Annotated in this window: 55 protein-coding genes, 4 tRNA genes and 1 pseudogene (2 of these 60 only partly in view); 27 read left to right on the forward strand and 33 right to left on the reverse strand. The window is 64.4% G+C overall.

Annotation, left to right across the window (positions count from 1 at the left end):
- Positions 1-911: the 3' portion of a polyamine ABC transporter substrate-binding protein gene (locus PSELUDRAFT_RS09540; protein ID WP_088966622.1), read on the forward strand. It extends 187 nt beyond the left edge of the window; only the last 911 of its 1,098 coding nucleotides appear in the window; the start codon falls outside the window, past its left edge; the stop codon is at positions 909-911.
- A gap of 160 nt (positions 912-1,071) precedes the next feature.
- Here the strand turns inward: PSELUDRAFT_RS09540 and cysN are convergent, their stop codons facing one another.
- The 6 genes from cysN to PSELUDRAFT_RS09570 all read right to left on the reverse strand — a co-directional run bounded on the left by cysN (position 1,072) and on the right by PSELUDRAFT_RS09570 (position 4,217).
- Positions 1,072-2,502 (reverse strand): sulfate adenylyltransferase subunit CysN, encoded by a 1,431-nt coding sequence (gene cysN, locus PSELUDRAFT_RS09545; protein ID WP_088966623.1) that lies wholly within the window; start codon positions 2,500-2,502, stop codon positions 1,072-1,074.
- A gap of 81 nt (positions 2,503-2,583) precedes the next feature.
- A complete protein-coding gene (gene cysD / locus PSELUDRAFT_RS09550; protein ID WP_088966624.1) occupies positions 2,584-3,510 on the reverse strand; it encodes a sulfate adenylyltransferase subunit CysD in 927 nt (308 codons plus the stop codon).
- A gap of 391 nt (positions 3,511-3,901) precedes the next feature.
- Positions 3,902-3,977, reverse strand: a tRNA-Glu gene (locus PSELUDRAFT_RS09555).
- A gap of 3 nt (positions 3,978-3,980) precedes the next feature.
- A tRNA-Arg gene (locus PSELUDRAFT_RS09560) sits at positions 3,981-4,057 on the reverse strand.
- A 4-nt stretch (positions 4,058-4,061) separates the two neighbouring features.
- Positions 4,062-4,137: transfer RNA gene (locus PSELUDRAFT_RS09565), tRNA-Glu, on the reverse strand.
- Between the two features lie 3 nt (positions 4,138-4,140).
- Positions 4,141-4,217: transfer RNA gene (locus PSELUDRAFT_RS09570), tRNA-Arg, on the reverse strand.
- 164 nt (positions 4,218-4,381) lie between these two features.
- On the opposite strand from PSELUDRAFT_RS09570, the gene PSELUDRAFT_RS09575 reads away from it, so the two are divergent.
- Positions 4,382-4,786 (forward strand): NUDIX hydrolase, encoded by a 405-nt coding sequence (locus tag PSELUDRAFT_RS09575; RefSeq protein WP_088966625.1) that lies wholly within the window; start codon positions 4,382-4,384, stop codon positions 4,784-4,786.
- Between the two features lie 106 nt (positions 4,787-4,892).
- Here the strand turns inward: PSELUDRAFT_RS09575 and PSELUDRAFT_RS09580 are convergent, their stop codons facing one another.
- The 9 genes from PSELUDRAFT_RS09580 to PSELUDRAFT_RS19345 all read right to left on the reverse strand — a co-directional run bounded on the left by PSELUDRAFT_RS09580 (position 4,893) and on the right by PSELUDRAFT_RS19345 (position 13,116).
- Positions 4,893-5,105, reverse strand: a complete 213-nt coding sequence (locus tag PSELUDRAFT_RS09580; protein WP_088966626.1) for a helix-turn-helix domain-containing protein — start codon at positions 5,103-5,105, stop codon at positions 4,893-4,895.
- A 121-nt stretch (positions 5,106-5,226) separates the two neighbouring features.
- Positions 5,227-5,841 carry a glutathione S-transferase gene (locus PSELUDRAFT_RS09585; RefSeq protein WP_088966627.1) on the reverse strand — a complete coding sequence of 205 codons (615 nt, stop codon included), beginning with the start codon at positions 5,839-5,841 and terminating at the stop codon, positions 5,227-5,229.
- Positions 5,842-5,952: 111 nt separating this feature from the next.
- A complete protein-coding gene (locus PSELUDRAFT_RS09590) occupies positions 5,953-6,645 on the reverse strand; it encodes an SIMPL domain-containing protein (RefSeq protein WP_088966628.1) in 693 nt (230 codons plus the stop codon).
- 24 nt (positions 6,646-6,669) lie between these two features.
- Positions 6,670-7,869 carry a GGDEF domain-containing protein gene (locus PSELUDRAFT_RS09595; protein WP_088966629.1) on the reverse strand — a complete coding sequence of 400 codons (1,200 nt, stop codon included), beginning with the start codon at positions 7,867-7,869 and terminating at the stop codon, positions 6,670-6,672.
- A 161-nt stretch (positions 7,870-8,030) separates the two neighbouring features.
- Entirely contained in the window at positions 8,031-8,825 is a 795-nt protein-coding gene (locus PSELUDRAFT_RS09600; RefSeq protein WP_088966630.1) for an ABC transporter ATP-binding protein, read from the reverse strand.
- Complete coding sequence (locus tag PSELUDRAFT_RS09605) at positions 8,825-9,724, reverse strand: ABC transporter permease (protein ID WP_088966631.1); 900 nt, start codon at positions 9,722-9,724, stop codon at positions 8,825-8,827. Before PSELUDRAFT_RS09605 ends, PSELUDRAFT_RS09600 begins: the two co-directional genes overlap by 1 nt.
- 88 nt (positions 9,725-9,812) lie before the next feature.
- Entirely contained in the window at positions 9,813-10,781 is a 969-nt protein-coding gene (locus PSELUDRAFT_RS09610) for an ABC transporter substrate-binding protein (protein ID WP_088966632.1), read from the reverse strand.
- 239 nt (positions 10,782-11,020) lie between these two features.
- The gene (aceB, locus tag PSELUDRAFT_RS09615) at positions 11,021-12,616 is read right to left on the reverse strand and encodes a malate synthase A (RefSeq protein WP_088966633.1); all 1,596 of its coding nucleotides are present in this window, start codon (positions 12,614-12,616) and stop codon (positions 11,021-11,023) included.
- A gap of 305 nt (positions 12,617-12,921) precedes the next feature.
- A complete protein-coding gene (locus tag PSELUDRAFT_RS19345) occupies positions 12,922-13,116 on the reverse strand; it encodes a hypothetical protein (RefSeq protein WP_157725072.1) in 195 nt (64 codons plus the stop codon).
- On the opposite strand from PSELUDRAFT_RS19345, the gene PSELUDRAFT_RS09620 reads away from it, so the two are divergent.
- Positions 13,100-14,494: an amino acid permease gene (locus PSELUDRAFT_RS09620; RefSeq protein ID WP_088966634.1), complete on the forward strand. Its 1,395-nt coding sequence runs from the start codon at positions 13,100-13,102 to the stop codon at positions 14,492-14,494. The two genes, PSELUDRAFT_RS19345 and PSELUDRAFT_RS09620, sit on opposite strands and share 17 nt — an antisense overlap.
- Positions 14,495-15,089: 595 nt before the next feature.
- Here PSELUDRAFT_RS09620 and aceA read toward each other — a convergent pair.
- Positions 15,090-16,388 carry an isocitrate lyase gene (gene aceA / locus PSELUDRAFT_RS09625; RefSeq protein WP_088966635.1) on the reverse strand — a complete coding sequence of 433 codons (1,299 nt, stop codon included), beginning with the start codon at positions 16,386-16,388 and terminating at the stop codon, positions 15,090-15,092.
- Between the two features lie 417 nt (positions 16,389-16,805).
- Here aceA and grpE point away from each other — a divergent pair, with 417 nt between their 5' ends.
- The 10 genes from grpE (at position 16,806) to PSELUDRAFT_RS09670 (ending at position 24,051) form a co-directional block, all read left to right on the forward strand.
- Positions 16,806-17,348, forward strand: a complete 543-nt coding sequence (grpE, locus tag PSELUDRAFT_RS09630; protein WP_088966636.1) for a nucleotide exchange factor GrpE — start codon at positions 16,806-16,808, stop codon at positions 17,346-17,348.
- A 123-nt stretch (positions 17,349-17,471) separates the two neighbouring features.
- The gene (dnaK, locus tag PSELUDRAFT_RS09635) at positions 17,472-19,382 is read left to right on the forward strand and encodes a molecular chaperone DnaK (protein ID WP_088966637.1); all 1,911 of its coding nucleotides are present in this window, start codon (positions 17,472-17,474) and stop codon (positions 19,380-19,382) included.
- Positions 19,383-19,644: 262 nt separating this feature from the next.
- On the forward strand, positions 19,645-20,769 hold the full coding sequence (dnaJ, locus tag PSELUDRAFT_RS09640) for a molecular chaperone DnaJ (RefSeq protein ID WP_088966638.1): 1,125 nt from the start codon (positions 19,645-19,647) through the stop codon (positions 20,767-20,769).
- A gap of 103 nt (positions 20,770-20,872) precedes the next feature.
- The gene (locus tag PSELUDRAFT_RS09645; RefSeq protein ID WP_088966639.1) at positions 20,873-21,067 is read left to right on the forward strand and encodes a hypothetical protein; all 195 of its coding nucleotides are present in this window, start codon (positions 20,873-20,875) and stop codon (positions 21,065-21,067) included.
- A gap of 122 nt (positions 21,068-21,189) precedes the next feature.
- Positions 21,190-22,191: a porphobilinogen synthase gene (gene hemB / locus PSELUDRAFT_RS09650; RefSeq protein ID WP_088966640.1), complete on the forward strand. Its 1,002-nt coding sequence runs from the start codon at positions 21,190-21,192 to the stop codon at positions 22,189-22,191.
- 590 nt (positions 22,192-22,781) lie between these two features.
- Entirely contained in the window at positions 22,782-22,994 is a 213-nt protein-coding gene (locus tag PSELUDRAFT_RS19605; protein WP_164497426.1) for an acid-shock protein, read from the forward strand.
- A 72-nt stretch (positions 22,995-23,066) separates the two neighbouring features.
- A complete protein-coding gene (locus PSELUDRAFT_RS19610; protein WP_164497427.1) occupies positions 23,067-23,264 on the forward strand; it encodes a hypothetical protein in 198 nt (65 codons plus the stop codon).
- 77 nt (positions 23,265-23,341) lie between these two features.
- Complete coding sequence (locus tag PSELUDRAFT_RS09660) at positions 23,342-23,539, forward strand: acid-shock protein (protein WP_088966641.1); 198 nt, start codon at positions 23,342-23,344, stop codon at positions 23,537-23,539.
- Between the two features lie 77 nt (positions 23,540-23,616).
- The gene (locus PSELUDRAFT_RS09665) at positions 23,617-23,814 is read left to right on the forward strand and encodes an acid-shock protein (RefSeq protein ID WP_088966642.1); all 198 of its coding nucleotides are present in this window, start codon (positions 23,617-23,619) and stop codon (positions 23,812-23,814) included.
- 21 nt (positions 23,815-23,835) lie between these two features.
- Positions 23,836-24,051: a hypothetical protein gene (locus PSELUDRAFT_RS09670; protein ID WP_088966643.1), complete on the forward strand. Its 216-nt coding sequence runs from the start codon at positions 23,836-23,838 to the stop codon at positions 24,049-24,051.
- Positions 24,052-24,176: 125 nt separating this feature from the next.
- Here the strand turns inward: PSELUDRAFT_RS09670 and PSELUDRAFT_RS09675 are convergent, their stop codons facing one another.
- Positions 24,177-24,374 carry a hypothetical protein gene (locus PSELUDRAFT_RS09675; protein ID WP_088966644.1) on the reverse strand — a complete coding sequence of 66 codons (198 nt, stop codon included), beginning with the start codon at positions 24,372-24,374 and terminating at the stop codon, positions 24,177-24,179.
- Positions 24,375-24,616: 242 nt separating this feature from the next.
- Between PSELUDRAFT_RS09675 and PSELUDRAFT_RS09680 the strand changes: the two genes are divergently transcribed.
- On the forward strand, positions 24,617-25,816 hold the full coding sequence (locus PSELUDRAFT_RS09680) for a glycine C-acetyltransferase (protein ID WP_088966645.1): 1,200 nt from the start codon (positions 24,617-24,619) through the stop codon (positions 25,814-25,816).
- 174 nt (positions 25,817-25,990) lie between these two features.
- Positions 25,991-27,016 (forward strand): L-threonine 3-dehydrogenase, encoded by a 1,026-nt coding sequence (tdh, locus tag PSELUDRAFT_RS09685; protein WP_088966646.1) that lies wholly within the window; start codon positions 25,991-25,993, stop codon positions 27,014-27,016.
- A 157-nt stretch (positions 27,017-27,173) separates the two neighbouring features.
- On the opposite strand, the gene PSELUDRAFT_RS09690 is transcribed toward tdh, so the two are convergent.
- On the reverse strand, positions 27,174-28,142 hold the full coding sequence (locus tag PSELUDRAFT_RS09690; RefSeq protein WP_088966647.1) for a diguanylate cyclase: 969 nt from the start codon (positions 28,140-28,142) through the stop codon (positions 27,174-27,176).
- 223 nt (positions 28,143-28,365) lie between these two features.
- Here PSELUDRAFT_RS09690 and glyQ point away from each other — a divergent pair, with 223 nt between their 5' ends.
- The 9 genes from glyQ to mpl all read left to right on the forward strand — a co-directional run bounded on the left by glyQ (position 28,366) and on the right by mpl (position 37,983).
- Positions 28,366-29,256, forward strand: coding sequence for a glycine--tRNA ligase subunit alpha (glyQ, locus tag PSELUDRAFT_RS09695; protein WP_088966648.1), 891 nt, complete (start codon positions 28,366-28,368; stop codon positions 29,254-29,256).
- Between the two features lie 4 nt (positions 29,257-29,260).
- Complete coding sequence (locus tag PSELUDRAFT_RS09700) at positions 29,261-29,728, forward strand: surface-adhesin E family protein (protein ID WP_088966649.1); 468 nt, start codon at positions 29,261-29,263, stop codon at positions 29,726-29,728.
- 2 nt (positions 29,729-29,730) lie between these two features.
- Entirely contained in the window at positions 29,731-31,797 is a 2,067-nt protein-coding gene (gene glyS, locus PSELUDRAFT_RS09705) for a glycine--tRNA ligase subunit beta (RefSeq protein ID WP_197693955.1), read from the forward strand.
- An 82-nt stretch (positions 31,798-31,879) separates the two neighbouring features.
- A complete protein-coding gene (gene gmhB / locus PSELUDRAFT_RS09710) occupies positions 31,880-32,422 on the forward strand; it encodes a D-glycero-beta-D-manno-heptose 1,7-bisphosphate 7-phosphatase (protein ID WP_088966651.1) in 543 nt (180 codons plus the stop codon).
- Between the two features lie 6 nt (positions 32,423-32,428).
- A complete protein-coding gene (locus tag PSELUDRAFT_RS09715; RefSeq protein WP_088966652.1) occupies positions 32,429-33,199 on the forward strand; it encodes a 1-acyl-sn-glycerol-3-phosphate acyltransferase in 771 nt (256 codons plus the stop codon).
- Positions 33,159-33,872, forward strand: a complete 714-nt coding sequence (locus PSELUDRAFT_RS09720) for a M48 family metallopeptidase (protein ID WP_088966653.1) — start codon at positions 33,159-33,161, stop codon at positions 33,870-33,872. Before PSELUDRAFT_RS09715 ends, PSELUDRAFT_RS09720 begins: the two co-directional genes overlap by 41 nt.
- Positions 33,873-33,976: 104 nt before the next feature.
- Positions 33,977-34,366 (forward strand): lactoylglutathione lyase, encoded by a 390-nt coding sequence (gene gloA, locus PSELUDRAFT_RS09725; RefSeq protein ID WP_088966654.1) that lies wholly within the window; start codon positions 33,977-33,979, stop codon positions 34,364-34,366.
- 195 nt (positions 34,367-34,561) lie between these two features.
- Entirely contained in the window at positions 34,562-35,953 is a 1,392-nt protein-coding gene (locus PSELUDRAFT_RS09730; protein WP_088966655.1) for a sodium:proton antiporter, read from the forward strand.
- Positions 35,954-36,603: 650 nt separating this feature from the next.
- Positions 36,604-37,983 (forward strand): UDP-N-acetylmuramate:L-alanyl-gamma-D-glutamyl-meso-diaminopimelate ligase, encoded by a 1,380-nt coding sequence (gene mpl / locus PSELUDRAFT_RS09735; protein ID WP_088966656.1) that lies wholly within the window; start codon positions 36,604-36,606, stop codon positions 37,981-37,983.
- Positions 37,984-38,091: 108 nt separating this feature from the next.
- Here the strand turns inward: mpl and PSELUDRAFT_RS09740 are convergent, their stop codons facing one another.
- The 12 genes and pseudogenes from PSELUDRAFT_RS09740 to PSELUDRAFT_RS09790 form a co-directional block, all read right to left on the reverse strand.
- Complete coding sequence (locus PSELUDRAFT_RS09740; RefSeq protein ID WP_088966657.1) at positions 38,092-39,951, reverse strand: sensor domain-containing diguanylate cyclase; 1,860 nt, start codon at positions 39,949-39,951, stop codon at positions 38,092-38,094.
- Positions 39,948-40,448 carry a PilZ domain-containing protein gene (locus PSELUDRAFT_RS09745; protein WP_157725073.1) on the reverse strand — a complete coding sequence of 167 codons (501 nt, stop codon included), beginning with the start codon at positions 40,446-40,448 and terminating at the stop codon, positions 39,948-39,950. The genes PSELUDRAFT_RS09740 and PSELUDRAFT_RS09745 overlap by 4 nt, the downstream gene beginning before the upstream one ends.
- Positions 40,449-40,459: 11 nt before the next feature.
- Complete coding sequence (gene serB / locus PSELUDRAFT_RS09750; protein WP_088966658.1) at positions 40,460-41,308, reverse strand: phosphoserine phosphatase SerB; 849 nt, start codon at positions 41,306-41,308, stop codon at positions 40,460-40,462.
- Between the two features lie 63 nt (positions 41,309-41,371).
- Positions 41,372-41,848: a DoxX family protein gene (locus tag PSELUDRAFT_RS09755; RefSeq protein WP_231895352.1), complete on the reverse strand. Its 477-nt coding sequence runs from the start codon at positions 41,846-41,848 to the stop codon at positions 41,372-41,374.
- The gene (locus PSELUDRAFT_RS09760; RefSeq protein ID WP_162291248.1) at positions 41,842-42,597 is read right to left on the reverse strand and encodes a DUF2063 domain-containing protein; all 756 of its coding nucleotides are present in this window, start codon (positions 42,595-42,597) and stop codon (positions 41,842-41,844) included. The genes PSELUDRAFT_RS09755 and PSELUDRAFT_RS09760 overlap by 7 nt, the downstream gene beginning before the upstream one ends.
- Entirely contained in the window at positions 42,594-43,433 is an 840-nt protein-coding gene (locus tag PSELUDRAFT_RS09765; RefSeq protein ID WP_088966660.1) for a DUF692 domain-containing protein, read from the reverse strand. The genes PSELUDRAFT_RS09760 and PSELUDRAFT_RS09765 overlap by 4 nt, the downstream gene beginning before the upstream one ends.
- A gap of 214 nt (positions 43,434-43,647) precedes the next feature.
- Positions 43,648-43,902 carry a DUF2282 domain-containing protein gene (locus PSELUDRAFT_RS09770; RefSeq protein ID WP_088966661.1) on the reverse strand — a complete coding sequence of 85 codons (255 nt, stop codon included), beginning with the start codon at positions 43,900-43,902 and terminating at the stop codon, positions 43,648-43,650.
- Positions 43,903-44,482: 580 nt separating this feature from the next.
- The gene (gene queE / locus PSELUDRAFT_RS09775) at positions 44,483-45,112 is read right to left on the reverse strand and encodes a 7-carboxy-7-deazaguanine synthase (protein ID WP_088966662.1); all 630 of its coding nucleotides are present in this window, start codon (positions 45,110-45,112) and stop codon (positions 44,483-44,485) included.
- A 13-nt stretch (positions 45,113-45,125) separates the two neighbouring features.
- A complete protein-coding gene (locus tag PSELUDRAFT_RS20005) occupies positions 45,126-45,440 on the reverse strand; it encodes a 6-carboxytetrahydropterin synthase (protein ID WP_304440666.1) in 315 nt (104 codons plus the stop codon).
- Positions 45,441-45,500: 60 nt separating this feature from the next.
- A pseudogene (locus PSELUDRAFT_RS20010) lies at positions 45,501-45,854 on the reverse strand (6-pyruvoyl tetrahydropterin synthase family protein); the annotation flags it as partial.
- 290 nt (positions 45,855-46,144) lie between these two features.
- Positions 46,145-46,840 carry a 7-cyano-7-deazaguanine synthase QueC gene (queC, locus tag PSELUDRAFT_RS09785; RefSeq protein ID WP_088966664.1) on the reverse strand — a complete coding sequence of 232 codons (696 nt, stop codon included), beginning with the start codon at positions 46,838-46,840 and terminating at the stop codon, positions 46,145-46,147.
- Positions 46,841-47,069: 229 nt separating this feature from the next.
- The gene (locus PSELUDRAFT_RS09790) at positions 47,070-47,981 is read right to left on the reverse strand and encodes a diacylglycerol kinase family protein (protein ID WP_157725074.1); all 912 of its coding nucleotides are present in this window, start codon (positions 47,979-47,981) and stop codon (positions 47,070-47,072) included.
- A gap of 142 nt (positions 47,982-48,123) precedes the next feature.
- Between PSELUDRAFT_RS09790 and PSELUDRAFT_RS09795 the strand changes: the two genes are divergently transcribed.
- Together PSELUDRAFT_RS09795 and PSELUDRAFT_RS09800 are read left to right on the forward strand one after the other, a co-directional pair.
- Positions 48,124-48,891, forward strand: a complete 768-nt coding sequence (locus PSELUDRAFT_RS09795; protein WP_369800111.1) for a DeoR/GlpR family DNA-binding transcription regulator — start codon at positions 48,124-48,126, stop codon at positions 48,889-48,891.
- Positions 48,888-49,469, forward strand: coding sequence for a uracil-DNA glycosylase family protein (locus PSELUDRAFT_RS09800; protein WP_088966667.1), 582 nt, complete (start codon positions 48,888-48,890; stop codon positions 49,467-49,469). Before PSELUDRAFT_RS09795 ends, PSELUDRAFT_RS09800 begins: the two co-directional genes overlap by 4 nt.
- Here PSELUDRAFT_RS09800 and glpD read toward each other — a convergent pair.
- The 3 genes from glpD to glpK all read right to left on the reverse strand — a co-directional run bounded on the left by glpD (position 49,466) and on the right by glpK (position 53,476).
- Positions 49,466-50,986 (reverse strand): glycerol-3-phosphate dehydrogenase, encoded by a 1,521-nt coding sequence (glpD, locus tag PSELUDRAFT_RS09805; RefSeq protein WP_197693956.1) that lies wholly within the window; start codon positions 50,984-50,986, stop codon positions 49,466-49,468. The genes PSELUDRAFT_RS09800 and glpD overlap by 4 nt on opposite strands.
- A gap of 173 nt (positions 50,987-51,159) precedes the next feature.
- A complete protein-coding gene (locus PSELUDRAFT_RS09810; protein ID WP_088966669.1) occupies positions 51,160-51,864 on the reverse strand; it encodes an MIP/aquaporin family protein in 705 nt (234 codons plus the stop codon).
- 109 nt (positions 51,865-51,973) lie between these two features.
- Positions 51,974-53,476 carry a glycerol kinase GlpK gene (glpK, locus tag PSELUDRAFT_RS09815; RefSeq protein ID WP_088966670.1) on the reverse strand — a complete coding sequence of 501 codons (1,503 nt, stop codon included), beginning with the start codon at positions 53,474-53,476 and terminating at the stop codon, positions 51,974-51,976.
- Positions 53,477-54,022: 546 nt separating this feature from the next.
- On the opposite strand from glpK, the gene PSELUDRAFT_RS09820 reads away from it, so the two are divergent.
- On the forward strand, positions 54,023-54,530 hold the beginning of the coding sequence (locus tag PSELUDRAFT_RS09820; protein ID WP_157725075.1) for an EAL domain-containing protein. Its footprint extends 5,162 nt past the window's final position; 508 of the gene's 5,670 nt are visible here — the first part of the coding sequence; the start codon lies at positions 54,023-54,025; the stop codon falls past the right edge of the window.

The following is a 54,530-nucleotide window of genomic DNA, read 5'->3' on the forward strand; positions in this document are numbered from 1 at the left end:
CCTTGATCGCCAAGCTGCTGACCGGTCGTACCGGCTATGATGTGGTTTATCCTTCTACTCAGTATTTTAATAAGGAGGTGGAGGCCGGGATTTTTCAGAAGATTGACCAAAAGGCGATTCCCAACCTTGCTAAGATTGATAAGCAAGTGGCTGCGCTTACTGCCGGTACGGAGAGTGCCAGCAAGTATGCCGTTCCCTATACGTGGGGGACCGACGGGTTCGGTTTCAACCTGACAGCAGTAAAGGCTGCACTGGGGGCCAATGTGCCGCTTGATAGTTGGGATATTTTGTTCAAGCCGGAATATATCTCGAAGCTTTCCAAATGTGGTGTGTCTATCCTGGACTCCCCGTCCGATGTGCTGCCATTGGCACTGTTTTATCTGCACAAGGACCCGAACAGCAAGAACCCGGCAGATTGGCAGGCGGCGTATCAATTGTTTAAAACAATCCGGCCATATATTACCCAGTTCAACTCGTCAGGCTATATTAATGATCTGGCAAATAATGATATTTGTATGGCTGTTGCTTGGTCGGGAGATGTGGGGATGGCCGGGCGGCGTGCTCGCGAAGCAGGAAAACCCTACAAGATTGCTTATGTACTGCCGAAGGAAGGGGCGCCAATCTGGTCCGAGATGATGGCGATTCCCAAAGATGCCGCCCATGCTGCAGATGCCATGAAATGGCTGAATTACATCATGGACCCAAAGGTGAGCGCTGACATAACCAGAACCATCTATTACCCGCTTGCCAACGCGGAAGCGAAGCAGTTTCTGCCGGCTGACATTCTCAATGATCCTGCTGTTTATCCTGGCGCAGCAATGATGCAGAAGCTTTGGGCATTCAAAACGCTGCCAACTGAAATCATGCGTTTGCAGACCCGCTTGTGGACGCAGCTTAAAACCGGCCGCTAGGGAGGGGGCGAGGTGCTATTTGTCAATGCTTGGCAATGTAGCGTCTCTTCTCATGTGTTTCAGGTGTGTGATATCAGGATTTGCCGGGCCGCTCGCCGCTCCTGCAAAAGAAAAAGCCCGCCAAATAATATTGGCGGGCTGTGCGGGAGGTCTTAATGTCTTAGAACAAGCGCGAGATATCTCTTGCTTCCCAGTGCGGGAAGTATTTGCGTACCAGCGCGTTCAGCTCCACTTCAAAAGCCTTGAAGCGTGCCAGTTCGTCGTGCTCGTTGGGGCCGGCCACGCTGGCGGCGCTGCGGATCATGCCGGCGCCGGAGGTGGCGTTGCTCAGGCGGTCGATCACGATCAGGCTGCCGGTAGCGCGGCTGTCGCGGTAGGGGTCGAACACTACCGGGGAATTGAAGTTGATGCGCACCAGGCCGATTTCGTTCAGCTGCAGTTTTTCGGCTTCGAAGGCGTCCAGGGTGTTCACATCCACGCGGTGCACGATGCGCTCCACGCGACCGGTAACGCTCTTGCCGGCGAGCTTGAACAGGTATTCCTTGCCCACTGCCAGCGGTGCTTCATCCATCCATACCAGGTGCGCTTCCACGCCCTGGCTCACCTGCGGCTGCGGCTCGTCGGCGCGCACGATGGTGTCGCCGCGCGAGATGTCGATCTCGTCGCTCAGCGTCAGGGTGATGGCCTGGCCGGTATGTGCGGCAGCCAGTTCGCCTTCGTACACCACGATGGCTTCGACGGTGCTTTCCTTGCCGGACGGCAGTGCACGCACGCGGTCGCCGGGGCGGATTTCGCCGGCGGCCACGGTGCCGCAGAAGCCGCGGAAGTCCAGGTTCGGGCGGTTCACGTATTGCACCGGCAGGCGGAAGGCCGGCAGCTTCACGTCGTGGTCGATCTCCACGCTTTCCAGGATGTCCATCAGCGTCTGGCCGTCGTACCACGGTGCGCTGTCGGTACGGTTCACCACGTTGTCGCCGCGCAGTGCGGAGATCGGCACGAAGCGGATGTCCGGGATGTCCAGGTTGGCCGCAAACGCGGTGTACTCGGCGCGGATGCGGTCGAATACCGCCTGGTCGAAGTCCACCAGGTCCATCTTGTTGATGGCCACTACCACGTGCTTGATGCCCAGCAGGCTCACGATGTAGCTGTGGCGGCGGGTCTGGGTCTGCACGCCGTAGCGGGCGTCGATCAGGATCACCGCGAGGTTGCAGGTGGAGGCGCCGGTGGCCATGTTGCGGGTGTACTGCTCGTGGCCCGGGCAGTCGGCGATGATGAACTTGCGGCGATCGGTGCTGAAGTAGCGGTAGGCCACGTCGATGGTGATGCCTTGCTCGCGCTCGGCTTGCAGGCCGTCCACCAGCAGCGCCAGGTCGATTTCCTGGTCGGTGGTGTTGTACTTCTTGGAATCGCGCTGGATGGCGGCCAGCTGGTCTTCGAAGATCAGCTTGGAGTCATGCAGCAGGCGGCCGATCAGCGTGGATTTGCCGTCGTCGACGTTGCCGCAGGTGATGAAGCGCAGCAGGTCCTTGTTTTCGTGCTGTTTCAGGTAGGCCAGGATATCGCTGGCGATCAGGTCGGATTGGTGTGCCATGAGCTAGAGCCTTGCATCAGCAAGGTTGGCCGCATGCGGCCAACCTCTGGAATGTAGTGTGCCTTATAAGGAAACGGCGGCTTAGAAGTAGCCTTCCATCTTCTTCTTCTCCATCGAGCCGGAGGAGTCGTGGTCGATCACGCGGCCCTGGCGTTCGGAGGTCTTGGTCAGCAGCATTTCCTGGATGATCTCCGGCAGCGTGGTGGCGGAGGATTCCACCGCGCCGGTCAGCGGGTAACAGCCCAGGGTGCGGAAGCGCACGCGCTTGGTCTGGATCTTCGCTTTCTCTTCCTCGCTCAGGTACTGCAGGATGCGGTCGTCGTCGATCATGATCAGCGTGCCGTCACGCTCGATCACCGGGCGTTCGTCGGCAAAGTACAGCGGCACGATCTCGATGTTTTCCAGGAAGATGTACTGCCAGATGTCCAGCTCGGTCCAGTTGGACAGCGGGAACACGCGGATGCTTTCGCCCTTGTTGATGCGGCAGTTGTAGATGTTCCACAGCTCCGGGCGCTGGTTTTTCGGGTCCCAGCGGTGGTTCTTGTCGCGGAAGGAGTACACGCGCTCCTTGGCGCGGGATTTCTCTTCGTCGCGGCGCGCGCCGCCAAAGGCAGCGTCGAACTTGTACTTGTTGAGCGCCTGCTTCAGGCCCTCGGTCTTCATCACGTCGGTGTGTTTGGCACTACCGGCAGTGAACGGGTTGATGCCGGCGTCCACGCCTTCCTGGTTCACGTGCACGATCAGGTCCCAGCCGTGCTCGCGCGCCTGCTTGTCGCGCAGCGCGATCATGTCCTGGAATTTCCAGGTGGTGTCCACGTGCATCAGCGGAAACGGCGGCTTGCCCGGGGCAAAGGCTTTCTGTGCCAGATGCAGCATCACGGCGGAATCCTTGCCGATGGAGTACAGCATCACCGGGTTTTCGAATTCGGCGGCGACTTCGCGGATGATGTGGATGGACTCGGCTTCCAGTTGCTTGAGGTGGGTGAGCCTTTCCTGACTGATTTTCATCGTGGCACTCGTTTCTTGATCAGTTGACTTCGGTACAGGCCGGCAGCGGCCCGCCGGATTGACCGGCAGTGGCAATGTACCGGAGAGCGTTGCTTATGCGAAAGACTGAATATATATATCGTTATGCTATGAAAAAGCACAGCAAAACAGATGGACAGCTATAAGGAAGGCAGGGAGGGCGCGGGGAGGCGGAAAACAAAAAAGCCACCTTGCGGTGGCTTGAGGCTGCGGACATGGTACTTCGCTTGCGCTTTACCTGATCCGGGCAGGCCGCTCCTGCCGGGGTATGGCTTTGGCCGCCTTGTTATTTACAAGGCCCGGCCCTTCCGCTGGGCGAAAGGTCCGGACCAAAACGAAAAGACCACCTTGCGGTGGTCTTTTCGTCGAATCCTGGCGTCCCCACGGGGATTCGAACCCCGGTTATCGCCGTGAAAGGGCGGTGTCCTAGGCCTCTAGACGATGGGGACAGCTGGCGCACCCGGAGCGATTCGAACGCCCGACCCTCTGGTTCGTAGCCAGATACTCTATCCAACTGAGCTACGGGTGCGTATTGGCGTCCCCACGGGGATTCGAACCCCGGTTATCGCCGTGAAAGGGCGGTGTCCTAGGCCTCTAGACGATGGGGACAGCTGGCGCACCCGGAGCGATTCGAACGCCCGACCCTCTGGTTCGTAGCCAGATACTCTATCCAACTGAGCTACGGGTGCGCTGTTTCTCGTTTGTCGTTGACCTGCGAGAGACGCGAACTATACGGATCGCCACGTTTAGCGTCAAGAGTTTTTATGAAAAAAATGTGAAGACTGCAGCCGAATTTTGCCAAGTCGCCGGAATACGACATTATCCTCGTGATATCGATGGATATGGAGCAGTTATGGCCTTTGATGACCGTTTCCGCATGAGCTGCCACGCGGTGATTACCGACGCCGCCGGGCAGGTGCTGCTGTTGCAGGCCAGCTATGGCGACGGCAGCTGGGGGCTGCCCGGCGGCGCACTGGAGCCGGGGGAAACCATCCATCAGGCACTGCTGCGCGAATGCCGCGAGGAACTGGGCGTGACGGTGGGCATCGACTACCTGTCCGGCATCTACTATCACGCGCAGTACCAGTCGCAGGTGTGCATCTTCCGCTGTCAGCTACCTGCCGCCGCCCGGCTGCAGTTGAGCGGCGAGCACCTGGCATGGCGCTACTGGGCGCTGGTGGAGCTGTCGGCGGTGCAGCGGCGGCGAGTGGAGGATTGCCTGGGTTTTGACGGCACGGTACGCAGTGCCGCGTTCTGAAGCCGGGTACCTTGGCGTGCACAACAAAGCCCTTGCGCGCTACGCAAGGGCTTTGCCGATACTGCTGGCAGGCGGCTACCCGCGGGCGGGTTGCCGCGCTGCCGGTTTACAAGGGCAGGTAAGGGGAAAGGGCGTTGATTTCGTTCAGTGCGCGGCGAAAGCGCGCATGCGCCCGCGAGACGGTGGACTGACTGATGTCCAGCTGCTTGGAAGCGGCATAGCCGGTCATGCCATCTATTTCCATCAGCCACACGGCTTCGCGCGATTTTTTCTTCAGGCCGATCAGATTGGCGACGTGGTTGAAGTGTTCGAGTCTCATGATATGTGCTCCCGCGTATGGTTGCTTGTGGCTAACCTGAATTCAGCATAGACGGGTGCAGAAAAAATGCACGTAAAAAATGCTGCTTGATTCAAGCAGCATTTTTTCGGGGTTCGGTCAGTCAGGCCGCGGGCGGCACGGTTTCGGCAAAGGAAGGCCGTGCGGCCAGCTTTTCCTCCAGCACGGCAAGATTGGGGTACTCGCCGCGCCAGTCCAGCTGCGGAAAGCGGAAGTCCAGGTAGCCCAGCGCGCAGCCGGTGGCGATGTCGGCCAGGCTGTAGGCTTCGCCATTGCACCAGCTGCGCTCGCCCAGCATGCCGGACAGCGCTTCCACGCCACGGTTGACCTTGCCCAGCTGGCGGGCGATCCAGTCCTGGCTTTGCTGCGCCGCCGGGCGGCGGTTTTCCATCACGATGTTGGCCGCAGCGTCGCAGATGCCGTCGGCCAGTGCTTCCCAGCGCCGGGTTTCGATCAGCAGGCGCTTGCTGTCCTGCGGCAGCAGGCGCGATACCGGCGTGCTGCCATCCAGGTATTCCGCGATCACGCGCGAGTCGTACAGCGTGCTGCCGTCGTCCATTACCAGCACCGGCACCTTGCCCAGCGGGTTGAAGTCGGTTACGACCGAGCCGGCTTCCCATGGCATGTCCAGCTGCAGCGGGCAGTCGATCTTCTTTTCCGCCAGAACGATGCGGACTTTCCTGGCGTAGGGGCTGGTGAGCGAAGCGATCAGTTTCATGGTGTGGGACACGTGTAGGCGGTGAGGGGGACCACCATCTAATTTAGCGTAATGCCGGCCCGATCAAAAGAGCAGGCCGGCAATGTATTTGTATCGAGTTTTTCGCGGCGGCTAGCGCAGTTCGATACGGCCGCTGACATTCAGCTGCACCTGGCTGTTGCCGGGCTGCCAGTCAGGCGTGGCGACTTCCGCTGCCGCGGTGTCGGCCATCATGGCCTTGGCGCGCAGCATGGGCATGGGCGGCGGTGCCTGCACATTGCCGATATTCAGTTCCAGCACCTGCTGGCTATTGCGGCCCAGTGCCTTGCCGGCGGCCGCGGCCTGCGCCTGCAGCGCGGAGATGGCCTCGGGAATCAGGCTGCTTTCCACCTGGCGACGGGTGCTGTCGGCCACGCCGAACTGCACGTTTTCCAGCAGCATGAATTTCTGCAGTCGCGCCACCAGTTCGGCGGCGGCGGTAAAGTCGCGGCTCTTGAGGTGTATCTGCGCGCGGCCCTGCCAGCCCTGGATCTTGCCGTCGCGGCTGTAGTCCGGCCAGCTGTTGTAGTTGCCGCTGCTGAACTCTACCTGTTTGAAGGCGCCGGATTCGCTGCGCGCGCGGGCCAGCGCCTTGTTCAGGTGGTCGGCCAGCACGGCCGGCTGGGCCTGGCGCTCCTGCACGTACAGGCTGGCGTTGATTTCGTCATTGGGCAGTTCGCGCTGCACATTGGCGCTGAGGTTGAGCAGTGTGCCGCTATCGGCCAGTGCCGGCAGGGCGGGTGTCAGGGTGGCGAGCAGCAGGCTGCCGAGGACAAAGCTACGCATGGGAACTCCCATAGTGAACGAGCGCTATCTGACTGCGACCGGTTTGCCGGGTTCAGTTACCGTGGCCGCCGGATACAGCGGCAGGCTGCTGCATACCAGGTTGCGGCCGCGCTGCTTGGCATCATACAGCGCCATGTCCGCGTCATGATAGAGCGCATCCAGGCTTTGTGCCGGGCTCTGGCGGATGGCCAGGCCGATGCTGGTGGTGATCTGGAAGGACGCCTGGCCCGGCGCGCTGATCCAGCTTGCGGCCAACTGGCTGCGCACCGCCTCCGCCACTTGCCAGGCCTGGGCGGCGGCAACATCGTGCAGCAGCACTGCGAACTCCTCGCCACCCAGCCGGGCGCTGATGCTGCCGGCCGGCAGGGCGATTTTGAGGATGGCGGCAACGTGTTGCAATGCAGCATCACCTGCCTGGTGGCCATGGTTGTCGTTGATGCGCTTGAACAGGTCCAGGTCCATCATCAGCAGCGCATGGCGGCAGTGCTGCTGCTGGCTGAACAGCGCCTTCACCTGCTGCTCGAAGGCGCGGCGGTTGCTCAGGCCGGTCAGCGCGTCCAGCATCGCCATCTGCTCCAGCCGCTGCTGCATGCGCTCGAACACCAGGTAGAGCAGCCCAAGCGTCTTGGCGAACTCCAGCATGCTGGCAAGCAGCTGCTGCAGCGGCAGGCCGGTGTTGCGCAGCGGGTTGAGCACCGGGTGCTGCAGCATATAAAAGGTACGGTACAGGTAGCTTGCCACCAGCAGCAGGATGATGCCGCCCACCAGCCGGTAGCTGCCGCGCTGCCGGTGCGCTGGCACGCGGAACAGCTCATGCAGCGTCAGCATGGCAAACAGCAGGTAGATCGGGCCGTACAGCAGCGAGCGCAGCGCCGTGTCGCCATGGAACAGCAGCACTATCCACAGCAGGCTGAAACCGCCCCACAGCGTGGCGGCGGGCCGCCACGGCAGCGGTCGCAGCTGGAATTCCGCCAGCCCCAGCCAGGTGCCGGCAAAGCTGGCAAACAGCAGTGAATTGGCCGCCACCACGCCCAGCCACGGTGTGAGTACGTCGCGTGCCATCAGCAGCGCAACACCGGACACCCCCAGCAGGCCGCTGACACCCCAGAAGCGCAGCGAGCGCTCGTGCGGATGCACGTGACCCATCAGCAACAGCAGCAGGGACAGCAGTAGCAGGGTGGCGGTCAGCAGGAAGTAAAGCGTGAAGGGGTCCAGCAGTTGCATGCTTGCTGCCGAATATTTCGATAAATGGAGAGTACCTGCTTGCCCGCTGTTTGCCTATTGCAGCACCGGACAGGTGGCCAGGGTTGGCCGCAGGCCGTGGGCATGGCGGGTTGCGAAAACCGCCGGCGCCGCAGCGTGCGGCACCGGCAGTGCCGAGCGCGTCAGCCCAGCAGCAGCGCGTCGTCGTCGATGGCTTCGCCGCGGGTTTTCTCGAACATCGCCAACAGGTCGGCCACCTGCATGCGCGCGCGCTCGTCGCCGGCCACATCCAGCACCACGCGGCCCTGGTGCAGCATCACGGTGCGGTGGCCGTGATCCAGCGCCTGGCGCATGGAGTGGGTCACCATCAGCGCGGTGAGCTTGTTCTCGTGCACGATGCGGTCGGTCAGCTCCAGCACGAAGGCGGCGGTTTTCGGGTCCAGCGCCGCGGTGTGCTCATCCAGCAGCAGGATGCGCGACGGCTGCAGGCTGGCCATCAGCAGGCTCACCGCCTGGCGCTGGCCGCCGGACAGCAGGCCCATGCGGTCCGGCAGGCGGTTTTCCAGCCCCAGTTTCAGGGTGGCCAGCCGCTCGCGGAACAGCTCGCGCAATTCGCGGTTCAGCGCGGCGCCAAAGCCGCGCTTGCGGCCGCGGGCATAGGCCAGCGCCATGTTTTCCTCGATGCTGAGGTTTTCGCAGGTGCCGGCCATCGGGTCCTGGAACACGCGTGCCACCAGGCCGGCGCGTTGCCAGCCTGGAGTGCGGGTCACGTCCTGGCCATCGATACTCAGGCTGCCGCTGTCCACGATCACGTCGCCGGCCAGCGCATTGAGGAAGGTGGACTTGCCGGCGCCGTTGCTGCCGATCACGGTGACGAACTGGCCGCTGGCGATCTGCAGCGACAGGCCGCGTAGCACCGGGTTCTCGATCGGCGTGCCGGGGTTGAAGGTCTTGAACAGATTGTCGGCGCGCAGCATCAGTGCTTCCCTCCCGCCTTGCGGGCAAATTTGGCTTTCAGTTTCGGCAGCACCAGGGCAAAGCCTACCAGCAGTGCGGTGATCAGGTTCAGATCCTGCGCCTGCAGGCCGATGAAGTCGGCGTTCAGCGCCAGCGCGATCAGCAGGCGGTACAGCAGGGCGCCCAGCACGGTGGCGAGGGTGATCGCCCACAGCTTGCGCGAGGGCAGCAGGGTTTCGCCGATGATCACCGCGGCCAGGCCCACCACGATGGTGCCCACACCCATGGATACGTCGGCGCCACCCTGGGTCTGCACGTACAGCGCGCCGGCCAGCGCGATCAGCGCATTGGACAGTGCCATGCCGGCCAGCACCATGCGCTCGGTGGCGATGCCCTGCGCACGCGCCATGCGCGCGTTGGCGCCGGTGGCGCGCATGGCGAGGCCGCTTTGCGAGGCAAAGAACAGGTCCAGGCCCAGCTTGGCCAGCACGATCACCACTGCCAGCACCGCTGGCTGCACCTGCCAGGCGTTGTCCGGATTGCTGCCGATGAAGGGGCTGAACACCGTGGGGCTGCCGATCAGCGGCATGTTCGGCGCGCCCATGATGCGCAGGTTGATGGAGTAGAGCGCGATCATCACCAGGATGGAAGCCAGCAGCTGCAGGATGTTCAGCCGCACATTGAGCCAGGCGGTGGTGAGGCCGGCGGCGGCGCCGGCCAGGGTGGCCACGGCGCAGGCCAGCCACGGGTCATGGCCGCCGGCAATCAGCGTGGCGGCCACGGCGCCGCCCAGCGGGAAGCTGCCGTCGGCGGTAAGGTCGGGAAAATCGAGGATGCGGAAGGAAATCAGCACGCCCAGCGCCACCAGCGCAAAGATCAGGCCGATTTCCAGCGCGCCCATCAGGGCGATCAGGGTCATGGTATTGCTCGCGATAAAATGACTACGCGCAGCTCGTGGCTGCGCGGTGGCAAACAGTTGGCCGCAAGGCTTGCGGCCAACGTCTGGCTTACTTGACGGCTTCCTGCGCTTCTTTCAGCAGCGCCGGGCTCAGGGTCACGCCCTGTTTCTGCGCGGCGGCCGGGTTCAGCGACAGCGACAGCTTCTCGCCCAGTTGCGGGGCGATGTTGCCCGGCTTCTCGCCCTTGAGGATGCGCACCACCAGCTTGCCGGTCTGGCGGCCGATGTCGTAGTAGTTCTGGCCCAGGGCGGCAATGGCGCCACGCTTCACCGAGTCGGTGTCGGCGGCTACCAGCGGCAGCTTGGCCTGCTGTGCCACGGCTACCAGCGACTCATAGGTGGAAACCACATTGTTGTCGGTGCTGGTGTAGATGGCGTCCACCTTGCCGATCAGGCTCTTGGCGGCCGGGGAGACATCCACGGTGCGCGGAGCCGGCGCTTCCACTAGGCTCATGCCGCGCTTGGCCAGTTCGGCCTTCAGCTCGCGGGCTACCACGACCGAGTTCACTTCACCCGGGCTGTACACCATGCCCACGCGCTTGGTGCCCGGCTTCACCTTGTTGATCAGCTCGATCTGCGGTGCCAGTGCCAGCTTGTCGGATACGCCGGTCACGTTGGTTTTGCTCGCGCTCCAGCCCGGTACCAGCTTGGCGGCCACCGGGTCGGTTACCGCGGTGAACACCACCGGAATCGAGTGGGTGGCAGCTACTGCGGCCTGCGCGCTGGGGGTGGCGATGGCCACGATCACGTCCGGTGCATCGCCAACGAATTTGCGGGCGATCTGCGCCGCGGTGGCCGGGTTGCCCTGTGCGCTCTGGAACTGGTACTTGAGTTGCTTGCCCGGCTCGAAGCCGGCGGCTTTCAGCTCATCCTCGATGCCCTTGCGTGCGGCATCCAGCGCCGGGTGGTCGACAATGGCGGTAACGGCTACCGATTTCTGTTCGGCGGCCAGGGCAAACGGGGACAGGCTGGCGGCAAGGGTAATGGCCAGCAGGGCGCGACGGGATACGGCGTGCATGGGTATTCCTTTGGAATGTTGCGATGCGATGTGGCGCAATCATATTCCAAAGCCTGCGGCGTTTCAGATTGTGCGAAGCAATAATATTTCACATATTGTATCCATTTGGTGTGATCTGCCCCATGTCGGTGCCCGAAAAGAAAAACCCGCCAGCGCAGGCGGCGCGGGCGGGTGGATGCTGGCGAATTGTGTAGTGGCAGCGGTACAGCGCGCACCATGCCATGTTGCGGTGCGGCGAATCAGTCCAGGTATTCGTAACCCGGCAGGGTGAAGAACTCGATGAAATCCTCGCTGGTGATCAGCAGGTCGAACAGCTGCGCGGCGTCTTCGAAATGCCGGCTCCAGCGGCTGCCGTACTCGGCCTGCAGCCGGTTGAGTTCGTCGGTGGCCAGGTCGCGCAGCAGCGACGGGCTGACCTTGCGGCCATCGGCCAGCACGCCCTTGGGGCTGTGCAGCCACTGCCACAGCTGGGCGCGGGCGATCTCGGCGGTGGCGGCGTCCTCCATCTGGTTGTGGATGGGCACGCAGCCGTTGCCGCTGAGCCAGGCGCCCAGGTACTGCAGGCCGACGCTGATATTGTTGCGCAGCCCGGCCTCGGTAATCGGCGTTTCCGGCTGGAAGTTCAGCAGGTCGGCGGCGGTCACCACCACGTGTTCGCGCTGGCGTTGCAGCTGGTTGGGCGCATCGCCCATCACGCTGCGGAACGCCTCGCACGCCAGCGGCACCAGCGCCGGGTGTGCCACCCAGCTGCCGTCGTAGCCATCGCGCGCCTCGCGTTCCTTGTCGGCGCGGATCGCCGCCAATGCGCGCTCGTTGGCCGCAACATCATGCTTGATCGGTGTCAGCGCCGACATGCCGCCAATGGCCGGCGCACCGCGGCGGTGGCAGGTCTTGAGCAGCAGCAGCGCGTAGGAGCGCATGAACGGCACTGTCATGCCGATCTGCTCGCGGTCGGCCAGGCAGAAATGGCGCACCTGGCGGAAGCTCTTGATGCAGCTGAAGATGTAGTCCCAGCGCCCGGCGTTGAGCCCGGCGCTGTGCTCGCGCAGCTCGTACAGGATCTCGTCCATCTCGAATGCGGCCAACAGGTGCTCGATCAGCACCGTGGCGCGGATGCTGCCCACCGGCAGCGCCAGCGCCTGCTGCGCCGCCAGGAAGATGTCATTCCACAGCCGCGCTTCCAGGTGGTTTTCCAGCTTGGGCAGGTAGTAGTAGAGGCCGCGGCCCTGGCCGTGCAGCAGCACGGCGTTGTGGAACCAGCTGAGGCCGAAGTCGAACAGCGCGGCGGACACCGGCTGGCCGTCGATGCGCAGGTGCTTTTCCGGCAGATGCCAGCCGCGCGGGCGCAGCATCAGCGTGGCGGTCTCGGCATTCAGCTGGTAGTGGCGGCCATCCGCGCCGTGGTGGCTGATGCTGCCGCGCCAGGCGTCGCACATGTTCTGGTGGCCGTGGACGATGTTGTGCCAGCAAGGGCTCATGGCATCCTCGAAATCGGCCATGAAGCAGCTGGCGCCGGAGTTCAGCGCATTGATCATCATCTTGCGCTCGGCCGGGCCGGTGATTTCCACGCGGCGGTCCTGCAACTCGGCCGGCAGCGGGGCGATCTGCCAGTCGCCGTGCCGGATGGCGGCGGTTTCCGGCAGGAAGTCCGGCAGCTTGCCGGCGTCCAGCTCTGCCTGGCGTTGCTGGCGTAGCGCCAGCAGTTCGCGGCGGCGTGGCTCGAACTGGCGGTGCAGCATGGCGATGAAAGCCAGCGCTTCGCTGCCCAGCAGTGCCTGGTGCGCGGGTTTGAGTGGCGCGAGTAGTTCCACTCCCGGCGGCAGTTGCAGTGCCATTGTCTCTCCTTGGTTATTCGTCCGGGCGGGGCCGGGCAAGGTGCGCTCGGGCGCACTCTAGGCTGTAGATCGTCAGTTTAGCTGCATGGCGGTGGCAGAAAAACAGGCCAAAACCCACAACATCTTTTACTTTTTTGTGGCTACTGTTGCCGGCGGCCAGCTGCGGCGGCCGACTGGCGTGGCAGAAAAACTGCAGTGTGGGCGGCTGGCGGCATATTTGCAGTGATCTGCCGCAAATTGGCATATCGCGGCGCGATGTATCGTCACTGTTGTCATGCGAGGGCATTTCCACCCCGCAAACCTGGTTATTGCAGGATGGATACAAAATCCTGGTTACAGTTGGCGGCTTGAACCCCTTGTTGCGATGCGGCATAGTCGCGCCCCTGCGCGATGCGTCTGACCAGCGCGTCGCCATACATCACAACAATGCCGGCAGGCAGCTCCACAAGAGACGCCCGCTGCCGGTACATAGGGACAAGACCAATGAGTTTGTTACGCAAGAAGGATGTGCGCCAGATGCTGGCTGCCTCCCAGGGCGCAGCCGTGCTGCGCAAGGAACTATCTGCCTTTGACCTGACCATGCTGGGCATCGGCGCCATCATCGGCACCGGCATCTTCGTGCTCACCGGCACCGGCGCCACCGTGGCGGGCCCCGGCCTGGTGCTGTCCTTCATCATCGGCGCCATCGCCTGCGGCTTCGCGGCGCTGTGCTACGCCGAGTTTGCCTCCATGCTGCCGGTGTCCGGCTCCACCTATACCTATGCCTACGCCACGCTGGGCGAGATCATCGCCTGGATCATCGGCTGGGACCTGATGCTGGAATACCTGCTGGCTTCGTCCGCGGTGTCGGTGGGCTGGTCCGGCTACTTCCAGAGCCTGCTGTCCGGCTTCGGCATCCATCTGCCGGATGCGCTGACCGCCGCTGCCGGCGCGCGCCCGGGGGTGGAAACCTTCTTCAACCTGCCGGCCTTCGTGATCGCCATGCTGGTCACCACGCTGCTGGCCTTCGGCATCAAGGAATCGAAGCGGGTGAACAACTTCGTGGTGCTGATCAAGGTGGCGGTGGTGCTGCTGTTCATCGCCATTGCGGTGTGGCACGTGAAGCCGGCCAACTGGAACCCGGCGCTGCCCTACGGCATGAGCGGGGTGTTCCAGGGCGCCGCCATCGTGTTCTTCAGCTTCCTCGGTTTTGATGCAGTGACCTGCGCGGCGGAAGAGGTGAAGAACCCGGAGAAGGACATTCCGAAAGGGGTGATCTGGTCGCTGGCAATCTGCTCGGTGCTGTATGTGATCGTGTCCGCCATCATGACCGGCATCGTGCCCTTCATGCAGTTCAAGGGTATCGACCACCCGGTATCGCTGGCGCTGCAGGTGGCCAAGCTGGACTGGTTCGCCGGTTTCGTCGATCTGGGCGCCATTCTCGGCATGCTCACCGTGATCCTGGTGATGACCTACGGCCAGACCCGCATCCTGTTCGCCATGTCGCGCGACGGCCTGCTGCCCAAGGTGTTCTCCGACGTGCATCCCAAGTACGGCACCCCGTACAAGGCCACCTGGCTGATCGGCACCATCATCGCACTGATCGCCGGTTTCGTGCCGCTGGGCACCCTGGCCGAACTGGTGAACATAGGCACCCTGGCCGCCTTCACCCTGATTGCCGCCGCCATCATCGTGCTGCGCAAGCGCGAGCCGGATCTGCCGCGCAAATTCCACTGCCCGGGCGTGCCCTATGTGCCGGCGCTGGCCATGGTGTTCTGCGTGTTCCTGATGGCGCAGCTGTCCAGCCTGACCTGGCTGTGCTTCGTGGTGTGGCTGGTGATCGGCCTGGTGGTGTACTTCGGCTACTCGCGCCAGCGTTCGCATCTGCACAAGGCCTGATGTGTGATGCGGCCAACCTTTGCATTGAAGGTTGGCCGCAAAAGGCATCTTCCGCTTGCGAGGCGTAATGCCGTTCACCTTATGAAGGTGGGCGGCATTTTCTTTGGTGGGTCTGTATGTCGCGATGTTGCTGCTGATTTTGTATCCGCTACGCGGATGCTGTTTGAAGTCGCCGGTTCCGCCCGGCGTACGGGATACCTTCTTTTGCGTCGCCAAAAGAAGGTATCCGAAGAAAAGGCGACCCGACGGCCACTCGAAACCCCGTGCAAAAAGGCACGCCCCAGGCGCCGCCGAACTCGTCCCTCGCTAACGGCTCGGGACTCAAACAGATCGGCGTCTTAAAACCTGGGGCGCACCATTTTGCCCGGCTCGCGCCAACGGGTTTGGGGCGAGTCGGTTTGGTTCTGCCAACCCGTAGGGTGGGCAAAGCGTAGCGTGCCCACCAGCGACACCTTGTCGATGGCCTACTGCACAAGGCGTGATGCATGCGGCCAACGTTGGCCGCATGCCGGAAAGACAAAACCCCCGTCTGGTGACGGGGGTTTTGCTTTTGACGCAGACGGCGGGGTCGAGTCGCCGTTTGATGTCGAAAGGCTTAGTGGAACTGCTCTTCTTCGGTGGAACCGGTCAGCGCGGTTACCGAGGACTTGCCGCCCTGGATCACGGTGGTGATGTCGTCGAAGTAGCCGGTGCCCACTTCCTGCTGGTGCGACACGAAGGTGTAGCCACGATCGCGAGCGGCGAATTCCGGCTCCTGCACCTTCTCAACGTAGGCGGACATGCCGCGAGCCACGTAGTCTTGTGCCAGATCGAACATGTTGTACCACATGTTGTGGATGCCAGCCAGGGTGATGAACTGGTACTTGTAGCCCATGGCGCCCAGCTCGCGCTGGAACTTGGCGATGGTGGCATCGTCCAGGTTTTTCTTCCAGTTGAAGGACGGCGAGCAGTTGTAGGCCAGCAGCTTGCCCGGGTGCTTGGCGTGTACCGCCTCGGCGAACTTGCGGGCGAACTCCAGGTCCGGGGTGCCGGTTTCGCACCATACCAGGTCGGCGTACTCGGCGTAGGCTACGGCGCGGCTGATGGCCTGTTCCAGACCTTTCTTGGTCTTGTAGAAGCCTTCGGCAGTGCGCTCGCCGGTCAGGAACGGACGGTCACGCTCGTCGCAGTCGCTGGTCAGCAGGTCGGCAGCTTCGGCGTCGGTACGGGCGATCACCAGGGTCGGCACGCCGTATACGTCGGCAGCCATACGCGCGGCGATCAGCTTCTGTACCGCTTCCTGGGTCGGAACCAGTACCTTGCCGCCCATGTGGCCGCACTTCTTCACGGAAGCCAGCTGGTCTTCGAAGTGCACGCCACCGGCGCCGGCGCGGATCATTGCCTTCATCAGTTCGTAGGCGTTCAGTACGCCGCCGAAACCGGCTTCTGCGTCGGCCACGATCGGCGCGTAGTAGTCGATGTAGCCGGCATCGCCCTGCTCGATACCCTTGGAGTGCTGGATTTCGTCGGCACGGGTGAAGGCGTTGTTGATGCGCTCAACCACTTTCGGTACCGAGTCAACCGGGTACAGCGACTGGTCCGGGTACATGGCGGAGTATTCGTTGTTGTCGGCGGCAACCTGCCAGCCGGACAGGTAGATGGCCTTGATGCCGGCCTTTACCTGCTGCATGGCCTGGCCGCCGGTCAGGGCGCCCAGACAGTTGATGTAGGGCTCGTTGTTCACCAGATGCCACAGCTTGTTGGCTGCATTGCGGGCCAGGGTGTGCTCTACCTGTACGGAGCCGCGCAGGCGCTCCACGTCGGCGGCGGTATAGCCACGCTTGATGCCTTTCCAGCGCGGATTTTCGTCCCAGTCTTTCTGGATGGCTGCGATGCGTTGTTCACGAGTCGTCATGGTGATGAACCCTTCACTAATAGTTTCGTTTTGCCGGCGAACCGGCGCTCCCAATTCTTTCTGTTGCATGCCGGTCTTGCCGGCTTGTCTATGCGTCCATACCTGTCGTTTTGCGCCAGGTTTTACTGCCGGAAACCGCCTGGGTAAGGGGCTGGGCGGGCCGTGCAGTAGCGCTGTTGTGAGGTCATTTAATCACATAAAAATCGGCTTGTGTGCAGTGCAGCACAAAAAAAATCCTTTGTTTTCAAAAGCTAACATGGGTGCGCAAAAACGAATAAATTCGTATGACGATTTTTGTGCAATGCGAAAAAAAATGTAATTAAACGAGCATTTAGTTTGTGCAGTGCAGGGCTTGAAATGTCCGGCGATGGCCTTATATGGCGAAGGTGTTTATGACTTCACCCAAATGGAAGCGCCATGCAGGAAAACCAGAATCCCCAAGCAGAAGAAGTGCTTGCACAGAATGACGCCGCAGCCGCCGAGGCCGCCACTGCGGTGGAGCAGACCCCGGAACAGCATATTGCTGCGCTGGAAGCCGAAGTGATGCAATGGAAAGATCAGTGCCTGCGCGCCAAGGCCGAAACCGAAAACATGCGTCGCCGCGCCGCCGAAGATGTGGTCAACGCACAGAAATTTGCGGTGCAGAAGTTCGCCTCCGAACTGCTGGCCGTAAAAGACAGCCTGGAAATGGCGCTTTTGGACCAGTCCGGCCAGTTCGAAAACCTCAAGTTCGGCGTGGACCTCACCCTGAAGCAGCTGGTGTCCGCTTTCGAGAAGGGCCAGATCAGCGAAATCAACCCGCTGGGCGATAAGCTGGACCCGCACAAACACCAGGCCATCAGCCAGGAAGAGTCCGATGCCGAAGCCGGTACCGTGCTGCGCGTGATGCAGAAGGGTTACCTGCTGGCCGACCGCACCCTGCGCCCGGCCATGGTTGTGGTGGCCAAGCCGAAAGCCTGAAGGCCAGAGTGGTTCAAGTCCCTCTTGAAATTGTGGCGATAGCCAATATCTGACAATTCAACCGGCGGCTGCGGCCAACGTTCGCAGCGCCAAATACCAGTTAAAAGCATAGGAAGATTCAACATGGGCAAAATCATCGGTATTGACCTGGGCACCACCAACTCCTGCGTGGCAGTAGTGGAAGGCGGCCAGCCGAAAGTAATCGAAAACGCCGAAGGCGCACGCACCACCCCGTCCATCATTGCTTACATGGAAGACGGCGAAATCCTGGTGGGCGCCCCGGCCAAGCGCCAGGCAGTAACCAACCCGAAGAACACCCTGTACGCGGTGAAGCGCCTGATCGGCCGCCGCTTCGAAGACAAGGAAGTACAGAAAGACATCGACCTGATGCCTTTCCAGATCAAGAAAGCCTCCAATGGCGATGCCTGGGTACAGGTACGCGACAAGGAAATGGCGCCGCCGCAGATTTCCGCCGAAGTGCTGCGCAAGATGAAAAAAGCCGCCGAGGACTACCTGGGCGAGGAAGTGACCGAAGCGGTCATCACCGTGCCGGCCTACTTCAATGACAGCCAGCGCCAGGCCACCAAGGATGCCGGCCGTATCGCCGGTCTGGAAGTGAAGCGCATCATCAACGAACCGACCGCTGCTGCGCTGGCCTTTGGCCTGGCCAAGCAGGAAGGTGACCGCAAGATCGCCGTATACGATCTGGGCGGCGGTACCTTCGACGTGTCCATCATCGAAATCGCCGACGTAGACGGCGAGCACCAGTTCGAAGTGCTGTCCACCAACGGCGACACCTTCCTGGGCGGCGAAGACTTCGACCAGCGCGTGATCGACTACATCGTTACCGAGTTCAAGAAAGACCAGGGCGTTGATCTGAAGAACGACGTAATGGCACTGCAGCGTCTGAAGGAAGCCGCGGAAAAGGCCAAGATCGAGCTGTCCTCCGCTACCCAGACCGAAGTGAACCTGCCGTACATCACCATGGATGCCACCGGCCCGAAACACCTGGCGATGAAGATCACCCGCGCCAAGTTCGAAAGCCTGGTGGATGACCTGATCGAGCGCTCCATCGAGCCGTGCCGCGTGGCACTGAAAGATGCCGGCGTATCGCTGGGCGACATCACCGACGTGATCCTGGTGGGCGGTCAGACCCGTATGCCGAAAGTACAGGAAGCCGTGAAGGCCTTCTTCGGTAAGGAGCCGCGCAAGGACGTGAACCCGGACGAAGCCGTGGCCGTGGGCGCTGCGATCCAGGGTTCGGTACTGTCCGGCGACCGCAAGGACGTACTGCTGCTGGACGTTACCCCGCTGTCGCTGGGTATCGAAACCCTGGGCGGCGTGATGACCAAGCTGATCGCCAAGAACACCACCATCCCGACCAAGGCCTCGCAGACCTTCTCCACCGCCGACGACAACCAGACCGCGGTAACCATCCACGTGCTGCAGGGCGAGCGTGAAAAGGCTGCGGCCAACAAGTCGCTGGGCCAGTTCAACCTGGGCGACATCCCGGCTGCACCGCGCGGCGTGCCGCAGATCGAGGTTGAATTCAACATCGACGCCAACGGCATCCTGCACGTGTCCGCCAAGGACAAGGCCAGCGGCAAGCAGGCCAACATCACCATCCAGGCATCCTCCGGTCTGTCCGAAGAGGAAATCCAGAAGATGGTGCGCGACGCCGAGCTGAACGCCGAGGAAGACAAGAAGCTGCACGAGCTGGTACAGGCCCGCAACCAGGGTGAAGGCCTGATCCACAGCGTGAAGAAATCGCTGACCGAATTCGGCGACAAGATCTCCGCCGACGAGAAGACCGCGATCGAAGCCGCGCTGAAAGAAGCCGAGGAAGTGATCAAGAGCGACGACAAGGAAGCCATCGATGCCAAGGTAGAGGCACTGATGACCGCCTCGCACAAGCTGGCCGAGCACATGTACGCCGACAAGGGCGAGCAAGGTGCAGCCGAAGCCCAGCCGGCCGAAGGCAAGAAGGACGACGGCAACGTGGTCGATGCCGAATTCGAAGAAGTGAAGAAGTAAGCTTTCTTACTGGCATCAATGCACAGCCCCGAGGGGCTGTGCAAAATTGCAGATAAAGCCCCGAAGCGTAGCGGAGGGGCTTTGTCGTGAAAACAGGAAGGCTGCCGAAGCAACAGCTGATCAGGGGCGGTCCGGCTTTGCCGGGTCCGGTAGAAGCTGGGCATAGCGCTTTGTCCGCAGCCTGGCACAGGCCCTTCGGGGCGCTGTGCCTTTTCCTTGATATGCGGCCAACCTTTCATGGTTGGCGCAATGGTGATACAGCATGGCGAAAAAGGATTTCTACGAGGTACTCGGCATCAACCGTGACGCCTCGGAAGACGACATCAAGAAGGCTTATCGCAAGCTGGCGATGAAGTACCACCCGGACCGCAATCCGGACAGCAAGGAGGCCGAGGACAAGTTCAAGGAGGTGAAGGAAGCCTACGAGATCCTGTCCGACAACCAGAAGCGTGCCGCCTACGACCAGTACGGGCACGCCGGGGTGGACCCGCAGGCCGGCATGGGCGGCGGCGGTGCCGGCTTTGGCGGCTTCGATTTCGGCGACATCTTCAGCGACATCTTCGGCGGCGGCGCCCGCGGTGGTGGCGGTGGTCGTTCCAATGTGTATCGCGGCTCCGACCTGCGCTACAACATGGAGATCACGCTGGAAGAGGCCGCACGCGGCTGCGAGAAGCAGATCCGCATCCCGTCGCACGAGAACTGCGACGTGTGTCACGGCACCGGCGCCAAGCCGGGCACCCAGCCCAAGACCTGCCGCACCTGTGGCGGCCACGGCCAGGTGCGCATGAGCCAGGGCTTCTTCTCCATCCAGCAGACCTGCCCGACCTGCCACGGCAGCGGCAAGGAAATCACCGACCCGTGCCACAAGTGCCACGGCGCCGGCCAGGTGAAGACCCACAAGACGCTGAACGTGAAGATTCCGGCCGGCGTGGACGAGGGCGACCGCATCCGCCTGGCGGGTGAGGGCGAACCGGGCCAGAACGGCGGCCCGCCGGGCGACCTGTTCGTGGTGACCCACGTCAAGAAGCACAGCGTATTCGAGCGCGACGGCCGCGACCTGCATTGCGAAATGCCGATCAGCTTCGCCACCGCGGCGCTGGGCGGCGAGGTGGAAATCCCGACGCTGGACGGCATGGTAAAGGTGAAGATCTCGCCGGAAACCCAGTCCGGCCGCGTCTACCGCGTGCGCGGCAAGGGCGTGAAGTCGGTGCGTGGCAGCGACTACGGCGACCTGATGTGCCACGTGGTGGTGGAAACCCCGGTGGCGCTGACCGAGCGGCAGAAGGAACTGCTGCGCGAGTTCGAGGCCATCAGCCAGGGCGATGTGGCCACCCACAGCCCGCGCACCAAGTCGTTCATGGACAAGCTGAAGGACTTCTTCGGCTAAACTGCAGGTAGCCCCTGCGTATCGCGCCGCCCACCCGGGCGGCGCAATCGTTTGTATCGTTCACCCGCGCCGCCTGGCGGTGCGGCCAACCTGGAGCCCTTGCATGGACTTGCTGCATTCCACCTGGTTCTGGCTGCTGATGATCGCCGGCCCCATCGTCACCGTGGTGGGCACGCTGGCGCGGCTGTCGAAAAAACAGGGCCCGATCAAGCTGCCGCCGGGGGTGATTCCCGGCACCTACGCCACCGACAAGCAGGACGAGGACGAGGAAGACGACTGGCCGCAGAAAAAGCCCTAGCACTTGTCTGCGTGCGGCCAACCTTGCGCCGCAACAAGAAAGCGTGAACCAAGGCTGTGCGCCGCGGTCTGGCTTTGTTATCTTGTTGCCGCTTTTTTCACTTCCCGCCGAAAGAATCGCCCATGTTTACCAACCGCTACTTCCCTGCCACCCGCATGCGCCGCATGCGCCGCGATGAGTTCTCCCGCCGCCTGATGCGCGAGAACGTACTGACCAGCAATGACCTGATCTACCCGGTATTCGTACTGGAAGGCGACAACCGCGAACAGCCGGTGGCCTCGATGCCGGGCGTGGTGCGCCAGAGCCTGGACAAGCTGCTGTACACCGCGGAAGAAGCGCTGCAGCTGGGCATTCCGATGCTGTCCATCTTCCCGGTAATCGAAACCGGCAAGGACAACTCCGGCGAGGAAGCCTACAACCCGGACGGCCTGGTGCCCACCGTGGTGCGCGCGCTGAAACAGCGCTTCCCGGAGCTGGGCATCATGACCGACCTGGCGCTGGACCCGTACACCGTGCACGGCCAGGACGGCATCCTGGACGACAGCGGCTACGTGCTGAACGATGAAACCACCGAGGTGCTGGTGCAGCAGGGCCTGTGCCACGCCGCCGCCGGCGCCGACGTGCTGGGCCCGTCCGACATGATGGACGGCCGCATCGGCGCCATCCGCAGCGCGCTGGAAGACGAAGGCTTCATCCATACCAAGATCCTGGCCTACAGCGCCAAGTACGCGTCCAGTTTCTACGGCCCGTTCCGCGATGCCGTCGGCTCTGCGGCCAACCTTGGCAAGGCCGACAAGTACACCTACCAGATGGACCCGGCCAATATCGATGAGGCGCTGTACGAAGTGGCGATGGACCTGGAAGAGGGCGCCGACATGGTGATGATCAAGCCGGGCATGCCCTACCTGGACGTGATCCGCCGCGTGAAGGACCACTTCAAGGTGCCGACCTACGCCTACCAGGTGTCCGGCGAATACGCGATGCTGCAGGCGGCGTTCCAGAATGGCTGGCTGGATGCGGACAAATGCATGATGGAAAGCCTGCTGGCGTTCAAGCGTGCCGGCGCCGACGGCATCCTCACCTATTTTGCGCTGGATGCGGCACGGCTGCTGCGCCAGTCGTAAAACCAGCTGCTGTTAACACGGCCGGCTCCTATGGGAGCCGGCCGTAGTATTTACAAAGCCCGTGCGCACCGCGTACGGGCTTTGTCTTGAGAAACAGGAAGGCTGCCAATGTAGTGACTTGCGTGAAGCGGCCCGGCTTTGCCGGGTCCGGTGGATTTTGTACAAAGAGCTGTGTTTGCAGCCTGGCCGGCTCCTGCGGGAGCCGGCCGTAGTATTTACAAAGCCCGTGCGCATCGCGCACGGGCTTTGTCTTGAGAAACAGGAAGGCTGCCACTGCAGAGACTTGCGTGAAGCGGCCCGGCTTTGCCGGGTCCGGTGGATTTTGTACAAAGGGCTGTGTTTGCAGCCTGGCCGGTTCCTGCGGGAACCGGCCTTTTTCTTGCCGTTTGCAACCTGTTGTTACGTTGGCCGCGGCAAATGGCCGGATTGACCCCGTCATGTAACGCCGGGTAACGGTGGTGCGATATGCGCCAACACGCGGAAACAGCTGGCTTACATACACGGTGACGGGGTAGTCATAGTATGACGTCAAGGGCAAGTCGCATGGGTGACCCCGGACTTAAGTCTCAATCAATTCAGGAGTGAGCATCATGAACAAACTGACCGCACTGACCGTAGCCGCCGTACTGGGCCTGACTTCCATGGCGGGTTTTGCCGCTGATGCTCCCAAGCCGGCGGATGCCAAGCCTGCTGTGGCGCAGAAGGCCCCGGCCAAGAAAATGCATCACAAGAAGGCCATGCACAAGAAGCATGGCAAGCATCACCGCCACCATCACCACAAAGGCATGAAGCACGCCAAGTAAGTAGTTGACGCGTTGAATCCCGGGCCGGCGCCGCCGCCGGCCAACTGAACAGAATTTTTGGAGATACCTGACATGAACAAACTGACCGCTCTGACCCTGGCAAGCGTACTGGCCCTGGTTTCCGTAAGCAGCTTCGCTGGCGACAAGAAAATGGACGCTTCCAAGCCGGCCGCCGAACAGAAAGCCCCGGCCAAGAAAATGCACCACAAGAAGCACGCCGCCAAGAAGCATCACAAGGCCATGAAGAAGGCTGCTTCCGCTGCCTACTAAGCTGAACCCGTTTTAATAACGATTGCTGTAGGCCGGCCAGTGCCGGCCACCCTTTACCGAATACTGGAGATTGAATCATGAAAAAACTGACCGCCCTGACCCTGGCAAGCGTACTGGCCCTGGCTTCCGTAAGCAGCTTCGCTGGCGACAAGAAAATGGACGCTTCCAAGCCGGCCGTCGAGCAGAAAGCCCCGGCCAAGAAAATGCACCACAAGAAGCACGCCGCCAAGAAGCATCACAAGGCCATGAAGAAGGCTGCTTCCGCTGCCAAATAAGCTGAATCCGGCTTAATAACGATTGCTGTAGGCCGGCTAGCGCCGGCCACCCCTTACCGAATACTGGAGATTGAATCATGAAAAAACTGACCGCCCTGACCCTGGCAAGCGTACTGGCCCTGGCTTCCGTAAGCAGCTTCGCTGGCGACAAGAAAATGGACGCTTCCAAGCCGGCCGCCGAGCAGAAAGCCCCGGCCAAGAAAATGCACCACAAGAAGCACGCTGCCAAGAAACATCACAAGGCCATGAAGAAGGCCGCCTCCGCCGCTAAATAAGTTTGTGCTGGCTGGCTCGCGATGAAAACGCAGCTCGCCGCGACGGTTATTGTGGTGCTGGGGCTTGTTTCGGCAGTCGGTCTGGCTGCCGAAATCAAGCCCGTCAACATTGTGGTCGCCACCGCTTCGGCGCCGATCGCAACCGGTTTCCGACACAAGCATCCGCACAAGCAGATTGTGCGGGCTCACCGAGTGCAGAAGCACACCGTGAAGCAAGCTGCTTCGTCGGCACAGTAATGACCGGAGCGGAAACGTTATTGCAAGACTTCCCGACCCCTGCCCATTGGCAGGGGTTTTTGTTTTCGGGCCAGCCTGCGGCAATGGCCAGGCTGGTGTACGGCAGGGGATGGGGAGTGCGCCGCTCAGTCAGTCCGCCCGGCATGGCGGGCCTTGGCCTCGAACAGCTGGCATTCGTGGCCGCTGCTTTCGCGCACATCGATCATCGGCAGGCGCTTGCTTTTGAAATCCATGGCATGGCAGCCGTAGGGAAAGCGGGCATCGTGGGTGATGTAGTAATGCCGACAGAAGCGGCAATGCACGGTGGCGGGAGGTGTTTTCACAATCGGCAGGCAGGGGGCAACGCGGCATTGTCGCATGCCGCAGCGGCTATGCTGTAAGAGCCTGTCCCGTGTCTTTGGGAGACGTAGAAAGAGCGTGTACCGGCAGCAGGACAACGGTAACACCGGCAGGCGCAAAATCATCGGAAACTGTATCTGAACGATTAAAAAACAGGGGAATACAATGGTGACAATATAGCCATGCCCGCCGCAATCCGGTGGGGGCTCTTTTCAAGGAACACAGGATGAACCACACCTACCTTGCCCACCTGCAGGCCACCCTGGCGCAGATCCGCGCCGAAGGCTACGAGAAACCGGAACGGGTGATCGCCTCGCCGCAGCGCGCCGACATCAACCTGGCCGGCGGCCAGCATGTGCTGAACTTCTGCGCCAACAACTACCTCGGCCTGGCTGATGACCAGCGCCTGATCGATGCCGCCAAGCAGGGCATGGACGACTACGGTTACGGCTGTGCCTCGGTGCGCTTCATCTGCGGCACCCAGCAGGTACACAAGGACCTGGAAGCCGCCATTTCCGCCTTCCTCGGCAGTGACGACACCATCCTGTACTCCAGCTGCTTCGATGCCAACGGCGGCGTGTTCGAAACCCTGCTGGGCGAAGAAGACGCGGTGATCTCCGACGCGCTCAACCACGCCTCCATCATCGACGGCGTGCGGCTGTGCAAGGCCAAGCGCTTCCGTTACCAGAACAACGACATGGCCGACCTGGAAGCCCAGCTGCAGGCGGCCGAGGCTGCCGGTGCGCGCTTCAAGCTCATCGTTACCGACGGCGTGTTCTCCATGGACGGCATCATCGCCGACCTGAAAGCCATCTGCGACCTGGCCGACCGTTACGGCGCGCTGGTGATGGTGGATGATTCGCACGCGGTGGGCTTCATCGGCGAAACCGGCGCCGGCACGCCGGAACTGTGCGGCGTGGGCGACCGCGTGGACATCTACACCGGCACGCTGGGCAAGGCGCTGGGCGGCGCTTCCGGCGGCTACGTGTCCGCCCGCCAGCCTATCGTCGACCTGCTGCGCCAGCGTTCGCGCCCCTACCTGTTCTCCAACACCCTGGCGCCGGCCATTGCCGCAGCCAGCCTGCAGGTGTTCGATATCCTCAAGGGTGCGGAAGGCGCTACACTGCGTGCCAACCTCAAGCGCAATGCCGACATCTTCCGCCAGGGCATGAGCGAAGCCGGCTTCACCCTGGTGCCGGGGCAGCATCCCATCATCCCGGTGATGCTGGGCGATGCCCGCCTGGCGGCGGAAATGGCGGCGGCGCTGCTGGCCGAAGGCGTATACGTGATCGGCTTTTCCTACCCGGTGGTGCCCAAGGGCAAGGCGCGCATCCGCACCCAGATGTCCGCCGGCCACACCCCGGAGCAGGTACAACGCGCCGTGGCGGCCTTCATCAAGGTTGGCCGCGAGCTGGGTGTGATCTGAGAGCGTGAGCATGTTCACGATCTAGCAAGCTCGCGCGAGACAAGGCAAAAACGACGGAGAAAGCGGAATTTACATCGAGTAAATGCGCATTTTGACGTTGTTTTTAACGCCGTATCGCACGAAGCGCAGCAGATCGTGCACAGACTCCGAGTAGGCAATCAAGAGGATTCCAATATGAAGGCACTTGCCAAACTGCGGGCCGCTCCCGGCCTTTCCATGACCGATGTGCCGATGCCGGAAGTCGGCCATAACGATCTGCTGATCAAGATCAACAAGACCGCCATCTGCGGCACCGACATCCATATCTGGAACTGGGACGAGTGGGCGCAGAAGACCATTCCGGTACCGATGCACGTGGGCCACGAGTACGTGGGCGTGGTGGCCGGCATGGGCTCGGAAGTGCAGGGCTTCAAGATCGGCCAGCGCGTGTCCGGCGAAGGCCACATCACCTGCGGCCACTGCCGCAACTGCCGCGCCGGTCGCCGCCACCTGTGCCGCAACACCACCGGCGTGGGTGTGAACCGCGAAGGCTCGTTTGCCGAATACCTGGTGATTCCGGCCTTCAACGCCTTCCCGATTCCGGATGACATCTCCGACGACCTGGCATCCATCTTCGACCCGTTCGGCAATGCGGTGCACACCGCGCTGTCGTTCAACCTGGTGGGCGAGGACGTGCTGATCACCGGCGCCGGCCCGATCGGCATCATGGCGGTGGCCATTGCCAAGCATGTGGGCGCGCGTCACGTGGTCATTACCGATGTAAACGACTACCGGCTGGAGCTGGCGCAGAAGATGGGCGCCACCCGCGCAGTGAACGTGGCCAGACAGGACCTGAAGACGGTGATGCAGGAGCTGCACATGACCGAAGGCTTCGACGTGGGCCTGGAAATGTCCGGCAACCCGCAAGCCTTCCGCCAGATGCTGGAAGTGATGAACCACGGCGGCAAGGTGGCGCTGCTGGGCATTCCGCCGGCCAACACCGCCATCGACTGGAACCACGTGATCTTCAAGGGCCTGGAAATCAAGGGCATCTACGGCCGCGAGATGTTCGAGACCTGGTACAAGATGGTGGCGCTGATCCAGTCCGGCCTCGACATCACCCCCATCATCACCCACCACTTCAAGGTGGATGACTTCGAGCAGGGCTTTGCCGCCATGCTGTCCGGTCAGAGTGGCAAGGTGATTCTCAACTGGCAGTAAGCGTCATGCGGCCAACGTTGGCCGCAGGCTCATCCCGCAATGGTGTTCACCCGGCAAGGTGGGCACCATTTTTCATGCGCGATAGGTAGGGGGCGCAAAGCGGTGTTCCGTCATGTTCAGGCAGGGGGAGGCCGCAGGCTGTGCCTACGGCAGGAGCTTACTGGCCGGGGAAATCCAGCGGCAGGTCGGGGCTGAATACCGCGCCGCTGTTGAAGGCGCTGTGCAGGCCGTCGCCCACCACGCAATTGCGACCGCTGCGCTTGGCGTGGTACAGCCGCTGGTCGGCTTTCTGCAGCAGGCTGGCAGCCTGTTGTTGCGGCAGCGGGCTGCAACCGGCCACGCCGACGCTGATTGTGACGAAGCCGGATACGCTGGAGCCGGGGTGTGGGATCGCCAGCCGCTCGATATTGCGGCGCAGGGTTTCCATCAGCAGCCAGGCGCCGTCCGCCGGGGTGGCCGGCAGCAGCACCACGAATTCCTCGCCGCCGTAGCGGGCGGCAAAGTCGGTGCTGCGCTGCAGGCTGGTGGAGATGGTGCGCGCCACCTGGCGCAGCACGTTGTCGCCACGGGCGTGGCCCAGGCAGTCGTTGTACTGTTTGAAGCAGTCCACGTCGATCACCGCTACCGACAGCTCGCTGCCGCCGCGTACCGCGTGATCCCATTCCGCCTGCAGCGTGCTGTCCAGCTGGCGGCGGTTGGGCAGCTCGGTCAGGCCGTCGATATTGGCCAGTGCTTCCAGCATGCGGCGCTGGCGTTCCAGCTTGAGATGGGTGGCGACGCGCGCCCTGACGGTGATCGGGTTGAGCGGCTTGGTGATGTAGTCGACGGCGCCGAATTCCAGGCCGCGCGCCTCGTCCTCGGCGCTGTTGAGCGCGGTGACGAACATCACCGGGATGTGCTTGGTGCGCACGTCGGCCTGCAGGCGCTGCAGTACCGCGTAGCCGTCGAGGCCGGGCAGGATCACGTCCAGCAGGATCAGGTCCGGCTGCTGCTCCAGCGCCAGGCGCAATGCATCCTGGCCATTGTCGGCGGTAAGCACGCGATGATCCGGCTGCAGCAATCCCTGCAGCAGATGCAGATTGATCTCGACGTCATCGACGACAAGTATGGTCTGGATCGGATTCATCGGCTCTGGTCCGGTTGGAAGCGGAGCACTTTACCATGAGCGCAAACGCTGTGAAGCTGACAATGATCATGGCATGTAGATAAATGTGTCTTTTGTATCGGAAATGTCATGAAGTGGCTGCCGGGGCCGCCGGGCGGTGCGGCCAACCGCAAACGGTTTTCCCGTGATTGCGTAAACGGTTAGAATCCCTTTCTGTCTCTCAATCCATCAATCGTTTCGCCACATGCTCACTTTTCAGGAAATCATCCTTACCCTGCAGCACTACTGGAACCGTCAGGGCTGCATCCTGCTCCAGCCGTACGATACCGAAGTGGGCGCAGGCACCTCGCATACCGCCACCTTCCTGCGCGCGCTGGGCCCGGAACCGTGGAGTGCTGCCTACGTGCAGCCCAGCCGCCGCCCCAAGGACGGCCGCTACGGCGAGAACCCGAACCGCCTGTTCCAGCATCACCAGTTCCAGGTCGTGCTCAAGCCGTCGCCGTCCAATATCCAGGAGCTGTACCTGGGTTCGCTGAAGGAACTGGGCATCGACCCGGCGGTGCATGACATCCGCTTCGTGGAAGACGACTGGGAAAACCCGACCCTGGGCGCCTGGGGCCTGGGCTGGGAAGTGTGGCTCAACGGCATGGAAGTGACGCAGTTCACCTACTTCCAGCAGGTGGGCGGCCTGGATTGCAAGCCGGTGCTGGGCGAGATCACCTACGGCCTGGAGCGCCTGGCGATGTACCTGCAGGACATCGAGAACGTGTACCAGCTGGTGTGGACCTACCTGCCGGACGGCACCCCGGTGACCTATGGCGACGTGTTCTTCCAGAACGAGTTCGAACAGTCCAGGTTCGCCTTCGAGGAAAGCAATGTCGAGCTGCTGTTCAAGCAGTTCACCGACTACGAAGCCGAAGCCAAGCGCATGCTGGAAGCCGGCCTGCCGCTGCCGGGCTACGAGATGATCCTCAAGGCTGGCCACAGCTTCAACCTGCTGGACGCCCGCGGCGCCATTTCGGTGACCGAGCGTGCCGCCTACATCGGCCGCATCCGCAACCTGGCGCGTGGCGTGGCGCAAGCCTACTACGACGCCCGCGAAGCGCTGGGCTTCCCGATGTGCAAGAAAGCCTGATTGCATGAAGACGTGGGCAAGCCTCTTCGTCATCCTGGTGCTGCTGGGCGTGATGAGCTGGTACTGGCAGAGCTGGGACCGCAACCCCGAGCAAAAGGGCAAGTTCCAGGTTTACCAGTCCAGCGACAAGCTGGAGCTGTCGCTGGACCTGGACGCCATTGCCAATGTCAACGAAGGGTTTGTCCGTTTCGTCAACCAGGAGCGCTTTGCGGCCACCAAGCAGGAGCCCGGTCTTGGCATCAGCTACCAGGTTCGCCGCCTGGAAGGCCGCGCCGACTGCAAGACCAGGCAATACGCCTTCGTGAACACCTCCTACTGGAGTGCCGAAGGCAAGCACATCTACACCCAGATGTTCCAGTTGCAGCGATTCAACTGGACCTTCGTCCCGGTGGAACCGGATTCCATTGCCGACACCATGCTGCAGATCGTCTGCCGCATGGCTCCCGAAGCGCCCCGACAGAACATTGAATGATCATGACCCAAACCGCGACCCTGCTGATTGAACTGCTGACCGAAGAACTGCCGCCGAAGGCGCTGGAAAAACTGGCGGCCAGCTTTGCCGATACCATTACCGACGAACTGAAAAAACTGCAGTTCGTGGCTGCCGATGTTGCGGCCAACGTCTACGCCAGCCCGCGCCGGCTGGCGGTGCAGATTCCGGCCGTGGCCGGCATCCAGCCGGACCAGCACATCGTGCGCCGCGGCCCGGCCGTGGCCGCCGGCATGAAGGACGGCCAGCCCACCCCGGCACTGGCCGGTTTCGCCCGCTCCTGCGGCGTGGAAGTGAGCCAGCTCACCACCGCGCACGACGGCAAGCAGGACGTATACGCCTACGAATCCACCAAGGCAGGCGAAAGCCTGGGCGCGGTGCTGGCCGGCATCGTGACCACCGCGCTGAAAAAGCTGCCGGCGCCCAAGCTGATGCGCTGGGGCGACCTGGACGTGCAGTTCGTGCGCCCGGTGCACGGCCTGGTGATGCTGCATGGCGACGCGCAGATCGACGGCGAGGTGCTGGGGCTGCAGAGCCGCACCATCACCCGCGGCCACCGCTTCCTGTCCAGCGGTGACGTTGCCATTGCCAACGCCGATGCCTACGCCCGCACCCTGGCGGAAGAGGGCAAGGTGATTGCCAGCTTCAGCGCCCGCCGCGAGCTGATCGGCCACAAACTGGCCGAAGCCGCTGCCCGCCTGGGCGCCACCATCGCCGCGCCGGATGCGCTGTTCGATGAGGTGACCGCACTGGTGGAATGGCCGGTGGTGCTGGAAGCCGGCTTCGAGGCCGAATTCCTGGGCGTGCCGCAGGAATGCCTGATCCTGACCATGCAGCAGAACCAGAAATACTTCCCGCTGCTGGACGCGCAGGGCAAGCTGATCAACCGCTTCCTGCTGGTGTCCAACCTTGAAACCGCCGACCCGCGCTACATCGTGGGCGGCAACGAGCGCGTACTGCGCGCGCGCCTGTCCGACGCCAAGTTCTTCTACGAGCAGGATCAGAAGCAGCGCCTGGACAGCCGCCTGCCGCGCCTGGAACACGTGGTCTACCACAACAAGATCGGCAACCAGCTGGAGCGCGTTACCCGCCTGTCCAGCATTGCCGCCGGCATTGCCCATGCGCTGGGCGCCGACAGCTCGCTGGCCGGCCGCGCCGGTTATCTCGCCAAGGCCGACCTGGTGACCGACATGGTGGGCGAATTCCCCGAGCTGCAGGGCATCATGGGCCGCTACTACGCGCGCCTGGATGGCGAGGACGACGTGGTGGCCGATGCCATCGAAGGCCACTACCACCCGCGCTTTGCCGGTGACAGCCTGCCGCAGGGCGCCATCGCCACCGCCGTAGCACTGGCCGACAAGCTGGAAACCATCGTCGGCATCTGGGGCATCGGCCTGATTCCGACCGGCGACAAGGACCCGTTCGCGCTGCGCCGCGCCGCACTTGGCGTGCTGCGCATGGTGCTGGAAGCGCCGCTGGACCTGAAAGCGCTGCTGAACACCACCGCTGCCGCCTTCCCGGCCGGCCTGCTGTCCGCCAGCGTGGTGGACGAAGTGCATACCTTCTGCCTGGAACGCCTGAAGAACTACCTGGCCGCCGACTACAAGTCCGACGAGATCGACGCCGTGCTGGCGCAGGCGCCGAGCGTGCTGAACGAAGTGCCGGCGGTGCTGGCCGCAGTGGCCGCGTTCAAGGCGCTGCCGGAAGCCGCCGCACTGGCTGCGGCCAACAAGCGGGTGAAGAACATCCTGAAAAAGGCCGAGGGCGAGATTGCCGCCGTCAGCCCGGCGCTGTTTGCCGAGGATGCCGAGCGCGCGCTGTTCGCCGCGGTGGAAACACTGGCGCCGGCAGTGGACGCCCAGTTCGCCGCCCACGACTTTGCCGGTGCGCTGACCCAGCTGGCTTCGCTGCGTGCGCCGGTGGATGCCTTCTTCGATGGCGTGATGGTGATGGCCGACGACCTGGCCGTGCGCGGCAACCGCATCGCACTGCTGGCAAGGTTGGCCGCATTGTTCAACCGCGTGGCGGACATCTCGCTGCTGGCGGAATAAAGCCGGTTTGCCTCCTGTGCCATGGCAGTGCCTTCTGGGACTGGCGTGGCGCGGGAGGCAGGAATTTGGTTAAAAGGGAACCATGAAACTCGTCATCCTCGACCGTGACGGCGTGATCAACGAAGATCGCGACGATTTCGTCAAGAACACCATGGAATGGCTGCCGCTGCCGCGCAGCTGCGACGCCATCGCCAACCTCACCCAGGCGGGCTGGCACGTGGTGGTGGCCACCAACCAGTCCGGCATCGGCCGCGGGCTGTTCGACATGCATTCGCTCAACGCCATGCACGAGAAGATGCACCGGCTGGTGAACCAGGCCGGCGGGCGCATCGACGCGGTGGTGTTCTGCCCGCATGTGGCCGACGACAACTGCCGCTGCCGCAAGCCGGAGCCGGGCATGGTGGAAGAGATCATGGAGCGCTTCAACGTGCGCGGCGAGGGCCTGCCGCTGATCGGCGACAGCCTGCGCGACCTGCAGGCGGTGGCCGCGGTGGGCGGCCTGCCCATCCTGGTGCGCAGCGGCAAGGGCCTGCGCACGCTGGAAAAGGGCGGTTTGCCGGAAGGCACCCTGGTATTCGACGACCTGTTCGATGCCGCCGACTACCTGATCAACCTCGAAGACTGACATCGCATGCTGCTTGTTCGAAACCTGCTGTACTGGCTGCTGGTTGCCGTATCCACCCCGATCTTCTTCGGCCTGCTGCTGCTGTCCGCGCCGCTGCCGCGCCGCACCCGCCACGTATTCGGCCAGAGCTGGGCGCGGCTGCTCACCTGGGCGCTGTGGCATATCGTCGGCCTGCGCTACCGGGTAATCGGCGAGGAAAACATCCTCTCCGAGCCGGCCATCATCTGCGCCAAGCACCAGTCCGGCTGGGAAACGCTGTCGCTGCAGAAGATCTTTCCGGCACAGATCTTCGTCGCCAAGCAGGAACTGCTGTGGATTCCGTTCTTCGGCTGGGGCCTGGCGCTGATGAACCCGATCACCATCAACCGCTCCGACCGCAGCAATGCCAATAACCGCATGCTCAAGCAGGGCCTGAACCGCAAGAAGCACGGCTTCTGGATCAGCGTGTTTCCGGAAGGCACCCGCGTGCGCCCGGGCCTGCGCGGCAAGTACAAGATGGGGGCTGCGCGCATGGCGCGCCAGCTGGACATGCCGCTGGTGCCGGTGGCGCACAATGCCGGCGAATTCTGGCCGCGCAATGCCTTCCTGAAGCATCCGGGCGAGATCACCGTGGTGATCGGCCCGGCCATCCGTCCGCAGGACTACGCCGGTCCCGAAGCCATGACCCGCGCCGCCGAGGAGTGGATCGAAGCGCGTCAGCGCGAGATCGGCGGCGTCGGCCCGTTTGCTCATCCCGATGAACGCAAGGCACGGCGCGCTCACTCTCACGCTGCCTGACGGCCCGGTAGCGGTACGCCTGACGCGACGCCAGCGGCAGAGCGTGGGCATACGCATCCAGCGCGGCGAGGTGGAAGTCATCGCGCCGCCCGGCGTCAGCCTGGCCTATCTGCAGGAAGTGCTGGCGAAAAAGCGCGACTGGATCGCCGGCCACCTGGCGCGGCACCGCGACAGCGCTGGCCAGCAGGTGGCTCATCCCGACATGGTGCTGTTCGCCGGCGAGAACCTGCAGCTGCACTGCCATGCCGCGCAGCGCATCAGCGCGCGGGTGGAAGGCAGCGCGCTGCACCTGGCCGGGCCGCAGCTGGAACTGCCGGCGCGCCGGCAGGCGGCGCTGGTGTCCTGGCTGCAGCGCGAAGCCAAGCGGCGCTTTGCCGAGCGCCTGCAGCTGTGGCTGCCACGTGCGGCGCGGCCGCTGTCCGGCTGGGCGCTGTCCGGCGCGCGCAGCCGCTGGGGCAGCTGCTCCGGCCGCGGCGTGGTGCGCCTCAACTGGCGGCTGGTGCAGGCGCCGCCGGCCATCCTCGATTACGTGATCGCCCATGAGCTGGCACACCTGCTGCACATGAACCATTCCAAGGCTTTCTGGGCCGAAGTGGAACGGCTGTACCCCGGCTGGCAGGGGGCGCGCCAGTGGCTGAAACAGCATGGCGAAAGCCTGTTCCACCACGGCTGAACCGAGTGTTTTCGCCGTCACGGCTTGCCGCCGCGCCGGGTGCCCCCATCTACTGTTGTGACTGAACTGCCGCTGCGTGCGGCCAACCTTTTGCGGAGAAATCCATGCGCCTTCTGCACACCATGATCCGTGTCGGCAACCTTGAACATTCGCTGGCGTTTTACACCGAAGTGCTGGGCATGAAGCTGCTGCGCAAGCAAAACTACCCGGACGGCCGCTTTACCCTGGCCTTTGTCGGCTATGGCGAAGAGGATAGCAACAGCGTGATCGAGCTGACCCACAACTGGGATACCGACAGCTACGAGCTGGGCAATGCCTTCGGCCACCTGGCGGTGGAAGTGGACGATGCCTACGCCACCTGTGAAGCGGTGCGCGCCAAGGGCGGCAAGGTGGTACGCGAGGCCGGCCCGATGAAGCATGGCACCACGGTAATCGCCTTCGTCGAGGACCCGGACGGCTACAAGATCGAGTTCATCCAGAAGGGCAGCCATTAAGCGCCCGCCGCCAACGTTGGCCGCAAGCGCTTCCAACCCCGGCATTGCCGGGGTTTTGTTTTTGCTGCCGCCATGATGGCCAGGGTGGGGAGTTCCGGCCGCCGGCGAGGCCCGGATGACTTTGCCCGCCGCGCCACACGCCCTATCATCATGAAGCCGGCATGCGCGGCGCTACCGTAATAACAAGGAAAACCCATGAACCGACTGCTTTGCTGCCTGGCACTGCTGGCCATGCCCGCGCTGGCGCAGGCTGCCACGCTGGATGGCGCCAGCCTGAGCCTGGCCTGGGGGCTGCCGTTTGCCGGCATCCTGCTGTCCATCGCGCTGTTCCCGATTGTTGCGCCCGGCATCTGGCACCATCACTTCGGCAAGATCACCGCCGCCTGGACTGCGCTGTTCCTGCTGCCGTTCGCCGCCGGCTTTGGCGCCGGCAGCACTGCCGCGCTGGTGGTGCATGCGCTACTGGCCGAGTTCATCCCCTTCCTGGTGCTGCTGTTCGCGCTGTACACCGTGTCCGGCGGCATCCTGGTGTGGGGCACGCTGCGCGGCTCGCCGGCGCTGAATACCGGCCTGCTGGCACTGGGCGCGCTGCTGGCGTCGATCATGGGCACCACCGGCGCCGCCATGCTGCTGATCCGCCCCATCCTCAAGGCCAATGCCCGGCGCCGCCACAATGTGCACGTGGTGGTGTTCTTCATCTTCCTGGTGGCCAATATCGGCGGCGGGTTGACGCCGCTGGGCGACCCGCCGCTGTTCCTCGGCTTCCTGAAAGGGGTGGATTTCTTCTGGACCCTGCGCGCCATGGCGCTGCCGGTGCTGCTGCTGGTGGCGGTGCTGCTGGCGCTGTTCTATGCGCTGGACAGCTATTACTTCCGCAAGGAAGGCCCGCTGCCACACGAGCAGGCACCGGAGGCGCTGAAGCTGTACGGGCTGCGCAATGTGCCGCTGCTGCTGGCCATCATCGGCGCAGTGCTGCTGTCCGGCTTCTGGCAGCCGGGCGTGAGCTTCGACATCCTGGGTACGCCGCTGGCGCTACAGAACCTGGTGCGCGATGTGCTGCTGCTGCTGATTGCCGCCATATCGCTGCGCATCACCCCGCGCCAGGTGCGCGCCGGCAACGAGTTCAACTGGGCGCCGATGCTGGAAGTGGGCAAGCTGTTTGCCGGCATCTTCGTCACCATCGCGCCGGTAATCGCCATTCTGCAGGCTGGCGCACACGGCCAGCTGGCGCCGCTGGTACAGCTGGTGAGTGCGGCTGACGGCGCACCGGCCAACGGCATGTACTTCTGGATGACCGGCCTGCTGTCGGCGTTTCTGGATAACGCGCCCACCTACCTGGTGTTCTTCAACCTGGCCTCCGGCGATGCGGCGCAGCTGATGGGCCCGCTGGCGCACACGCTGCTGGCCATTTCCTGCGGGGCGGTGTTCATGGGTGCGCTCAGCTACATAGGCAATGCGCCCAACTTCATGGTGAAGGCCATCGCCGAACAACGCGGCATCGCCATGCCCGGCTTCTTCGGCTACCTGCTGTGGTCCGGGGCGATCCTGCTGCCGCTGTTCCTGCTGCTGGGGTGGGTGTTTTTCTGAGGTGTGGTTCACCCCGGCAGCTGTAGGGCGGGTTGGCCGCAGGCCATACCCGCGCGAGGTTGGTGGTTTGCGCGGGTATGAACCCTTGGTTCAACCCGCCCTACCGTTGGCGGCGCCACCCGTAGATATGGAACAAAAACGTTGGCCGCATAAGCACGCACAAAGAATGCGGCCAACGTTGTGTAGCGCCAGAGCTGCCCCACGGGGAGCGCCGGCAAAAACGGTATCCGCAAGGTTTTAAGCGGCCGCTTTGTTTGAGCCGCGCGACGGTAGCGCGCGGCGAGTTCGGCCGCGCCTTGCGGGTGCCGTTTTTGGCGGGGTTTCGCGGACCATTGGGGCGAGCGGGGTCGCGAGGGGGCGGCGGTACGCCCCCTGGCCCGTCCGCCGGGCGGAACCGGCGACTTCAAACCATTATCCGCGCAGCGGATTCCACACCCGATAACACCAACAACGCGACGCGGTAAACGTTGGGCTTCGCTACGCTCAACCCAACCTACGTGGCTACGCTCAACCCAACCTGCACGCTGCTACGTGAGCAGGGCAGGGCCCGGCGACAGCGGACGCGCCACCACCCAGGGTTGGCCGCATGCGGCCAAGCCTGCCGCTTTGCGGTATGCTTGCCCCTTTCCCGAATTCTTCGCTTCACCATCATGCATATCCACATTCTCGGCATCTGCGGCACCTTCATGGGCGGCATCGCTGCCATCGCCAAGGCGGCGGGTCACAAGGTGACCGGCTGCGACGCCAACGTCTACCCGCCGATGAGCACCCAGCTGGAAGCCATGGGCATCGAGCTGATGCAGGGCTTTGGCGCCGAACAGGCGGACATCGGCGCCGACGTGTTCGTGATCGGCAACGTGGTGACCCGCGGCAAGCCGCTGATGGAAGAAATCATGAACCGCGGCCTGCCGTACATCTCCGGCCCGCAGTGGCTGGCGGAGAACGTGCTGCACGACAAATGGGTGCTGGCGGTGGCCGGTACCCACGGCAAGACCACCACCACCTCGATGCTGGCGTGGATCCTGCAGGATGCCGGCCTGGAGCCGGGCTTCCTGATCGGCGGCATCCCGGAAAACTTCGGCATCTCCGCGCGCCTGCCGGGCGCGCCGCGCCAGGATGCGGCCAGCACCAGCCCCTTCTTCGTGATCGAGGCCGACGAGTACGACACCGCCTTCTTCGACAAGCGCAGCAAGTTCGTGCACTACCATCCGCGCACCGCGGTGCTGAACAACCTGGAGTTCGACCACGCCGACATCTTTGCCGACCTGGCGGCCATCGAAACCCAGTTCCATCACCTGGTGCGTACCGTGCCGGGCAATGGCCTGATCGTGGCCAACGGCCGCGAGCAGAGCCTGCAGCGCGTGCTGGAGCGCGGCTGCTGGAGCCCGGTGGAGCAGTTCGGAACGGCTGCCGGCTGGCAGGCGGGCGAAGCGGATGCCGACGGCAGCTTCGACGTGCTGCTGCACGGCGAGAAGCTGGGCCGCGTGGTGTGGGACGTGCCGGGCGAGCACAACCGGCTCAACGCCGTGGCGGCCATCGCCGCCGCGCGCCACGTGGGCGTTACCCCGGCGCTGGCCATCGAGGCGCTGTCGCGCTTCAAGAGCGTGAAACGGCGCATGGAGGTGAAGGGCAGTGTGCGCGGCGTCACCGTGTACGACGACTTTGCCCATCACCCCACCGCCATCACCACCACTATTGCCGGCCTGCGCCACAAGGTTGGCCGCAAGCAGCGCATCCTGGCGGTGCTGGAGCCGCGCTCCAACACCATGAAGCTGGGCACCATGAAGGCAGCGCTGCCGGGTTCGCTGGCCGATGCCGACGAGGTGTTCTGCTACGGTGCGGCCAACCTGGGCTGGAGCGTGGACGAGGCGCTGGCGCCGCTGGGCGACAAGGCGCAGTGCTTTGACGATATCGATGCGCTGGTGGCCGCCATCGTGGCCGAGGCGCGCGACGGCGACCAGGTGCTGGTGATGAGTAACGGTGGCTTCGGCGGCATCCACGGCAAGCTGCTGACGGCGCTGGCGGGCTGACACGCTTGCATGCTCGATGGCGGATCGCCCCTGCGGGGCATCCGTCCTACGGAAACGACAATGCCCGGCGCTGCCGGGCATTGTCATTTTGCCGCTACTAACTGCTGTCTACGAATTGTCGCCGCGTGCGCTTTCCACCCGGTTGCGGCCGTTGCGCTTGGCGCGGTACATGGCGTGGTCGGCCTCTTTCAGCAGGTTGGACAGCTGGTCGCCGCTCAACTGGCGCTCGGCCACGCCGGCGGAGAAGGTCACCAGCAGCAGGTGCTCGTCCACCAGCTGCGGCTGTGCCGCCAGGCTGTCGCGCACCTTGTCCAGCAGTGCATGCGCTTCCAGCAGGTTGAAGCCGGGCAGGGCGATGGCGAATTCCTCGCCACCCAGGCGGCCGAACAGCGCCACCTCCGGTAGCAGCGCCACGATGGTGGCGGCGCTCTGGCGCAGCACGCTGTCGCCTACCGCGTGGCCGTAGTGGTCGTTGATGGACTTGAAGCGGTCCACGTCCAGCACCGCCACCGCAAACGGCTGCTGTTCGCGCCGCGCCTGCTCCAGCGCCTTGCCGGCATTGCTGAGGAAATGGCGGCGGTTGGCGATGCCGGTCAGGTCGTCGCGGGTGGCGCGCTGGTACAGCTCGTGCTGGGTGGATTGCAGCTGCACCAGGGTGCGCTCGGTGGTCTGCTTTTCCAGCTCCAGGCGCTGGGCGTGCAGCAGGCGTTCGGTAATGTCGACGAAGCTCAGCACGATGGCGCGCCGCTCGCGGAACAGCAGCTGGCGCATCGACAGCACCGTCCACAGCCGTTCCTCACCGCGGGTGATCAGCTCTACCTCGCGCTCGCTTACCGGCTGCTGTTCCTTGAGCTGTTGCAGCAGTTGCCGGTACTGCGCCGGGTCGGCAAACAGCTGCTCCAGCTCATGGCGGAACAGCGCCTGGCGCTGGTAGCCCAGCATGCGCAGCGCCGCTTCGTTCACGGTCAGCAGTGTTTGCTGTTCGGCATCCAGCATCAGCACGCCCACCTGCACGGTGTCGATCAGCGTCTGCTGGTCGCGCTGCTCGTCCACCAGCTTCAGCAGGCGCTCGCGCAGGCTGTTGTTGGTGAGGGTGAGCAGGTGGGTGGCCTGGGTCACTTCCACGCTGTGGCGGATGGCATAGCCGAGCTTGCGGTTGACGCGCACCACCAGCAACAGCAACAGCAGGCTGAGCAGCACCGCGCCGCCCACCAGGAACAGCGCGAACAGCATGAAGGGCCGCAGGTCCTCGCGCGGGTTGAACTGCACCGACAGCTGCAGCGGCACGGTGTTCAGGCTGCGGTGCTCGCTGTGGGTGTGCAGCAGCAGGCCGTTGTCGTGCGCGCTGTTGCGGGTGGCAAGGCGGTTGCCCTGCAAGTCCAGCAGGGCGAAATAGGGGCGCGGCAGCAGCAGCTCCGGGTCCAGCAGCGAGGTGAGGGTGACAAAGCCGGTGATGATGCGCGAGCACTCCTGCTTCAGCTCGGGGCACACCGACATGCTCACCTGCAGCCGGTCCGGGTTGTCCGGGGTGCTGGCCGGCAGCAGCAGCAGCTTGTCGATGTCCGGGTGCTGCGCCTGCAGTTGCAGCAAGGTATCGCGCGCAGCCGGCGACAGCGATTGCGGCGGGCCCAGCGGCTGGCTGAGCTGCTCGTTTTCCAGCAGCCACAGTTGGCCGCCTTCCAGCGGGTACAGGCTTACCGCCTGGCCGGCGAGGCCGGCATCCACCTGGCCGAACAGCTGCAGTTCGCGCTTGAGCGTGTCCAGCCGGGTATCCACCGAGCGGGTGGCCTGCTGCAGCCAGGCCTGCTGGCGCAGCTCCTGGCGCTGGTTCAGGCTGCTGGCGCGCTCGTACAGGATCTCGGCCACCAGCCACCACAGCAGGATCAGGAACAGCGCGGTGATCAGGCTATCCATCCAGCGCAGGCGGGAGTCGCGCTGGTCTATCGGTGTGGGCATATTGCTGATCATCGGCGCTTGCCCACCTGCTGGCGATGGCAGCGGAACACCCAGCGCTCCCAGCCCTGCTGTACCGCTTCCGGTACCGCGGCCCAGTCGGCGGTGAGCACGAAGCCCGCATCCTGAGCGTTGCACTGGCGGATGCTCACCGGCAGGTGCAGGGTCATGGCCGAATCCAGCCCGGTCTGCAGGCTCAGCAGCCACTGGCTGCCCACCGGCAGCGCGCTGTCCTGCCACCAGGCCAGGCTTTCCAGCCCGATGCGGCAGTCGCGCAGCGTCAGCGCCGGCGCCGGGCGGGCGCGCAGCGCCAGTTCCAGCGACAGGTCGAGCTTGGCCTCCAGCCGCTGCAGTTGCGCGCTGCCGTCGCCGGCATCGCCGGGGGCGGCGAGGACGGCCAGCGCCAGCCGGGTTTCCAGCAGCGCGCGCGCGGTCTGCTGCGCGTCGGCGCTGCTCAGCAGCAGGGGCAGCTGCGCATCGAAGCTGGCGGTATCGAGCTGGGGCAGGTTCACGGGTTGGCCGTTTACAGGAACAGTTTGCGAATGGCGTCCAGGCCGCAGACGTTCAGGCGATAGGCCGCCTGGGCGCGCACCACCGGCTTGGCATGGGCGGCAATGCCCACGCCGGCCTCGGCCAGCATGTTCAGGTCGTTGGCGCCATCGCCCACGGCGATCACCTGATCCGGGCGCAGGCCCAGTTCCTCGCGCTTGGCGATCAGCAGCCGGCGCTTGGCTTCGCCGTCCACGATATCGCCCAGCACGCGGCCGGTGAGTTTGCCATCGACCACTTCCAGCTGGTTGGCTGCAGTGTAGTCGAGATTCAGCTCGGCTTTCAGGCGCTCGGTAAAGTAGGTGAAGCCGCCGGAGACCAGCATGAACTTCACGCCGTATTCGCGGCAGTCGGCCAGCAGTTCGCGCGCGCCGGGCATCAGTTGCAGGCGCTGTTCGTACACCTGGGCCAGCGCGGCTTCCGGCAGGCCGGCCAGCAGCGCCACGCGCTCGCGCAGCGACTGGGTGAAGTCCAGCTCGCCGCGCATGGAGCGTTCGGTGATGGCCGCCACCTGCGGCTTGAGGCCCTGCATGTCGGCGACTTCGTCGATGCACTCGATGGTGATCAGCGTGGAATCCATGTCGGAGACCACCAGGCCGAAATCGGCGAACCGGCGCTCGGGGTCGACAAAGTTGGCATCCACGCCCAGCGCAGCGGCGCGCTCCAGCACCACCTCGCGCCGCGCCGGGTTACAGCCGGACACGCGGGCTACGCCGTCGTGGATGGCGGGCACGTTGGCCGCACCGGCCAGGATGGACAGTTCGGTAACGCGGGTGGGATCGAGGCGTGGGGACTGCAGAACGAGAATCTGGTTGGCGCTCATGGCGTGGCAAATCGATAGGGTTGGCTAGGAATTGCCGCCGATTATGCCACGCGTGGCGCTGCCTCAGCCAAACCGTTGTTTGATCAGCTGGTCCAGCGCCAACCGGCCGGGGCCGCCGGCCAGCAGCAGGGCCAGCATCATGCCCCACACCAGGTGGAATTCCAGCGCACGCGCATCCAGCCCGTGCCAGTAGCTGATCACCGCCATGAGGTTGAGCACGGTGAGCCCCAGCGCGGCAAAACGGCCAAACAGCCCGGCCACCAGCAGCGGCGGCAGCAGCAGCTCGCCGCCGGCGCCCATCACCGCCGCCAGCGCCGGGGGCAGCAGCGGCACGTGGTATTCCTCGGTGAACAGCAGCAGGGTGGTGTCCCAGTCCTCGAGCTTGGTCAGCCCGGACTTGATGAACACCTGCGCCAGGTACAGGCGCATGGCCAGCAGTGCCAGCGGCAGCAGCCAGCGCTCCAGCATGGTGGCGGCACGTTGGCCGCACAGTACGATGCGTTGCAGCATGGCTGGTTTCAGGATGGCGGGTTTCAGCATGATGGTTCCTCCACGGTGGACAGGCAGCCGTGCTGCAGCAATTGCAGCAGCGCCGCCTGCAGGTCGAACGCCGGGTTCAGTGCCAGGGCCGCGTCGGTGGCGGCCTCCAGCGCCTTGCCCTGCAACAGCAGGCTGGCAAAGCGGTAGCCGGCGGCATCCAGTGCTGTCAGCTGCATGCGGCCAACGTGGTCGCGGTACAGCAGCAGCGGCTGCGCCTGCTGCATGTCCACCACGGTGCGTTCGCCGCCCGGCTGGTGCCAGGCGTGAATGGCGGCCAGCGGCCAGCGCGTATCCAGCACATGGCAGGCCGGGTGGGGGCCAAAGCGCAGCGTGCCCCATTGCTGCGGCGGCATGCCGGCCAGCGTGGCCAGCTCGATGCACGGCGCATCCGGCGCGTAGTAGCCGCGGTGCAGCGCCCACTCCAGCCGCGCTACATCCGGCAGGTAGGGCAGCTCGGCACAATGCGGGAAGGCGGCGATGAAATCGGCCAGCGTGGCGCCGTAGTCGTGCAGGTTGCCGCTGGCAGAGGGCGTGTCGCGCACGTATTCGCGCGCCAGCGCTTCGAAGAATTCCTCGCCCAGCAACTGCCGGCAGATCGGGTAGACCTGCTCCAGCAGCGCCATCAGCCCCACGCGGTAATTGTTGCGGTATACCGCCAGCGCGGCAGCGGGAAAGCCGGGCTGCGGCGGGGTGTGCGGGTCGCGGATGGCGGCCAGCAGCGCCGCCTGCCACTCTGCGGCGGCGCTCATGCTGCGTGCTCCTGCAGGATGCGCTGCGCCTGTGCGGCTTCGGCCTGCAGCGTATCCAGCGGCGGGATGTCGATGTCCCATTCGATCAGCGTTGGCCGCGGCCCGAAGCGGGCGATCACCTGGCGGTACAGCGCCCACACTGCCGGGTACACCGGCTGGCTGTGGGTATCCACCAGCAGCGTGCTGCCGTCGTCGAACTGTCGCGTGCTGTAGCCGGCCAGGTGGATTTCGGCAATGGCGTCGCCGGGCAGTGCTTCCAGAAAGGCGGCCACGTCGGTGCCCAGGTTCTGCTGGTTGACGTAGAGGTTGTTGACGTCGAGCAGCAGGCCGCAGCCGGTGCGGCGCACCAGCTCGGCCAGGAATTCGGCCTCGCTCATGTCGTTGTGCGGGTACTGCAGGTAGGCGGACAGGTTTTCCAGCAGCAGCGGGCGGCCGATGGCGTCCTGCACCTGCTGTACGTTGGCCGCAACCCGCGTCAGCATGTCGCTGGTGTAGGCGATGGGCAGCAGGTCGTTGGCGTAGTGGCCGCCGGCATCGTGGTTGCAGGAAAGGTGCTCGGATACCGCCGCGGCCGGCACGGCAGCCAGCAGCCGGCGCAGCGCGGCCAGGTGTGCGGCATCGGGCGTGGCGGCGGAGCCCAGCCCCAGGCCGACGCCGTGCAGCGACAGCGGGTAGCGCTCGGCCAGCGTCTGCAGCATGGCCAGCGGCTGGCCGCCGGCAAAGAAGTTCTCGCTGTGCAGCTCCAGCCAGCCAAGCTCGGGCTGTTCGCTCAGCACCTGGCGGTAGTGCGGGTGGCGCAGGCCGATGCCGGCGCAGACGGGCAGGGTGGTGTACATGATGCGGACCGGGCGGGTGTCAGTGAGCCGGCGGCCTGAGCCGCCGGCGGTGAGTGTTGGCAAAGTCTTTTCGCTTAGCGAAAGGACTTTGTTTTGCAAACAGAAAGGCTGCCGGCTCAAAGACTTAGCAGAAGCGGCCCGGCTTTGCCGGGTCCGGCTGAGTGCAAATGGGTACTTTGTCTGCAGCCTGTGCCGCCGGCGGTGAGGCGGGGGCTTACTGTTGCATCATGTCCAGTTTGCCGCCCATCTGGCTGCAGCTGCCCTTGGCCACGTATTTCCAGTCCATCGGGTCTTTGTCCACCTTGGCCTGGCCGGCGCAGCTGTGGCCGGAGGCGGCGCAGTCGTTGTGGCCGGCGGTGGCCACGCCAAAGCATTTTTCCTTCTCGGCGGCGGTGGCCGGGGCGGCTACGCTCATGGCTACCATGGCGGTGAGGGCGGATGCGATCAGGGTGCGGGTAGTTGCGGACATGATGAATCTCCTGTGTAGGTGAGGTTGGCAAACGCGGTAAATATCGCGTTCCGGGCTTTAGTCGCGGTACAGGGCGGGAGATTACAGCAAGTCGCAAAATTTTTTTGCGGGGGCAGGGGGAGGTGCCTAAGCCCAGCTTGTAGGTTGGGCCCCGCGCAGCGAAGCCCGACGTTTACCGCGTTATTGCCTTGGCTATGCCTGGTCTTGTATCCGCTGCGCGGATGATGTTTGAAGTCGCCGGTTCCGCCCGGCGAGCAGGCTAAGGGGGCCACCGCGGCCCCCTTAGCGATCCCCGGCTCCCCGGGGCTGCTCGAAACCCCGTGCAAAAAGGCACGCCCCAGGCGCCGCCGAACTCGTCCCTCGCTAACGGCTCGGGACTCAGACAGATCGGCGTCTTAAAACCTGGGGCGCACCATTTTGCCCGGCTCGCGCCAACGGGTTTGGGGCACGTCGCTATGGTTCTGCGGGTTGGCAAGTTGGCAGCCTGCGTACAGGTGGGTAAAGGCAGTAGCTGCATTTACGCTGTTGGCAAATAACAAGGCCGCCCGGAGGGCGGCCTTGTGCTGGCGCAGAGACAAACTCAGCGGATGTTTACCACCTTGTGGGTCTGCACCGACAGCCGCCACTCGGGGTGCGCCATGCACCAGGCAATCGCCTCGCGGGTGTTCTGGCGTTGCAGCGGGCTGTCCATCGGCTGCAGGTAGCGGTGCTCGAAATCGAGATCGGCCGGCAGTTCCGACGGCAGCAGCGTGGGCTGCGGGTAGACCAGCTTCAGCTCGTTGCCGCTGCGCTGCACCCAGTCGGCGCCGGCCTTGGGGCTGACGCAGATCCAGTCGATGCCGGCCGGGGCCGGCAGGCTGCCGTTGGTTTCCACCGCCACTTCGAAGCCCACCGCATGCATGGCATCCACCAGCGCCGCATCCAGCTGCAGCAGCGGCTCGCCACCGGTGAACACCACGTAGGGTTGGCCGCCGGCGCCCTGCCATTCGGCAGCGATGCGTGCGGCCAACTCTGCCGCGGTGGGGAACTTGCCGCCGTCCTCTCCGGTGCCGACAAAGTCGGTATCGCAGAACTGGCAGATGGCCTTGCTGCGGTCTTCCTCGCGGCCGGACCACAGGTTGCAGCCGCTGAAGCGGCAGAACACCGCCGCGCGGCCGGCCTGGCGGCCTTCGCCCTGCAGGGTGTAGAAGATTTCCTTCACGGTATACATGGCCAGCGCTCCCTTAATGGCCAAACAGCAGCGGCCAGCGCATGTCGCCGTGCCAGGTCAGCGAGGCGCCGTGCTGCGGCGTGCTCATCAGGTCGATGCGCGCCAGCTCCGGCACGCGGCCCTTGAGCTGGCCGTGTACCCATTCGGCGACGCTGGCGGCGTCGTGGCCCTGGATGTCCGGCAGCTTGTCCAGCGGGTTGTGGTCCAGCTGGCGGTAGATGGGCTTGAAGCGCTCTTTCACGTCGCCGAAGTCCAGCACCCAGCCCATCACCTGGTCGAGTTTGCCCTGCAGCATCAGGCGGATCAGGTAGCTGTGGCCGGTGTACATGCCTTCGTCGTTGAACGGCACCGCGCTTTCAAAGTGCTGCTCCTTCCAGATGCGGAAGTTCTGGCCATCGAACTGGCTGCCGGCGGTATGCGTCTCGCGCACTTCCACCCAGGCAAGGCCGGCCAGTGCCGGCTGCAGCTCGTGGTACAGCCAGGCGGCCAGCACTTCGCTGGTGGGGTTGCCAAGGCCGGGGATGTCGTTCAGGTAGCGGTGGTTCAGCCGCGCGAACAGCGGCGGCCAGGCCTTGAGCAGGATGTCGTTCACGCCGGCCTTGTCGGCGGCGGCAACGATGCGCACGCCAAAGCCGTGGCCGTGCAGGCGGCCGCACTTGTGGCCGGGCGGCACGTGCGGCAGGTGGTGCGCGGCTTCGAAGCGGGTATCCAGGTAGACGTAGGCATCGCCGTTTTCACCCAGCAGCACGCCGCGATCCGGCGCGCTGGCCAGGTGCAGGTCCACCGGCAGGCTGCATTGCGCCGCCAGGTGCTGCGCCAGCGCCAGGTCGCTGCAGTGTTCCAGCTTGTGGTTGAGGTGGCTGTAGTCGAGCGCGGCGGCGGCGCGCTGCAGTTCGGCGGCCAGGGTGAGCTGGCCGGGTACGGCATTGGCGCGCGCCAGCACGCGGAAGCTGTGGCCGTGCTCGCCGACGCCGGGCAGGGTGCGCGCGGCCTCGAAACCGGCCGCGGCCAGCTGGTTGTGGCTGTTCATGCTCAGGCTCCCTGGCTGCGCAGCAGCAGCGGGTCGATCACGCCGGCTTCGTCGAAGCCCTTGGCGCGCAGCTCGCAGGAGGCGCAGTGGCCGCACGGCGGCACTTCGCCGTTGTAGCAGGTGTGGCTCCAGGCCAGCGCTTCCATGGCGCCTACCTGCTGCGCCAGGTGCACGGTTTCTGCCTTGCTCATGAACATCAGCGGGGTGTGCAGGGTGACGCGGCTGTCCATGCCCAGGCGCAGCGTCAGCTCCAGCGCCTTCAGCGTGTTCTCGCGGCAGTCGGGGTAGCCGGAGTAGTCGGTCTGCGCCACGCCGGTCACCACGTGCTCGATGCCGCGGGTGTAGGCAAAGGCGGCGGCAAAGCTGAGGAATACCAGGTTGCGGCCCGGCACGAAGGTGTTGGGCAGCGCGGCATCGCCGTCGTCGCGAGCCCCGGCTTCCGGGGTGATGGCGTCGTCGGTGAGCGCATTGCCGCCGATGGCGGCGAAGGTGTCGATGGGCAGCACGGTCTGGCGCACGCCGGCCATGGCGGCCACCTTGCGTGCGGCGTCCAGCTCCACGCGGTGGCGCTGGCCGTAGTCGAAGGTAACGGCTTCTACGTTGGCCGCACCGAATTCGCGCAGCGCCCAGTACAGGCAGGTAGTGGAGTCCTGGCCGCCAGAGAGCACGACCAGGGCTTTACGGGTGTTGTTTGGCATGATTCCGTCGAAATACAGTCGAGTGGAAAAGGTGCGCGCACGGGATCGGTCTCACCCGGCGCGGCGAACCGGGTATTTTACCGCACTATAGCCTTGAGTTGACGGGGTTTTTTGCGCTGCGGCCATGGTCGTTGCGTAGGGCGGAAGCCCCGCAGGGGCGTTCCGCCACCATGCGGCCAACCTTGCACAGTAAGGGCGGAACGCCCTGCGGGCTTCCGCCCTACTGTATTTACCAGCCCGCCAGGCAGTTCAGCGCCGCCGGCACGATGTCGAAGCGCACCGGCGTGCTGCCGTACAGCTCGCCATCCAGCTCCAGCGCGCATTCCGCCGCCACGCCTTCCACCGTCAGCGAGCGGCCGCGCAGGTAGCTGATGCGCGCGTCGTCCAGCCGCCGGGCGCGGCGCAGCTGCGGCAGCAGGTGCATGAAGTCCAGGCTGCTGGCATTGCGGATCAGCACCACGTCCAGCAGGCCGTCGTCGCAGCGTGCCTCCGGCGCAATGCCGAGCCCGCTGCCGAAATAGCGGCCGTTGGCAGCGGAGACGCAGGTGAATTCGCCGCTGATTTCCTCGCCGTCCAGCAGCAGGCGCATCGGCTGCGGCTGCCATGCCAGCAGCGCCGCGCACACCGCGCTGTAGAACGCCACGCTGGCCGGCAGCCGCGGGCTCATGCGCTTGACCCGGCGCACGATGTCGCTGCTGATGCCGATGGAGCCGATGTTGTTGCACCAGCTCACGCTGCCGTCGGCATGGCTGACGCGTATCAGGTCCAGCGCGCGGATGTGGCCGGCGGCGATCAGCGCCAGCAGGTGCTGCAGGCTGTCGCCGGTATCCAGGCTGCGGGCGAAGTCGTTGCCGGTGCCGGTGGGCAGTACACCCAGCACGGTGTTGCGGCGCAGCTCCGGCGGGGCGCTCATCAGCCCGTTCACCACTTCGTGCACGGTGCCGTCGCCGCCGACGGCGATCACCCAGCGCGCGCCGGACAGCGCCGCCTCGCGGGCGAAGCGGGTGGCGCTGTCAGCGGAGCTGGTGAGCAGCACGTCGATGTCGAAGCTGCCGCGCAGCGGCGCCAGCTGCGATTCGGCCAGGCCACGGGGGTTGTGGCGGCCGTGCACGATGAAAACGATGCGGGGAAGCGGCGTCATGTCGGTGGCGGGTGATGGCAATGCTGCCATTATCGATATCTGGCGTGGCGCGGCAATACTGTCTGCATGGCGGGCGCTTGCGGCCAACCTCGGCGGCTCGGTTACAATGCCCCATCATCACTTTTGCCGCGGCTGCCGCATGCTGATCCTCAATCAACGCCAGAAAGACCTGCTTGCCTGGGTAAAACGCGAGGGCTACGTGTCGGTGGACCGGCTGGCCGCGCAATTCCAGGTCACCACCCAGACCATACGTCGCGACATCACCCTGCTGGCGGAAAACCGCCTGCTGCAGCGCTACCACGGCGGCGCCAGCGTGCTCTCCAGCGTGGAGAACGTGGCCTACGACGCGCGCCAGGTGCTGATGGCGGACGAAAAACGCCGCATTGCCCAGGCGCTGGCGGCGGAGATTCCCGACAACGCCTCGCTGTTCATCAACCTGGGCACCACCACCGAGGAAGTGGCGCGCGCGCTGGCGCAGCACCGCGGCCTGCGGGTGATCACCAACAACTTCCACATCGCCAACCTGATGTGCGACTACCCGGACTGCGAAGTGCTGGTGGCCGGCGGCAGCCTGCGCAAGCGCGACCGCGGCCTCACCGGCGAAGCCACGGTGCAGTTCATCCGCCAGTTCAAGGTGGACTACGGCATCATCGGCATTTCCAGCATCGAGGCGGACGGCACGCTGCGCGATTTCGACTACCGCGAGGTGCTCACCAGCCAGGCCATCATGCAGCAGTCGCGCCAGGTGTGGCTGGTGGCCGACCACTCCAAGTTCGACCGCCCGGCTATGGTGGAGCTGGGGCATCTGTCGCAGGTGGATGCGCTGTTTACCGACCGTCCGCTCGGCGCCGACATGCAGGAAGTGCTGGCGCGCTCCGGTACCCGGCTGGTGGTGGCGGGGTCGCCATGAGTGACTACCGGCAGCTGCTGGCCGATGTCCGCGGCTGCCGGCTGTGTGCGGCCAACCTTCCGCTGGGGCCGCGGCCCTTGCTGCAGCTGGCGCCGTCGGCGCGCATCCTGATTGCCGGCCAGGCACCGGGGCGCAAGGCGCATGAAAGCGGCGTGCCGTTCGACGACGCCAGCGGCGAGCGCCTGCGGCAGTGGCTGGGTGTGGATCGCGCCTGTTTCTACGATGCAGAACGCATTGCCATTCTGCCTATGGGGCTGTGCTACCCCGGCAGCGGCAAGTCCGGCGACCTGCCGCCGCGGCCGGAATGCGCGCCGGCCTGGCGTGATGCGCTGCTGGCGCAACTGCCGCAATTGCAGCTGACGCTGGTGTTGGGGCAGTACGCGCTGGCCTGGCATCTGCCGCAGTACGCCACGGTAAGCGAGGCGGTAGCCGACTGGCAGGCCACGTTGCCGCGCGGCGTGCTGGCCTTGCCGCATCCCAGCCCGCGCAACCAGCGCTGGCTGGCGCAGCACCCGTGGTTTGCCACCGAGGTGCTGCCGGCATTGCAGGCGCGGATAGCGGCCCTGCTGCCGGGCTAACCGGCGCGCAGCAGCAGCTTGTCGCTGCCCTGGCGGGCGCGGTATTCGGCCAGCCAGGCCTCCACCGCCGCATCGGCACCGGCCGGCAGATGCAGGCGCAGCTTGCTGCGCCGCCACAGGATGTCATCGGCGCTGTGCGCCCATTCCTTTTCCACCAGGTAGTGCAGCTCGGCTTCGTACAGGCCGGGCTGGATCTCGCGCCCCAGCGCCGCCAGGCTGCTGGCGTCGCCCAGCAGCGCATGCACGCGGCTGCCGTAGGCGCGCGCCAGTCGTGCGGCCAACGTTGCCGGCAGCCACGGCTTGGCTTGCTGCAGTTTGGCCAGGAAGGCGTCGAAGTTCGCGTCCGGCAGATCGCCGCCGGGCAGGGCGCTGCCGGCGGTCCAGCCGGGGCGGTTGTTGCCCAGCAGCGGCGCCAGCTGGTCCATTACCTGTTCCGCCAGTTTGCGGTAGGTGGTGATCTTGCCGCCGAACACCGACAGCAGCGGCGCGCCGTCGGTATCCAGCTCCAGCGCGTAGTCGCGGGTAACGCCGCTGGCGCTGCTGTGTTCGTCGTCCAGCAGCGGGCGCACGCCGGAGTAGGTGGCCACCACGTCGGCCGGGCTGATCTGGCGTTCGAAGTAGCGGTTGCTCATCGCGCACAGGTAGGCGATCTCGTCGCCGTCTATCGCCACCTGGTTGGCATCGCCGTGGAAGTCCACGTCGGTGGTGCCGATCAGGGTGAAATCCTGCTCGTAGGGAATGGCGAAGATGATGCGCTGATCCGGGTTCTGGAAGATGTAGGCATACGGGTGGTCGAACAGCTTTTTCACGATGATGTGGCTGCCCTTCACCAGGCGGATGGCCTTGCTGGCCGGGGCGTGGATCACGCCGCCCAGCAGCTGCTGCACCCATGGCCCGGCGGCGTTCACCACCGCGCGGGCGCTCACTTCGCGCTGGCCGTGTTCGTCCTGCAGCGTGCAGAGCCACTGCTCGCCGCTGCGCCGTGCCGCCACGCAGGCGGTGCGGGTGCGGATGCTGGCGCCGTGCTCGGCGGCGTCCATGGCGTTCAGCACCACCAGCCGTGCATCGTTCACCCAGCCGTCGGAGTAGACAAAGCCCTGCTGGTAGCGGCCCTGCAGCGGGGCGCCGGCCGGGTGGCGGTCGAAGCGGATGCGCTGGCTGCCGGCCAGGCGCTTGCGGCGGGCCAGGTGGTCGTACAGGAACAGCCCGCAGCGGATCAGCCAGGCCGGGCGCTGTTCGGCGTCGTGCGGCATCACGAAGCGCAGCGGCCACATGATGTGCGGCGCGGCATCCAGCAGCAGTTCGCGTTCCTGCAGCGCTTTGCGCACCAGGCCGAATTCGTAATATTCCAGGTAGCGCAGGCCGCCGTGGATCAGCTTGGTGCTGGCGGAGGAGGTGTGTGCGGCCAGGTCGTCCTTTTCGCACAACAGCACTTTCAGGCCGCGGCCGGCGGCGTCCCGGGCAATGCCGGCGCCATTGATGCCGCCACCGATCACGAGCAGGTCAAAACTTTCCACGATGCAGTCCTTTGCAGACCGGCGCTGCGGCGCCGGTGTTCATCTTGATGATAGAAGATACGAAAATGGAAACGTAAAAACAACATAAAACGAAAATAAATGTTCGATATATGTTGTATTGAGGCGAAAAAAACGGGCGCACCAGGCGCCCGCAAGGGAGAGCAACAAGCAAATCAGGCAATGCCGTGTGCCACCGCGGCCAGGCTGGCGCCCAGCAGGGAGCCGATCACCGGCACCCAGGCATAGCCCCAGTCGCTGTCGCGCTTGCCGCGAATCGGCAACAGCGCGTGCATGATGCGCGGCGCCAGGTCGCGCGCCGGGCTCATGGCATAGCCGGTGGTACCGCCCAGCGACACGCCGATGCCCAGCACCAGCAGCGCTACCGGCAGCGCGTCCATGGCGCCCAGCGATACCTTGGGCGCCACCATGCTGAGAATGGCGTACACCAGCACGAAGGTGGCCAGCACCTCGGACAGCAGGTTGGCCGGCAGGCTGCGGATGGCCGGGCCGGTGCAGAAGGTGGCCAGTTTGTTGTCGGCGCATTCGGTGCTGTCGAAGTGGTCGCGGTAGATCAGCCACACCAGCAGCGCGCCGGCCATGCCGCCGGCCATCTGCGCGGCAACGTAGCCGGGCACGTCGGCCCAGGCGAACTTGCCGGCCACCGCCAGCGCCACGGTGACGGCCGGGTTGATGTGCGCGCCGCTGATGGCGGCCACGCTGAACACGCCGACGAACACCGCCATCGCCCAGCCGAAGGCCACCACGATCAGGCCGCTGTTATGGCCCTTGGTGCCCTTGAGCAGCACGTTGGCCACTACGCCGTTGCCCAGCAGCACCAAGAGTGCGGTACCGATGAATTCTCCAAACAATGCATGCATATCTATCTCCTAGGCCCCGCCCGCCTTGCGGCCAACCTTGCGGGCTGGCAATGCGCTGCCCGCGCCGGCGTGTGGCCACGACGGCGGGGCGGGGCAGTCAGTCAGGGGGTCAGGCCTTGTCGTTGGCCCAGTTGATGGCGGAGCGGGTGGCGCGCTGCCAGCCGGCTACGTAGCGCTGCACCGTCTCCTGCGGCAAGGCCGGCTCGAAGCGGGTGTCGAGCTGCCACTGGCCCTGGATGTCGTCGGTGCCCTGCCAGTAGCCCACGGCGAGGCCGGCGAGGTAGGCCGCACCCAGCGCGGTGGTCTCGGTGATCTTCGGCCGCGCCACATTGGTGCCCAGGATGTCGCTCTGGAACTGCATCAGCACGTTGTTGACGCTGGCGCCGCCGTCCACGCGCAGCTCGGCGATGGTGATGCCGGCATCGGCCTGCATTGCGCCCAGCACGTCCATGGTCTGGAAGGCGATGCTGTCCAGCGCCGCGCGGGCGATGTGCGCCGCGCCGGTGCCCTGGGTCATGCCCACCAGCGTGCCGCGCGCATTGGCGTTCCAGTGCGGCGCGCCCAGGCCGGCGAAGGCCGGTACCAGGTAGACGCCGTCGCTGTCCGCCACCTGGGCGGCCAGCGGGCCCACGTCGCTGGACTGCTTGATGATGCCCAGGCCGTCGCGCAGCCATTTCACCACCGAGCCGCCGATGAAGATGCTGCCTTCCAGCGCGTACTGCACCTTGCCGTCCAGCTGCCAGGCAATGGTGGTCAGCAGCTGGTTGTGCGAGGCGATCGGCGTGTCGCCGGTGTTCATCATCATGAAGCAGCCGGTGCCGTAGGTGTTCTTCACCATGCCGGGGCGGGTGCACTGCTGGCCGAACAGCGCGGCCTGCTGGTCACCGGCCACGCCGGCAATGGGCACCGCCACGCCCAGGTGGGCGGCGTGGGTGTGGCCGTACACCTCGCTGGAGCTTTTCACCGCCGGCAGCATGCTGGCCGGAATGCCGAAGATGTCCAGCAGCGCCGCATCCCACTGCAGGGTGTGGATGTTGTACAGCATGGTGCGCGAGGCGTTGGATACGTCGGTCACGTGCACCTGGCCGTGGGTGAGTTGCCAGATCAGCCAGCTGTCGATGGTACCGAAGGCGAGCTTGCCGGCCTCGGCACGGGCGCGGGCGCCGGGCACGTTTTCCAGGATCCAGCGCACCTTGGTGGCGGAGAAGTAGGCGTCCACCAGCAGGCCGGTCTTGTCGCGGATGCTGTCGGCCAGGCCGCGGGCGCGAATCTCGTCGCAGAACGCCGCGGTGCGGCGGTCCTGCCACACGATGGCGTTGTACACCGGCAGGCCGGTTTCACGGTCCCACACCACGGTGGTTTCGCGCTGGTTGGTAATGCCGATGGCAGCGACCTGGCTGCCCGGAATGCCGGCGCGCGCCAGCGCCTCGGCGGCGACGCCCACCTGGCCGGCCCAGATTTCCAGCGGGTCGTGCTCCACCCAGCCGGCCTGCGGATAGATCTGGCGGAATTCCTTCTGCGCAGCGGAAACGATATTGCCACCACGGTCGAACAGGATGGCGCGCGAACTGGTAGTGCCCTGGTCGAATGCCAGGATGTACTGGTCTTGCATTGAAAAGTCTCCTTGGGCTTAAGAGCCTGTTCAAAACCTTTTCGCGGCCCCGAAGGGCTGGCCGGCAAACAGTCTGCTGCGGTGTTGGCCGGCCTGGCCCTGGAATCACCAGGACCGGCATCGTCCGCCGGGTATGGCCCGGCGCACTAGCGAAAAGACTTTGAACAGGCCCTATGGCCATGTCTTTGGTTGTGATTGTTTTATGTTTGTTTTCAGGTTTATTTTTGTTTTTATTTTGTTGTTTTTATTTTCGTTGTGATTCTATGCGGCCAACGCGGGCTGTCAATGACCGGTAACAGGAAAAAGTGAAAATCCGTTATCCGGTAGTCATGAGTGTGGTGTAGTCGTATGACTACCTGCCGGCCAGAAAACCCCTGTGTGGCCAGCTTGCCAGGTGCCCGCATTATGGCGCTGGTCTATCGAAAGAATTTCTCCTAGAGTGGAGGAACATGCCAGTTGCGTAGGTGGATGACCGACAGACGATGGCCCGCGCGCACGGCATGTTGCCGTTTGCCCCCCATTCCATGCCGAGGACGGATCCCCCGCATGAGTAAAGTCAGGCCAAGCCCGTTGTCTATCGATACCGCGCTGGATGCCCTGCCGCTGCCGGCCTTCCGTGCCGGGGAGCCGGGCAGGTTGATGCATGCCAACGCGGCCTGCTGCGCACTGCTGGCGCTGTCGGCTGCCGAAGCCGCCGGCGAGGGCTGGCTGTGCCGCATCGCCGCTGGCGAGCGCCCGCTGCTGTTGGCCGCATGGCAGCAGGCGCAGGCCAATGGCGAGCCGCTGGTCTACCAGTGCCGGCTGCAGCTGCCGGGCGGCAGCCAGGAAGTGCTGCTGCAGGTGCAGGATGGCGTGGCCAGCCTGCAGGCCGGCGTGGTGCCGGCCGCGCCGCGCGGCGAAGCATTGGGCGCCAGCCTGCCTTATATGGTGTATCGCTGCCGCGGCGATGCGGCGCGCACCCTGGAATACTGCAGCGGAGGCTGCCAGGCCATTACCGGGCTGCCGGTCGCCACCATGCTGGGGCGGCCGGAATACGGCCTGACGGCGCTGCTGC

The organism is Vogesella sp. LIG4 (genome assembly GCF_900090205.1).
Classification (GTDB): domain Bacteria; phylum Pseudomonadota; class Gammaproteobacteria; order Burkholderiales; family Chromobacteriaceae; genus Vogesella.

Bases quoted from the DNA above. Each gene is read 5' to 3' on its own strand.
- aceB (WP_088966633.1), bottom strand. From the start codon at position 12,616: ATGGCACTGCAACTGCCGCCGGGAGTGGAACTACTCGCGCCACTCAAA.
- PSELUDRAFT_RS09740 (WP_088966657.1), bottom strand. From the start codon at position 39,951: ATGATCAGCAATATGCCCACACCGATAGACCAGCGCGACTCCCGCCTG.
- gloA (WP_088966654.1), top strand. From the start codon at position 33,977: ATGCGCCTTCTGCACACCATGATCCGTGTCGGCAACCTTGAACATTCG.
- PSELUDRAFT_RS09610 (WP_088966632.1), bottom strand. From the start codon at position 10,781: ATGCACGCCGTATCCCGTCGCGCCCTGCTGGCCATTACCCTTGCCGCC.
- PSELUDRAFT_RS09755 (WP_231895352.1), bottom strand. From the start codon at position 41,848: ATGCTGAAACCCGCCATCCTGAAACCAGCCATGCTGCAACGCATCGTA.
- dnaJ (WP_088966638.1), top strand. From the start codon at position 19,645: ATGGCGAAAAAGGATTTCTACGAGGTACTCGGCATCAACCGTGACGCC.
- PSELUDRAFT_RS09730 (WP_088966655.1), top strand. From the start codon at position 34,562: ATGAACCGACTGCTTTGCTGCCTGGCACTGCTGGCCATGCCCGCGCTG.
- PSELUDRAFT_RS09770 (WP_088966661.1), bottom strand. From the start codon at position 43,902: ATGTCCGCAACTACCCGCACCCTGATCGCATCCGCCCTCACCGCCATG.
- PSELUDRAFT_RS19610 (WP_164497427.1), top strand. From the start codon at position 23,067: ATGAACAAACTGACCGCTCTGACCCTGGCAAGCGTACTGGCCCTGGTT.
- PSELUDRAFT_RS09800 (WP_088966667.1), top strand. From the start codon at position 48,888: ATGAGTGACTACCGGCAGCTGCTGGCCGATGTCCGCGGCTGCCGGCTG.
- PSELUDRAFT_RS09620 (WP_088966634.1), top strand. From the start codon at position 13,100: ATGAGTTTGTTACGCAAGAAGGATGTGCGCCAGATGCTGGCTGCCTCC.
- PSELUDRAFT_RS09600 (WP_088966630.1), bottom strand. From the start codon at position 8,825: ATGCTGCGCGCCGACAATCTGTTCAAGACCTTCAACCCCGGCACGCCG.
- PSELUDRAFT_RS09720 (WP_088966653.1), top strand. From the start codon at position 33,159: ATGAACGCAAGGCACGGCGCGCTCACTCTCACGCTGCCTGACGGCCCG.
- PSELUDRAFT_RS09790 (WP_157725074.1), bottom strand. From the start codon at position 47,981: ATGACGCCGCTTCCCCGCATCGTTTTCATCGTGCACGGCCGCCACAAC.
- PSELUDRAFT_RS09765 (WP_088966660.1), bottom strand. From the start codon at position 43,433: ATGTACACCACCCTGCCCGTCTGCGCCGGCATCGGCCTGCGCCACCCG.
- PSELUDRAFT_RS09660 (WP_088966641.1), top strand. From the start codon at position 23,342: ATGAAAAAACTGACCGCCCTGACCCTGGCAAGCGTACTGGCCCTGGCT.
- mpl (WP_088966656.1), top strand. From the start codon at position 36,604: ATGCATATCCACATTCTCGGCATCTGCGGCACCTTCATGGGCGGCATC.
- PSELUDRAFT_RS09810 (WP_088966669.1), bottom strand. From the start codon at position 51,864: ATGCATGCATTGTTTGGAGAATTCATCGGTACCGCACTCTTGGTGCTG.
- PSELUDRAFT_RS09665 (WP_088966642.1), top strand. From the start codon at position 23,617: ATGAAAAAACTGACCGCCCTGACCCTGGCAAGCGTACTGGCCCTGGCT.
- queC (WP_088966664.1), bottom strand. From the start codon at position 46,840: ATGCCAAACAACACCCGTAAAGCCCTGGTCGTGCTCTCTGGCGGCCAG.
- tdh (WP_088966646.1), top strand. From the start codon at position 25,991: ATGAAGGCACTTGCCAAACTGCGGGCCGCTCCCGGCCTTTCCATGACC.
- PSELUDRAFT_RS09690 (WP_088966647.1), bottom strand. From the start codon at position 28,142: ATGAATCCGATCCAGACCATACTTGTCGTCGATGACGTCGAGATCAAT.
- PSELUDRAFT_RS09645 (WP_088966639.1), top strand. From the start codon at position 20,873: ATGGACTTGCTGCATTCCACCTGGTTCTGGCTGCTGATGATCGCCGGC.
- PSELUDRAFT_RS09575 (WP_088966625.1), top strand. From the start codon at position 4,382: ATGGCCTTTGATGACCGTTTCCGCATGAGCTGCCACGCGGTGATTACC.
- PSELUDRAFT_RS20005 (WP_304440666.1), bottom strand. From the start codon at position 45,440: ATGTACACCGGCCACAGCTACCTGATCCGCCTGATGCTGCAGGGCAAA.
- PSELUDRAFT_RS09605 (WP_088966631.1), bottom strand. From the start codon at position 9,724: ATGACCCTGATCGCCCTGATGGGCGCGCTGGAAATCGGCCTGATCTTT.
- hemB (WP_088966640.1), top strand. From the start codon at position 21,190: ATGTTTACCAACCGCTACTTCCCTGCCACCCGCATGCGCCGCATGCGC.
- PSELUDRAFT_RS09715 (WP_088966652.1), top strand. From the start codon at position 32,429: ATGCTGCTTGTTCGAAACCTGCTGTACTGGCTGCTGGTTGCCGTATCC.
- grpE (WP_088966636.1), top strand. From the start codon at position 16,806: ATGCAGGAAAACCAGAATCCCCAAGCAGAAGAAGTGCTTGCACAGAAT.
- PSELUDRAFT_RS09700 (WP_088966649.1), top strand. From the start codon at position 29,261: ATGAAGACGTGGGCAAGCCTCTTCGTCATCCTGGTGCTGCTGGGCGTG.
- PSELUDRAFT_RS09595 (WP_088966629.1), bottom strand. From the start codon at position 7,869: ATGCAACTGCTGGACCCCTTCACGCTTTACTTCCTGCTGACCGCCACC.
- glyQ (WP_088966648.1), top strand. From the start codon at position 28,366: ATGCTCACTTTTCAGGAAATCATCCTTACCCTGCAGCACTACTGGAAC.
- PSELUDRAFT_RS19605 (WP_164497426.1), top strand. From the start codon at position 22,782: ATGAACAAACTGACCGCACTGACCGTAGCCGCCGTACTGGGCCTGACT.
- glyS (WP_197693955.1), top strand. From the start codon at position 29,731: ATGACCCAAACCGCGACCCTGCTGATTGAACTGCTGACCGAAGAACTG.
- glpK (WP_088966670.1), bottom strand. From the start codon at position 53,476: ATGCAAGACCAGTACATCCTGGCATTCGACCAGGGCACTACCAGTTCG.
- PSELUDRAFT_RS09580 (WP_088966626.1), bottom strand. From the start codon at position 5,105: ATGAGACTCGAACACTTCAACCACGTCGCCAATCTGATCGGCCTGAAG.
- PSELUDRAFT_RS09590 (WP_088966628.1), bottom strand. From the start codon at position 6,645: ATGCGTAGCTTTGTCCTCGGCAGCCTGCTGCTCGCCACCCTGACACCC.
- PSELUDRAFT_RS09585 (WP_088966627.1), bottom strand. From the start codon at position 5,841: ATGAAACTGATCGCTTCGCTCACCAGCCCCTACGCCAGGAAAGTCCGC.
- aceA (WP_088966635.1), bottom strand. From the start codon at position 16,388: ATGACGACTCGTGAACAACGCATCGCAGCCATCCAGAAAGACTGGGAC.
- cysN (WP_088966623.1), bottom strand. From the start codon at position 2,502: ATGGCACACCAATCCGACCTGATCGCCAGCGATATCCTGGCCTACCTG.
- dnaK (WP_088966637.1), top strand. From the start codon at position 17,472: ATGGGCAAAATCATCGGTATTGACCTGGGCACCACCAACTCCTGCGTG.
- gmhB (WP_088966651.1), top strand. From the start codon at position 31,880: ATGAAACTCGTCATCCTCGACCGTGACGGCGTGATCAACGAAGATCGC.
- PSELUDRAFT_RS09760 (WP_162291248.1), bottom strand. From the start codon at position 42,597: ATGAGCGCCGCCGCAGAGTGGCAGGCGGCGCTGCTGGCCGCCATCCGC.
- PSELUDRAFT_RS09670 (WP_088966643.1), top strand. From the start codon at position 23,836: ATGAAAACGCAGCTCGCCGCGACGGTTATTGTGGTGCTGGGGCTTGTT.
- cysD (WP_088966624.1), bottom strand. From the start codon at position 3,510: ATGAAAATCAGTCAGGAAAGGCTCACCCACCTCAAGCAACTGGAAGCC.
- queE (WP_088966662.1), bottom strand. From the start codon at position 45,112: ATGTATACCGTGAAGGAAATCTTCTACACCCTGCAGGGCGAAGGCCGC.
- PSELUDRAFT_RS09680 (WP_088966645.1), top strand. From the start codon at position 24,617: ATGAACCACACCTACCTTGCCCACCTGCAGGCCACCCTGGCGCAGATC.
- serB (WP_088966658.1), bottom strand. From the start codon at position 41,308: ATGAGCGCCAACCAGATTCTCGTTCTGCAGTCCCCACGCCTCGATCCC.